The following is a 57671-nucleotide window of genomic DNA, read 5'->3' on the forward strand; positions in this document are numbered from 1 at the left end:
AAACATTTCCTGAAAGGTTGTAGTGCAACTTTCCAATACTATTCTGATGCCCCAACAACAGCTCCATCCCTTTTGCTGCTACCGCTCCGGAGTTTTCAATGGTTTGGAAATTATTTGCAATTGATGGCGGATAAAGTCCTCCGACTTCCTGAAGAATGTCGTGGGTGTATTTATAGAAAGCATCAAATTCGAAAGAGAGCAGTCCCTTCCAGGCAACAAAATCGACACCACCGTTTACGGTACGTGTTTTTTCCCAGGTTAAATTGTAACTGGGAACCGAGTTTGTTGAGTACAAAACGTACTGCGGACTAACTGTTTCGCCAAATGCGTATGCCGGTGTATCTGTTAAATTAAAAAACCTTTTATACAGGAAAGCGTCGATATTGTCGCGCCCCAGTTCTCCGGCAGATGCCCTGATTTTTAACCGGTCTACGTTAGGAAATGCGTCTTTAAAAAAGTTTTCTTCTGAAAGAACCCATCCCAAAGAAACAGACGGGAAAAATCCCCAACGATAGTCTTCATGAAATTTGTATGAACCATCGTACCTGCCGGCAAATTCAAAAAGGTATTTATCGGCAAAACCATAATTCAAACGGGTTACATACCCTGCAACCTGGGTTTCGGAGCTTTCTCCCCGAATTGAGTTAGGAACATCTTCCTGCGCAAACGAAAGTTCAGGAATAGCATTCAGTAAAAACCTCCTGCGTTGCGCCTGAAAACTTGAGCCGTTGCCTTCGTTGTATTCATACAAAAACAGAGCGCCAAAATTATGGTTGCCAAACTTTTTGTTGTACTCAACTGACGGACGGGTTAAAAGCCTGCTTCCGTTTGATGCCGACTGGAACAGCGATGAATATTCAGATGTTCCGTAGGCGCGGCTTACTACATATTTACCGGTTGCCGGTGTGTATTTTGCAACATTATAAGTGTCAAGAAAATTGCGTTGTTCATGAAAATCCTGGTCGTAGGCAAAAAAGAATTTAACGTTTAACCCTTCTACAAACGGAACAGAATACTGAATTGATGCAGAACTTTCAAAAATGTACCGGTCAATTTTATTGAACCCGCTTTGGGTAGCTGCGGCAACAGCATTAAAAGTAGCGGCTCCGTCGCCGGTGGCAGTAGGCAGCCCGTTGTATTCGCGGGGAATAACCGGCAACGCACGGATAGCCTGGGTAATCGGGCTGAATTCGTTATTTGGCGCAATGGAAAATCCCGGGTTAATTGTATTCTCCTTTCTTCCGGAAACATTCAATGCAAGTTTAATATCTTTGGTAATATCCATATCGATATTAGACCGCAGGTTGTATCGTTTGTATTCAGTGTTGGGAATAATACCCGACTGATCCCACACACCGCCGGCAACATAGTATTGTACTTTTTCATTTCCTCCGGTAGCAGAAATATTGTGTCTCCAGGTTCCGCCGTAGTCTTTAAACAAAGAACCAAGCCAGTCTGTGTTTCCCAGAACGCCGTCGGGGTCGCCGTTGGCTATTTTTTCAATATCCGATTCATCAAAATATCCGGTTTCCCCATCCAGTTCCCTGGCTTTATTGTGCCAATAAGCATAATCAACACCATTTAAAAACTTAGGAAAACGGGTGTTGGTCGAAAAAGAAAATGATCCGTCGTACGAGATGGTTGCCTTTTTGTTGGCAGATCCTCTTTTTGTAGTAATCAAAACAACACCATGCGCAGCACGCACTCCATAAACAGCAGCAGCGGCAGCATCTTTTAGTATTGAAACACTTTTAATGTCATTTGGGTCGATGGTATTAAAGTTCCTTTCCACGCCATCCACCAGAATCAGCGGAGAAGAATCGTTGAAAGTTCCGAAACCACGAATAATAATGGTAGACTGGTCGCTGCCCGGCTGCCCCGAAGTTTGCCTTGAAATTAACCCCGGAAGTTTTCCGGTTAACATGCTACTTACATTTGCTTTAGGCGCTTTCATCAGTTCTTCTGACGAAATCTGAGCCACAGAACCTGTAACATGCGCTTTTTTCTGAATGCCGTATCCTACCACAACAACTTCGTCTACACCAATGGATTCTTCTTCCATTACAACGTTGATATTGGTTTTTCCATCAACAGTAATTTCCTGCGTTTTCATTCCCACAAACGAAAACACCAAAGTTGTTTGAGAAGGAATGTTAACGAGTGAATAATCTCCTTCTGCATTGGTGACAGTTCCGTGGGTTGTGCCTTTAATGGCTACGGTAACGCCCGGGAGCGGCTGGCCAGAGGCATCAGTAATTTTCCCTGTTATCGTGTTTTGCTGAACGCCGGATTCGGAACTGCTGCCGGTACTTTCCTGCGGATTATTGTTGCGGGTAAGTACAATCAACGACTGGTTTGCAAAATCATAACTTACAGGCTGCCCTCTGAAAATCTCTTTCAGAATTTGCTCAACGGTAGCTTCGCGGGCAGTAACAGTAACTTTGCGTTCTACATCAACCTGTTCGCGCAGAAAAAAGAAACGGAAATCGCTTTGTTCTTCAATTTGCCGCAATACTTCCACAACCTGTTTGTTTTCCGCTTTAAACGAAAACCTGGTGGACTGCGAGTAAACACTGGCTGACACCTGCATTAGAGAAAGGAACAGAATAAAGACTGTCAATTTCATGGTTAAAACTATTTTTTTTGCTTTTCCGCAACGCGAAAAAGGCGTAACACAGAATTTTTTCATACTTTTAATTGTTTTGATTAATAGCTTGCTGGTGGCTTGCCCACCATTTTCTTCGAAACAATCCGGGCCGCTCGGTGTTACAGCACCTTTCGGCCTGCTTTTTTAGGTGATTTATTAGCTGGATCAGACTAAATTTCACCGGTTCATCATTTCATTTTCCCTCTTTTTTTGAAGTTTCACTCGTTGTTATTTCAATGGTCTGTCCAACTACTTTATAGTCAATGGCAATCATCTTTTTCAGAATATCCATCAACTCAATAAGGCTTTCGCCCTGAAACGCAGCATCGCAATGGTAATTCAGAACGCTGTCGTCCTTAATCACGAATTCAACGCCATATTTTCGTTCCAGCAACACAATCAGCTCTTTTAGCGGCATGTTTACCAAAATCAGCTTATTGTCTTTCCAGGCAGTAAACCATTTCGGATTTACCTGCTGTATTTCGGGCTTGCCTGAACCGCCCGACAAGGCCAGTTGCTGACCGGGATTCAGAACAAAATCGCGGTTAATCTGACTGTTTTTATCTGAGGAGATAACCACTTCTCCTTCTTCAAGAGTTGTGGTAACCCTGTTCTCGCTTTTATAGGCTTTCACGTTAAATTTCGTTCCGGTAACCTGCACATTGTACAGGGGAGTGTGTACCACAAAAGGCCGTTTTTTATCCCGCTCCACCTGAAACCAGGCCTCGCCGTCAAGAAAAACTTCGCGTGGATTTCTTTTGCTGTTTACACTGTATTTTATGTCGGAGCCCGAATTCAGAAAAATAGTGGTGCCATCGGGCAGTTCCAATTCAGAAACCGATCCCAGGGGAGAATGTGCCGTGTAAAAAACCGGCGCTTCTCTGGTAACGCGGGAAGTAACAAAAACGCCCAGCAATAACCCGATAACAAGTGCAGCAGCAATACGCATTCCCATATTCAGATAGCGAATTTTCGCTTTTTTCTGTCGTTCCTGTTTTTTTATAGTAGTCCAGATATTGGCAAATATTTTTTTCAGGTTTGGCGAAGATGCCTCTGAAGCGTTCCATCCTTCCAGCTCTTTTACCAGTTCATCTTTCAGCGCATACTCTATCTCCGGCTGGTGAAAAAGCGACAACATCTCCTGCCTGCTTTCTATTCCGGCATTTTCGGTGTTCCCTCTTTTCAGAATATTTTTAATCTGATTCTCCATTTTCTTTTTTGGTTGTTAGTAATACGAATAGGTTATCGGATATACTCACCCGATTTTTCATTTTGATAGTTATCGGTCGTAAATATTATTGGCATTCTCCTCTTTTAACCTCAAAAAGGCTCTAGCACAAAGCGGAAACAATACATTCTGGTCATCCGGAATAAGCTCATTCAGATGAGCGAAAAAACTTCATTTTCCCGCTAAACAAGTTGTCAAAAAGTTGTTCTATGGTTTAAGATGATTCCGACCGGACCGGCCATTTATTACAACGCCAAACATCATCCGCACCAGAGGTACAGAAAAAGCATTGCAAATAAAGAATCGGCTTTAAAATGTTTTTTAAGAAAAGTGGTTGCCCGGTACAATTGGTTCTCCGCAGTTCGTTTAGAAATATTTAGTTTCGAAGCAATTTCTTCATTGGACAGCCCTTCCTCCCTACTCAGCCTGAAAACCCGTTGTCGCTCCGGAGGCATTTGTTTAATCAGCGTTTCAAGATTATCAGACATCTCGTCGAAAATAACCTGATGCCAGGTATTATCGGATTGTTTTTCAAAATTTGCCCGGGAAAAATCCCTGAATGCATTCTCAACATTTTTACGCCGGATAAAATCATAAATGGAATTTACCGCAACTTTAAAAATGAACGCTTTAATGTTCTTTGATTTATCCAGCGACTCACGCTTTTCCCAAATCTTCAGAAAAACATCCTGCACCAGTTCTTCTGCATCCTGTTCGTTTTTTAAGTACGAAAGCGAAAACTGGTAAATGCGACCGGCATACCTTTCAAATATTTCCTGAAATGCCTCTTTTACGCCTGCGTTAATCAGGTATGTCAATTCAGTATCCGATGTATTTTTTAGGTTGGCCAATGAAGTTTATTTTTCTTTTTGAAGCACAAAACTAATCGATTTTTGACGGATTTTCAAAAGTAGAATGTTTTTGATAAATTAGCAGAATCTATTCAATATTTTATTCGATACCAAATTGTAACGTGTTATTATTATGAAAAGTAAGCCTGGAATTGATCGCAGGGGATTCATCACAAAAACAGCGCTTGGAACCATTGGCGCAGCCGGATTTTTAACCTCTTGTTCCGGCACAGGTTCAAAAAAAGCAGAAGTTCAGCTTCCGAAGTTATTAAATCAGGCGCCCGACGGCAAAGTCATAAAAGCAGGGCTGATTGGCTGCGGAGGACGCGGAACAGGCGCGGCAATTAATTTTCTGGATGCCGGCCCAAATTTGCAAATTGTGGCTTTGGGCGACGTTTTTCAGGATAAAATAGACAACTGCAGAGCAAAGCTGAAAGAAGAAAGAAACGTTGAAATTGCAGACGAAAAATGTTTTATCGGGTTCGACGCTTACGAAAAAGTAATCGATTCGGGTGTAGACATGGTACTGCTTTGTACGCCGCCCCATTTTCGCCCGGCACACGTTGAGGCCGCAGTAAATGCGCGGAAACACATTTTTATGGAAAAACCAATTGCCGTTGACCCGGTTGGTGCAAGGTCGGTTCTGGCTTCAGCAAAAAAAGCAGAAGCTGCCGGGCTGAGCATGGTCAGCGGTACAATTCGCCGTGTTCAGAAAGATTATATGGAAACGCAACGAAGAGTGGTCAACGGGCAAATCGGGGAAATTACAGGCGCCAGTATTATCAGAAATGGCGGCGCGCTGTGGTATCGCTCCCGCCAACCCCAATGGACCGACATGGAATACATGCTGCGTAACTGGGTAAATTTCTGCTGGCTTTCAGGCGATCATATCACAGAACAATTTATTCACGAAATTGACGTAATGAACTGGCACGTTGATAAAATTCCGGTTCGCGCAGTAGGCTGGGGCGGACGCCAACGCAGGGTTACCGGCGACCAGTACGACTTTTTCAGTATTGAATATGAATACGACAACGGAATGCGGACTCACTGTGCTGCCCGCCAGATAAACGGGTGCACCAATAAAAAAGTTGAGCAAATAAACGGAACAAAAGGGTATGCCGATGCTGCCGGAAAATTGTACGATTTGCAAGGCAATGTTATTTGGGAATATCCCTATCCGGAAGAAGGTGACACCGCTTCGGAATGGAATGTAACCAATCCGTTCGTGCAGGAACACATTAACCTGGTCACTTCTATCCGCACCGGAAAACCATTCAGCGATGCGATTGCTCAGGTAAATTCCACATTAATTACCATTATGGGGCGAATTTCAGCCTACACAGGAAAAGATGTTACCTGGGAAGAACTGATGAATTCTGATTTGTACCTCGGCCCAAAAACCTATGCATTTGGACCGGTTCCGGGCATTCCCGAGGAATTTCCTTTGGCAGGTGTTCCCAATACGGCAAGCTGATTTTTTTAACTAAAAACCTTATCCCATGCGAAAACCAATTGTTCTTTTATGCCTGCTTGTTGCAGCATTTAGTTTTAATATTTCTGCACAGAAACTTGTAGCAAAATTTGGCAAAGAAGTGCCTTGGCAAAATGTACTCGATAACTCAGATGTGGCCGGCAATACAGTAAGCTGGATGCAGGTAAATACCGAACCGGAAACCTGGAAAGTTGATGGTGAAGTTTTAATTTGCTCCGGGTTGCCAATCGGGGTCATCCGCAGCGAAAAAGAGTACGAAAACTTTATTATGCACATCGAGTGGCGGCATATGGAAGCAGGAGGAAATTCGGGCACATTTGTATGGAGCAAAGCCATTCCCGGCGATAACCGTTTGCCCGATGGCGTGGAAGTGCAGATGCTGGAGCTCGATTGGGTAAACCAGAATATGCGCAATGGAGAAAAACCGCCAATAGCTTATGTACATGGCGAATTGTTTGGTGTTGGAGGCGTTGAAATAGTGCCCGACAATCCTCGCGGAAAACGAAGTAAATCAATAGAAAACCGATGCAAAGGCAAAGGGGAATGGAACACGTATGATGTGGTTTGTGTTGACGGCACCGTAAAACTCTCGGTAAACGGGAAGTTTGTAAACGGAATCAGCCAATCTTCCCAGAAAAAAGGCTTTATCTGCCTGGAAGCTGAAGGAGCAGAAATTCAATTCAGAAATATAAAGATTGTTAAATTGCCGTAAATACCGCTTTGCAACGCAAAAAAAGGAGAGGCTGCCTCGTGAATAAGTTCAGAGACAGCCTTTCCTCTTATTAAATCAACTCCATAAACCACAACGCTTTCTCCGGACTACCCATATATGAGCAGATTTTGTTAATTTTGTCACCGCAAAACCGGATTAATTAAATGGTTACTGAATCGAGATACAACGCAAGAGGAGTTTCGGCATCGAAAGAGGATGTACACGAAGCGATAAAGAATGTGGACAAAGGGCTTTTTCCAAAAGCTTTTTGCAAAATTGTGCCAGATATTCTTGGGAATGACCCCGACTGGTGTAATATTATGCACGCCGACGGAGCCGGTACCAAATCGGCGCTGGCCTACCTGTACTGGAAAGAAACCGGCGACCTTTCTGTCTGGAAAGGTATTGCACAAGACGCCCTGATAATGAATCTGGATGATCTGCTTTGTGTTGGGGCTACCGACAATATCCTGGTCTCATCCACCATCGGGCGGAACAAAAACAACATTCCCGGCGAAGTAATTGCCGCCATTATTAACGGCACCGAAGAGTTACTTGCTTCGCTTCGCGAAATGGGCATCAGCATTTACTCCACCGGTGGCGAAACTGCCGATGTTGGAGATCTGGTGCGGACAATCATTGTTGATTCTACCGTAACCTGCCGGATGAAACGGACAGATGTAATTTCTGCCGATAAAATTTCTGCCGGCGATGTTATTGTCGGGCTATCATCGTCTGGCCAGGCAACATACGAACAAGCCTACAACGGAGGCATGGGAAGTAACGGGCTGACCTCGGCACGGCATGATGTTTTTGCTAAATACCTTGCTGAAAAATATCCTGAAAGCTTCGACCCCGAAGTTCCGTCAGATTTGGTTTATTCGGGCAAATGCCGCTTAACCGACAAAATTAACGGCCTCGGCATCGACGCCGGGAAATTGGTTTTGTCGCCCACACGCACTTACGCGCCGGTTATAAAAAAAGTACTGGACAAATTCAGAAATCAGATTTCGGGAATGATTCACTGCTCCGGAGGTGCGCAAACCAAAGTGCTGCATTTTGTAGACAATGTTCATGTAATAAAAAATAACATGTTTCCGGTGCCTCCGCTGTTTCAGCTTATTCAGGAACAATCGGGAACCGGATGGAAAGAGATGTACAAGGTTTTCAACATGGGACACCGGTTCGAAATTTATACAAAAAAAGAAATTGCGGAAGAGATTATTTCCATCTCAAAATCGTTTAATATCGATGCTCAAATTATTGGGCAGGTAGAGCCCCACAAAGGCAAAAAGCTCACCATTGAGTCCGACAAAGGGACATACTTTTATTAGCTCCTTCAAAATAAATTCCCCAACACAACACATAGAAATTCAAAAACATATCGCAATTGCGAAAAGAAAAAGGAGAAATAAAAAATGGCAGAATATACATTACTCGAAAAATACGAATCAGTTAAACACCGGTTTGAAGAAGTTCAGCAGCAAATTACCGATCCGGAAGTAATTTCGGATATGAAACGTTACGTAAAACTTAACCAGGAATACAAAAGCCTGGAGAAACTGGTGGCTATTTTCAAAGACTATAAAAATCTGGTTGACAATATTGAGTCGGGAAAAGAGATACTGGACGAAGAATCTGATCCGGAATTGCGCGAAATGGCCCGCGAAGAGATGGAAATGGCCGAAGAACTGATTCCTCAAAAAGAAAAAGAAATTAAATTTTTGTTGGTTCCTGCCGATCCGGAAGACGGCAAAAATGCTATTCTGGAAATCCGTGCCGGAACAGGTGGTGACGAAGCCAGTATTTTTGCAGGAGACCTGTTTCGTATGTATTCAAAATTTTGTGAAAAAAAGGGATGGCGGCTTGAAGTAACTCACCTCAACGAAGGAACGGCCGGCGGATACAAAGAGATTGTGGCAAAAGTTTCGGGTGAAGGTGTTTACGGAATTTTGAAATACGAATCGGGAGTACACCGCGTGCAACGGGTGCCACAAACCGAAACCCAGGGCCGCGTGCACACTTCGGCAGCAACAGTGGCTGTTTTGCCCGAAGCAGAGGAATTTGACGTGGAACTGAAAGAATCTGATATACGAAAAGATACTTACTGCTCATCGGGTCCGGGTGGACAATCGGTAAACACCACCTACTCGGCCATCCGGCTGACGCATATTCCTACCGGAATTGTGGTAACCTGCCAGGATGAGAAATCGCAGCTGAAAAACCTGGCCAAGGCCATGTCTGAGCTTCGAACCAGAATTTACAACATGGAGTACCAAAAGTACATCGACGAAATTTCGTCGAAACGTAAAACCATGGTTTCCACAGGCGACCGCTCGGCAAAAATCCGTACTTACAACTGGCCGCAAGGAAGGGTTACTGACCACCGGATAAACCTGACACTTTACAACCTGCAGGCAATCATCAATGGCGAAATAGACGAAATTATTGAAAAGCTGATGATTGAAGAAAACGCAGAAAAAATGAAAGAAGCCGAAATTTAAATCAGTGAAACACGCATTCCGCAATTTTTCCTTTCACTATAAATAAAGAACATGAACCGTCAACAACTTTTTGAACAGATACAGAAAAAACGCAGTTTTCTATGCGTAGGATTAGATACCGATGTGCTGAAAATCCCAAAACATTTAACGGGAGAGGAAGACCCGGTGTTTTCTTTTAACAAAGAGATTGTTGACGCCACTGCTGCTTTTTCGGTAGCATACAAACCCAACCTTGCTTTTTACGAGAGTTTAGGCTGGCAGGGCTGGCAAAGCCTCGAAAAAACAGTGAAGTACATACGGGAAAAATACCCTGAAATATTTTTGATTGCCGATGCCAAACGCGGAGATATTGGCAACACATCCAGCCTGTATGCCCGGGCTTTTTTCGAAAAACTGGACTTTGACGCAGTAACAGTTGCTCCATACATGGGAGAAGACTCTGTAAAACCATTTATGAATTACGCCAACAAATGGGTGATTTTGCTTGCGCTTACGTCCAACAAAGGCGCCTTCGATTTTCAGTTTATTCGGGATGACAAAACCGGAAACCCGCTTTTTGAAACGGTTTTAACAACTTCGCAGAACTGGGGAACCGCAGAAAACCTGATGTACGTGGTTGGCGCCACCAAAGCCGAAAAGCTGAAAGAAATAAGGGAAATAACACCTGACCATTTTCTGCTTGTACCCGGGGTGGGCGCACAGGGCGGCAGTTTGCAGGAAGTGGCAAAAAATGGGATGAACAGCCAATGCGGATTACTGGTTAATTCTTCGCGCGGAATTATTTACGCTTCTGCAAATGAAGATTTTGCCGAAAGAGCCGGCGAAGCAGCCCGCACCATTCAGCAGGAAATGGACATGCTACTCAAAGAAAAAGGCCTGTAAAAACAGACCTCAATCTCCATATTTCTTCTACTATTTAAGTGTTAAAGGGGGATTTATGTTTGTATTTACATCAGCCCTTTTAACATGCCGTGGTAATACATGGGTTTTAACCCGTGAACCTTAAGCATCCACCACATTCCGCGCTCAATCCCGGGATCGATAAATGGAATTGTTGGCATCAACTCTTTACCGTAACCAAATTCGCACATCAACACTTTCCCATATTCGGTAACAATGGGGCATGCAGAATAGCCGTTATATTTTTCTACAGGTTCTTTACCTTCCATTATCGAAACCAGGTTTGCTGCTGCAACCGGCGCCTGCATACGAATTGCCGCACCTGTTTTACTGGTACCCAGTCCGGCTACATCTCCAAGCACAATTATGTTTTTGTATTTGGTCTGAATTAATGTTTCGTTATCCACATCTACCCAGCCGTTGTGCCTCAATTCGCCTTCAGTAATAACCAACGACGAATTTCGAACAAACCCGGGAGTTCTCATGGGCGGAGTAAAATGCAGAAAATCGTAATCAACAGTTACCAATTTTGAATTTTCATCAATCGGAAGACGTGCGCGTGTTGGTTCTTCAACCTGCTGAAATACGGCTTTCCTGGCCGATGTATCAACCGATACGAGCCGGTGTTTATAATGAGTTTTCACACCTCGCTCGTCATAAATTTCCTGCAGCCGATCGCCAAAAACTTTCGGAGTCATTAAATTGGTAGAGTTACAGAAATAATCCATCTGAAAGCCTTCCCGCATGTCATGGCGTTGCAGATAATCTTCAGTAATAAGGCAAATTTTCTTGGGTGCCCCGCCACATTTCAGCTTGGTGTAAGTATCAGTAAAAACCAACTTTCCCTCTTTGGTCTCCGGCAGCTTAACCAATGCGTCGTGGCATTTTATGGCGCCTTCGTAATCGTAGATACAATGCACGCCGTTTTGTCCCAGCATCCCTCTCGAAATACCTTCAATCTGGTTAAAATCCATTTCACACCCGGGGACCAATACCAGAAAGTCGTAATTAACTTTTCCGTTTTCTCCGGTAATCACATAATTGTTGTCTGGATTTAGTTCCAGCACCCTGTCTTTCATCCATTTTACGTTTTTGGGGATGAGGCTTTTGGTGGGTTTCTGTATCTCTTCGGGGGTAAAATTCCCCGATGCGATCAATGTATATCCGGGCTGGTAATGGTGAATTTCGTTGGGCTCGATGATGGTGATATCATCGTATCTCAGTTTGTCCGACAGATACGCGGCCATGGTAATACCGGCAGCGCCTCCCCCAACAATTACGATTTTTCCTTTTACCTTGCTCTCCGACAAAAAGTCGTATGCCCTTTCGGCCACTATTAAGCCACCCAGGCCTAAAGCACCGGACACAATAAATTTTCTCCTATTAATTGTCATCTTTTTTTGATTTATTAATTGGGTTGATATAGGTTTTAAAATGCGGCAGCAAGGTTAGTGCTTTTTTAAGCAAAAAAAAAATTAAAACTCGACAGAAATGAAAAAAAATTCACACAAACTTAAAGCACTAAAAAAGCGCCAGCACCATTGAATTCTGTAACGAATACAACAGTGCTGTGCATTACTCTAATACGTTAAGAAAAAAGATATTTCTTTTCTCCGCTTCTTTTGCTCAGAGGACTTCTGAACTGGATGGATTTTTTTGTTTTGGGTAATTTTGAAGTAGAACAGCCACATCGCTCTTCCGGTAACTGCCTGCAACCGAAGGCCAACTTCTGTATTCAAAAGTCTCCTTGATGGAAGCTGCAAAAAACGCCTCATTTTGAAGCTTCTGTTCAGGTAATCTGAACCCGACATTCAGCATTTTTGTCCTCAGCTTTCAGTTGTATAAATTGCTCATCTGCCGTTATATATTCATTACTTTGTAATGTAAGAAATACAAAAAAAAGTTCATAAAAATATTAAAATACGATGTGGAAGTTTTCTTCAAAGAAACTCTTCCATTACAAACCCAAAGAGAGAGAGTAGAGAGAGAACAGGAGATAGAAATTCGATGCTTAAAAACTGCTGCAACATTTTGCAGTAGTTTTTTTTGTTTATACATACCACTTAATATTCTTTATGAACGTTCAAATCTGCCTGTATAAATCACTCATGAAATTTCTGGAAATACGCTGTCGGGGTCATTTTGGCCAGCCGCTTAAAAGTGCGGTTAAAATTCGACAAATTATTAAATCCACACTCGAAGCAAACCTGCGAAACCGAAAGTTTGCCTTCAATCAGCAGTTTACACGCATAACTTATGCGCAAATCAGTTATATATGCGGTGAGCGATTTCCCGGTTTTCTCTTTAAAAAAACGACAAAATGCCGATGGATGCAAATGTGCAATTTCAGCAACTTGTTCAAGCTCAACTTTCTGCTGGTACCTGGTGGTTAAAAAATGCAACACCCTGGTCAGGCGGTCATCCGTAAAATCATGCCTCTGCAAATTGTACAACTCTCCCGCCAGCAACCTGTAATCCTGCGCTTTGGCCAATTCCTGCAAAAATTGCAACAGCAAAATCACCTGTTCAAATCCTGAACTTTGTGCAATGTTTACGATCTGTGCGGCCACTTTTTCAGAAAAAAGAGAAGAAAAACGAATCCCGCGTGACGACCGGTCAAGCAACTCCTTTATTGCTCTAAACTCGGGGTATTCAAACAGCGACTCACGAAACAAATCGTCGGGAAACTGAATTACAATGTAATTTATTTTTTCTTCGCTGTTTGGTGAATGATACTTTTCGTCGCTTCTCCAAAAGTGAGGCAGGTTGCTACCCAGCATGGCAAGGTCGCCCGCATTAAACTGCTCAATGTTGTCAGCTACAAAGCTGGTTCCCGAACCTTCTATAATGTACAAAATCTCATATTCGCTATGAAAGTGCCACGGATACGTAAAATGAGGCATTTTCCGCCATTTCACTTTCATGGCCGCACGCAACGGAAAATCAATATACTCCTGCATCACTTTCATAGGTTTCAATATTAGCAAAAATGCTAATTCAGTACAAATCCTTGTTAAAAAAATACTGTCAAATAATTTATGTAAATCCTAATTTTGGAAACAGGAATCAATCAAAAACTATGACAAATCAACAATGGCAACTATTGCTGGAAACTGTGCGGGGGAAAACACCTGAAAAACCCGTAACAGGATTTATAATCGACAGTCCCTGGATTCCGGGATGGGCCGGAGTAAAAATCCTCCAGTTCTATTCTTCGGAAGAAGTTTGGTTTCAGGCCAACAAAAAAGTTATCGAAACATTTCCCGACATTATTTTCCTCCCTGGCTTTTGGTCTGAATTTGGAATGTGCACAGAGCCTTCAGCTTTTGGAGCCAAAATGATTTGGGACGAATACAATTTACCACACGCCGGAAAAATTTTTAATGATATCTCTGAAGCCGTCACACTAAAAGCTCCCAACCCAAAAACTGACGGACTGTTGCCATTTGTTATTCAACGCCTGCAGAACTACCAGAAACCTATGATGGAGATGGGACACGAAGTGAAATTTGCTGTTGCTCGCGGCCCGCTGAACATTGCATCTTTTTTAATGGGAACCACCGAACTTATGATGAGTTTTATGATGAATCCGAAAGAAAGCCATCAACTGCTGGAGACTATCACTCAATTCATCATTAACTGGTTGCTGCATCAAAAAGAAACCTTCCCGACTATAGAAGGAATTTTCGTGCTCGACGACATTGTTGGCTTTGTTGGCGACGACGAGTGCAGGGAATTTGCAATACCTTATTTTAAACGAATTTTCAACGCATTCGATTCCAACCTAAACTTTTTCCACAACGACGCCCACGGATTAGTTTCGGCTCCCCACCTGAAAGAAATGGGTGTACACTTGTTTAACTTCAGTTTTGAACATAGCCTGAAAGAGATTCGGGAACTGGCCGGTGCCGATATAGCGCTAATCGGGAACCTGCCGCCCCGCGACGTTCTTGCCACGGAAACACCGGAACAAGTTCAGGTCGAAACCCGTAAAATGGTACAAAGTTTTGGCGATAAAAACCGGATTATCTGGTCATGCGGCGGCGGAATGCCACCAAATGTTTCCACCGAAAATATCAGGGCTTTTAAAAATACGATTAATGAAGTAGTTCCAACACTATAAATTTTTCACAACATGAAACTAAAACTGCTTACCCTAATGATTTTGGCTTCTTCTCATCTCGTTTCCCAGGAGTTGGCCAAGTTTACCGTTCAGGTTGAAAAGGAGCTGATTGATGCTCCGGTTTCGCTTGTTCTCGACGGGCTAAACTACAATACAGATAGCGGAGATTTGTTGCTTTTTGAAGTTGATGAAAACGGCGAAACACCTATCCCCTCACAGCTGGAAACAGGCCACTCGGCAAAGCTCTGGTTTATTATGAAAGGAGTTTCTGCAAAGAACTCAAAACGCAATTTCATTTTAAAAACAGAAAAAAACACAGATTTCCAACAGCCTGGAGTCAGGATACAAAAAAAACACAAAGACCTCAGCTTGCTTTTTAATGAAAAACCGGTTTTAAGTTACCGTTTTGAGACCACGTTCCCGCCCGAAGGAGTTAATCCGTTATACAAACGCTCCGGGTTCATTCACCCGTTGTGGTCACCGAAAGGCGAAGTTTTGTCTCGCATTCAGGCGCCCGATCACTATCATCATTACGGCATTTGGGGCCCGTGGACACTAACACACATTGACGACCGCGAAGTGGATTTCTGGAACCTTGCCAAAGGACAAGGAACGGTAAAGTTCAAATCATTTTTAGCCGAAGTTGAAGGAGAAATTTTCAGTGGTTTTAAGGCTCTTCAGCAGCACATCGATTTTGGCGGGCAGGGAGAAGACCAGGTTGCCATGAACGAAATTCTGGATGTGAGGGCCTGGAACATCTCAGAAAAAGTCTGGGTTATTGATTATACTACCTCGCTAAACAGCCCTCTCCCCAATGGAATTATGCTTAACGCCTACCGATATGGCGGAGGAATCGGCTTCCGCGCTACAGAAAAATGGCACAAAAACAACTGCTCGGTACTTACTTCCGAAGGAAAAAGCCGCGCCGATGCCGACGGTTCGTTAGCCCGCTGGTGCATTGTTGAAGGCGAATCAGACACCGACGAAGGCCGTTCCGGAATACTTTTTTTAAGTCACCCGTCAAACCGGATGCACCCCGAGCCGATGCGGGTTTGGCCACTGAATGCCAACGAGGACAGGGGCGACATGTATTTTGAGTTTGTTCCTATACGATACGAAGACTGGAAACTGGAGCCACTACACAGCTATACATTGAAATACAGAATGATTGTTTTCGACGGAGAAATGAATGCCGAAACCGCTGAAAAGTACTGGAACAGTTTTTCATCAATGCCAAAAATAGAAATTAAAAAATAGCAAAATGATGCTACATGAAGTGAGCATGTTATTCAACCTCATGCAAATTCCATGTGGTAAAAAAGAATAAAAATTCAAACAAATGAGAAGGTTACAACTAATTATTATTGTGTGCATTGCTTTTATTGGAACGTCCGCAGCACAACCAAAAGTCACGGCAGAAAAAGTCGGCGACAAAATCGAATTCAGGGTTGACGGAAATTTATTTACCAGCTACATCCTTTCTGAATTTGAGAAATACCCGTTCTTTTTTCCGGTAAACGGCCCGTCAAAAGCATCGGTCACTTCCATGCGAAATGCCAATTACCCGCACCACAGTTCGCTATTTTTCGGATGCGACCGTGTGAACGGCGGCAACTGGTGGCAGGAAGGATTGGAGCGCGGACAAATTATTTCACTGCGGGCTGATATTCTTGAAACAGGAGCAGCAAAAGCCGTAGTTGAAAATGAATGCATCTGGCGCCGCCCGGGAGCTGATGCACCCATTAAAGACAAACGAAAAATTACCGTTTCGGCTCCCTCCGCCGACAAGTTCCAAATTGATTTTGACATCGTTATGGAGATGCTGGAAGATGTGACCATTGAAAAAACAAACCATTCGCTTTTTAGCGGCCGGGTTGACCCCGATTTGGCTGTGGTTAACGGAGGAACCATGATAAATGCAGAAGGAGATTCCGGCGAAAAAGGCACATTCGGAAAACGTTCAGCCTGGATGGACTATTCAGGGAAACGAATGGGAAAAACCGAAGGAATAGCTATTTTGCAACATCCTTCAAACGAATGGTTTCCGGCCCCCTGGTTCACCCGCGACTACGGATTTTTCTCGCCTACACCAATGTATTGGCCTGAAAATGGTGAAAAAACCCAACTAAAAAAAGGAGAGCAAATAAAACTGAGGTACCGGGTAATTGTGCATAGCGGAGATTACAGTGAGGCCAATATTTCCGGGGAATTCGAAAAATATAAAGAAGAATAAAAAGGCCGATTCTTAATGACGCAATTTTGTTTTCATTTCGAAAAACTAATACGAAACAATCAATAAAATTATAACAATGAAACGCAGAACATTTCTTAAAAACACCGCTGCGGCATCAGCCGGAACCTTGATAATACCGACAATAGTTCCTTCGTCGGTTTTTGGCAAAAATGCACCCAGCAACAAAATACACATTGGACAAATTGGCTGCGGGCGCATTGCACGCGTTCACGACATGCACGAAACGCTAAAGTACGATGTAGCACGCATGGTAGCAGTTTCGGATGTTGACAGCAACCGAATGGCCGACGGGAAAAAGCTGGTTGAAGATTTCTACAAAGGGAAAACCGGCAGTTCCAACCCCATAGATGTAAAAATGTATGCCGACTACAAAGACATGCTGGCCGACAAGAATATCGATGCGGTAATAATAAGTACCCCCGACCACTGGCACTCGCAGCCTGCAATTGAGGCCGCGCTGGCCGGAAAAGATATTTACCTGCAAAAACCTACGTCGCTAACCGTTGAAGAAGGGCGCCTGCTCAGCGACATTGTGCACCGGCAAGGCGTTATTCTGCAGGTAGGCACACAGCAACGGTCATCTCCACAGTTTAGGAGGGCTGCCGAACTTGTGCGCAACGGCCGGATTGGAAAAGTACACACCGTAAAAATAGGATTACCCGGCGACCCTTCCGGACCGGTTTTCGAAGCAGGGCCAATTCCCAAAAACCTGAATTTTGACATGTGGCTCGGTTCTACCCCGGAAATTGAATATAAAGAAGACCTGGTTCATCCGCAAAACGATTACAGTCGCCCGGGATGGCTTCGCCATGAAAACTACGGTGCCGGCATGATTACCGGATGGGGGCAGCACCATTACGACTCGGCAGCGTGGGGAATGGATACCGAATTTACAGGACCAATCTCGGTTGAGGCTGTTGCTCAATTCCCCAAGTCGGGCGACTGGAATGTGCATGGCGATTTTATGGTAAAACATGAATACGAAAACGGGATGACTGTTTACACAAGCGGCGGTTTTCCCAACGGAATCCGTTACGAAGGTACCGACGGGTGGATTTTCGTAACTCGTGGTGCATACCGTGCCACAGAAAGCGATCCGATTCCGGAAGGCTCAACAAAAGCGCTGGATGCCAGTAGTGAGGAAATTCTTAAATCGAAAATCGGCAAAAATGAAACGCACCTATATGTCAGCAACGAGCAACACGGAAACTGGCTCGACTGTGTCCAGTCACGCAAGCAGCCTATTTCGCCTGTTGAAATCGGGCACCGTGCGTGTACTGTTTGTCTCATCAGCCACATTGCAATGAAAATACCGGGTATTCTGCAGTGGGATCCGAAAGCCGAAAAGTTTGCAAATAACGATCTGGCCAATTCCATGTTAAGCCGGCCGCAACGATATCCTTACGGAACAAACTATGTAAAACTTTAAGAGGCTGACCGCCAAAAATCCGGCATTTTGTTCGGGATAAAAAGAGGAAAGGCAGGGGTGGCAAACAAACGTTCCTGTTTTTCCTCTCTTTTTTTAAGGAAACATTGTGTTCAAAAAGCTAAAGAAGACTACTACCACTCAATAGGCTCGGGATGAACCGTAGTATAAAACCCAAATTTCTGCATGATGGTTCTTTCCACCTTGGTACATATTTCATGTGCTTCTTCGAGGGTCATGTCGGGCGGAAGTTTTATGTGGCAACTCAGTTCGGTATGCCTTCCGTAATTATGTAAATGAATATGATGCAGGTGAAGCGGCTCATCAAAATCTTCCTGAATAGCCTTTCGAATGGAAAGCACAAGGTCGTCTGACGGGCTTTCGCCCAGCAGCGCTTTAATTTCCGTGGCAAGAATCTGATAACTTGCCCAGCCAATCATCAATGCAACAATAAAACTTAAAACAGCATCGGTCCACCAGAATGTGTTCCCCAGGGCAATACCCACCAAAATAACAACCGACGAGAGTGCATCGGTGCGATGGTGCCAGCCGTCGGCTTTCAATATGGAAGAGTCGGCTTTTTTTGCTGCCCAAAAAGCATACTGCGCCATTCCTTCTTTTACCAAAATAGAAACAATGGTGGCAACCCATGCAATAGTTCCAAAAACGGTCTGTTCCTGTGCACTAAATTTTCTAACGGCATTTATTACAAAATCGAACGCTATTAATGCAAGCAATACGCCGATAATTACAGATGCAATGTGCTCTGCTCTCCCATGTCCGAACGGATGTTCATCATCGGCAGGCTTACGCGAAATTTTACCGCCAATTAATACAATTATCGAAGATACCGAGTCGGACAGCGTGTGCCAGGCATCGGCAATCAGGGCCAGCGACCCGGTAACAACTCCCGCCCAGTATTTCAAGCCAAAAAGAACGATGTTTCCCAAAATGGAAAGCCATCCCTCGCGGTTTATGTATTTTTTACTCTCTGACATTGTATCATTTATAAACGGCAAAGGTAGTAATTCTAAGACTTGTTGCTTCCGATAAGCTTTAATAATTCCGCTTTGTAACTTCTTCCTACGGGGAGTTTTTTCTTATTTATTTCCACAAACCCGGGTCCCACCGATTCAATTTTCGGAATGGAAACAACAAAGCTCCGGTGAATTTTCAGGAAACAGCTTGCAGGCAGTATTTCAGCCAGATAGCTGAGCCTCTCTTTTGTTACTATTTTTTTGTCTTTTGTGAAGGCCATCACGTAATCGCCCAAACTTTCGAAATAAAGTATTTCGTCGAGATTTACTTTGTAGTGTTTTTTATCGGCCTTCAAAAAAATAAAGCTGGGAACCAATGGCGAACTGTCCGCCGTGATTTCAGCATTTTCAGCTTTTAAAGCCTGCAACTCCAGAAACTTACCAATGGATTTCGTGAATCGTTCGAACGAAACGGGTTTAAGCAGATAATCCACAACATTCAGTTCAAAAGCTTCGATGGCATACTCGCGGTACGCCGTGGTAAGAATTACCTGTGGAGGATGGGCAAGCGAACGGATGAAATCAACACCGGTAATTTGGGGCATCTGAATGTCACAAAACATCAAATCGATTTTTTCTGAAGACAGAACCGGCATGGCATCGAGCGCATTGTGGCATTCGGCAACAACATGAAAGCCGGCAAATGCCGCCAGGTGTTTTTTAATCACCCGAATGGCAATCGGTTCGTCATCTATAATCAGGCAGTTGTACATATTACGATTGTAGTTTCACGGTTAAAATTACAGAAAAAGCATCCTCCGCTTCGTCTATTTTTAGATTATATGTGCCGGGATAAATAAGCTCGAGACGTTTTCGAACGTTACTCAATCCAACGCCGTTGCTGCTTCCCAACCTCTTTTTCATTGCCGGATTTTTAGAATTTTCAACACGAAAAAACAACGTTCCGTTTTCTGTTTTTATATCGATATTAATAAATGCCATTCCGGGAAAATGGCTCACCCCGTGCTTAAAAGCATTTTCGATAAACGGCAGCAGAATGAGCGGAGCGATTTTCAGATCGCCCGGCGATTCCGGAAAAACGCAAGACAGCTTCAGTTTTTCGGGATACCTGATTTTTTCTATTTCAATGTAATTTTTCAGATTGGTGAGCTCTTCGGCCAATGCCACTTCCTTTTCTTCGCAACGGTATAAAATATAGTCCAAAATTTCGGAAAGCCGCAAAACCAGCTTGGGGGCCTCGTCCGATTTTTCCAACGTTAATCCGTACAAATTATTAAGCGTATTAAAAAGAAAGTGAGGATGAACCTGGGCTTTCAGCAACTTCAGCTCGGCTTCTTTTAGTTTTAGCTCCATTTTTAAACGCCGGTTGTTGAGATCGGTATTTTTCTTTTGAATCTGAAATGAGCGGCGCACCATTTTTATGGCAACCGCAATAAGAATTGTAAAATAAAGGCCAACCATTAACAGCAACCCGTCAAACGACGACGGATTCATTTTATCCGACTGGTAATTGGTAATTAAAATGAAAACACCCAGCGAAATAAGCAGTTCAATCCACATGGACACAACCAACGTGTAAAACACGAACAGCGCAAATTTGCCGTACTTTTTGGTGAACAGAAACCGGGGGATGAGAAAATAATTCAGAAAATAGGTGGTCGCTATTGACAGCGGCAGCAGCATTGAAACGAAAATAATGGTCACCGAATAATCGCGGCTGGAGCGTCCGTAGAAAACTATAAAAAAAAGATACGCCGCCAACCAGAATAGAAGGTGCATAAAAAAACGCCGGTATTTAAACTGTAGCCGCTTTATCATTACTGCAATTTACACATTCAGCAAAAATGATATCCTTTTTTGCAAAAACATTTTTTTATCGACGAACATCCACGGGGCGAGGCAGAACGACAAAAATTCTGTTCTAAAAAGCAAAGTCATTAATTTCGTGCGGCCCAAACACGATTTGATGTTGTTGGTCGACAAAATTTCCGACTCATGATTCAACCCCGTAAACTTGTTCCAATAAATAACACTAATTTTGAAATCATGAGTATACTTGCATCTCTCGTTGAAACTTACCGAACAGGAGGACCGTTGTTTATGACCATTGTAACGGCAACCGGCCTTTCAATGGTATTCTTTGCTTCAAAGTCATGTATCGCAATTTTCGCAAAAAAGAATTATTCAGGCAGGGGAATCAATTACATTCTTATGTTCGGAAGCCTCTCTTTTATACTGGGGCTTTTAGGGCAGGCCGTCGGGATGGTTGAAGCATTTGCTGCAATACAGAGGGCCGGCGACATTTCTCCGGCTCTGGTTGCAGGCGGATTGCGCGTAAGTATGATTGCGCCGTTGTACGGAATGTTTTACTTCATTATCTCCATTCCAATTTGGATGGTGCTTCGGGAAATCGTAAAACATAAAAGTTAAACGACTAATCAGTCCGTGAAAAAGGTCGGTGTTCTTTTGGCACTGACCTATTTCAGTTTGTCTGCAATCTTTCCAATCACCTTATTAAAAAAAGGAATTTTTTCAAGCTTCGAAAAAAGGCTGCCATATCCGAAGTGCAGTAAAATATTACGGATGTATATAAAAAGGCCAAGACTGTGTGCCGCAAACAAAACCGGATCGAGGCGATAAATTGCGTAGGTAAAAATCATAAGCGACCCCACGGTACTAATAATCCAAAACCCCAGAGGCAAAAAAGAGTCTTTCCTTTTTTCAGAATAAATCCACTGGTAAATAAACCTGAACGTAAAAATAATTTGCCCGGCTGTTCCCCAAATCATTAACAAAACCGAAACTTCTTCGTTTTTCAGAATAGAGCTAAAGTTATAGGACTCGCCCCAGAACAGCCAGCCCAGGTACGCTAACGGGACAGCAACAGCCAAAATACGTGATACAATATGCATCCGGCGCCAGGCTTTTTTCAACTGTAAGTTTCGGATGTAAATGAGGTACACAATAAACTGCCCGAGGACAATGGCAAAATCGTTACGCAAAATACCGTAGGTAAGCATCAGAATGGAAGCTGCCAGGCTGATTTGCCAGTAAACTACCGGAGAAATTACTTCCCCCTCCTTTTCAGACAAAAACCACTGGGCAATATTCCGGGCAAAGAATAGCACCTGCGATAAAAAACCTAATGTGTAAATAAAAATGTCGCTCATCTGTTATTTTCGGGGGCAAATATAGCAATTATGAATTCCAAAGCAGAGCATGTACAATTTCTAATTCTGAAGCTTTTTAATTGTATCCTGCGCTGCGTTTTGCTGTGCTTCTTTCTTCGAAGTCCCGGTCCCGGTTCCCAGCTTTTTGTCTTCTACAATTACTTTTGCAACAAACCGGGGTTGTTTCGATTTGTCAGAAGCCGGTTCTTCGGTTGTCTCAAATTTAATGTCCTTCTTATTTTTCTGGCTCCACTCAATTAGCTGACTTTTAAAGTTGGTATCGTTTTGTTCAACTTCATTCAGATTAACAAATTGAGAAAGAATTCTTTTGGTTACGAAATATTTCGTTTTCCGGTAGCCGGCATCCAAATATATTGCTCCGATTAGGGCTTCAAGCGCATCTCCGTAAATGTGACTTTTATCGATATTTTTTGTTGTGTTGGAATCGATAAAAACGTTGAGCCCCATATCGAAGGTCAGATGTGTTAAAAAGGCACGATTAACCAGTTTCGACCGGTTTTTAGTAAGGAAACCTTCGTCTTGTTGCGGAAAGCGGTTATAGAGAAAATCGGCAATAATTGCCCCCAGAATGGCATCTCCCAAAAACTCTAGCCGCTCGTTATTTACCAGGTTCCCTTGCGAATCGTGAACCGAAGCCGATTTGTGCACAAAAGCCAAATCGTACAATTTCAGATTTGAAGGGTAAAACCCAAGTAAATCTTTTAAAAACAAATAAAACTCTTTTCTAGGAGAAGAAAAGAGCTTTATTCGTTGTGTTATTTTTCTAACCACAGAATGTCAAAATTTTTTAAAAACGAGAGTTGCATTATGTCCACCAAAACCAAATGTGTTACTAACAGCAATGTTAACCGGTCTCTCTTTTGCAACGTTAAATGTAAAATCGAGCCTGTTATCGATTTCCGGATCGTCAGTAAAGTGGTTAATGGTAGGAGGAATAATCCCCTCCCTCATTGCCTGAATGCAGGCAAGTCCTTCCACTGCACCGGCGGCACCCAGCAGGTGTCCGGTCATAGATTTTGTGGAACTAATACTTATTTTTAATGCATGTTCACCAAAAGCCTTCTGAATAGCTTTTGACTCGGCTATATCTCCTAACGGAGTAGAAGTTCCGTGAACATTAATATAATCAACATTTTCCGGTAATATTCCGGCGTCTTCCAGAGCCCATTTCATCACAAGCTGTGCGCCATGTCCTTCAGGATCGGGTGCCGTCATGTGATAAGCATCTGCAGACATACCTCCGCCAATCATTTCAGCATAAATTTTGGCGCCTCGTTTTTTGGCACTCTCGTATTCTTCGAATATGAAAGCACCTGAACCTTCGCCAATTACAAAACCATCGCGGTCTTTATCAAACGGCCTGGACGCCGTTTTGGGGTCATCGTTCCGTGTTGAAATGGCGCGCATAGAGTTAAATCCAGCAACACCCGCCTGATTTACTGCAGCTTCCGAGCCTCCGGTAATCATTATTTTTGCTTTCCCGAGGCGAATCATGTTGAAAGCTTCAATCATGGCATGCGATGCTGATGCGCATGCGGTAACTGTTGTAAAATTAGGACCCCTGAAATGGTATTTGATAGAAATTAACCCCCCGGCAATATTGGCAATCATTTTAGGGATAAAGAAAGGCGAAAACCGGGGATTTTCTTCACGGTAGTTTTTTGTTTCTTCGTAAAAGGTTTGAAGGCCTCCAATTCCTGCACCCCAAATAACACCTGCCCTATCGTGGTCAATTTCGTCCAGATTAAGTCCTGAATCGTCCATTGCCTGTGTAGCAGCAGCCATTGCATATTGCGTGTAAAGGTCATATTTTCGTGCTTCTTTACGTTCTACGTATTCTTCCACATCGAAATTTTTGACCTCACAGGCGAACTGGGTTCTATGCTTTGAGGCATCGAACCTTGTAATGGGTGCGGCACCGCTAACCCCGTTTTTTAGGTTTTCCCAAAAATCGTTAACCGTGTTTCCCAAAGGATTAACGGTGCCCACTCCGGTAATAACTACCCGTTTAAATTCCATGAAATTAATCTTCTGGATTACTTAGTTGCTTGTTCTATATGAGCAATAGCTTCACCTACAGTCGAAATTTTTTCGGCCTGATCGTCCGGAATAGCCAAATCAAATTCTTTTTCAAACTCCATAATGAGTTCTACTGTATCAAGTGAATCGGCTCCAAGGTCGTTGGTGAATGATGCTTCGTTGGTTACTTCACTTTCGTCAACTCCCAATTTATCAACAATAATTGCTTTTACTTTTGCTGCAACGTCAGACATAATTCTAAAATTTTAGTTAATACTAATTTGTGTTTTTAAATAATTCGCTGCAAAGTAATACATTTACAGTTTATATTTCAAAGAAAAAATATAAAAAAGATGATTCAAGGCCCGTATATTAAAAATGTAATATTCTAAATTTGAACCAATTATTCAAATGTTCCAATGTATTAATACAATTTAAAATGAATGTTAAGAGAATAGCCATTTTTGCCTCAGGTTCAGGCACAAATGCTCAAAATATCATCCACTATTTTTCAGATAATGAAGCCATTGAGGTAGATTCTTTATGGAGTAATAAACCAAAAGCATATGCACTTTCGAGGGCAGAAGCCAATGGAGTAAAAACCTTTGTTTTTAACCGGGAACAGTTTTACGAAACCGAACAAATTGCACAAAAGCTCAAGGAACGAGACATCGATTTGGTTGTTCTTGCCGGTTTTTTGTGGCTTGTTCCAGACAATTTGGTGGAAAATTTTAGAATCATAAACATTCATCCGGCGCTTCTTCCCAAATACGGAGGAAAAGGCATGTACGGAATGAAAGTACACCAGTCGGTGGTTGACAACAAGGAAAGCGAAACCGGAATTTCAATCCACTTTGTAAATAAGAAATATGATGAAGGGGAGCTGATTTTTCAGGCGAAATGCCCGGTTTTGCAAACCGATTCGCCCGAAGAAGTAGCCACAAAAGTACATGAACTGGAATACAAGCATTTTCCGGTAGTAATTGAGCAAATATTGTTACCGGAAGGGAAATAAGTTTTTAGATTTAAAGAGATTGAACCTCCCTGAGGTTAATAATAATTACATTGAAGGCTGTCCTGTTAAATAATGTTAAGAGGAATTTTGCCGATTTTTCATTAAAATTATCTTTGCTGCATGAGCAGGAAAATGTTATTGACATTAATCGTTTTAATGGCATTGGTGCTTTCAGGGTTAATCCTGATTCAGACCAACCTCATCAAAACTGCATCTGACATTCGGGAGGAGCAATTCAACCAAATGGTAAAAGGTGCGTTAAAAAGGGTGGTCGATCAGATGGAACTGCACGAACAGCGTGTTGCCCGGGAAAGCGCACGGTTAGGCCGTTTGCCGGGAACAAATAACCCTCAGCGAAACCTGAGTGTTTTTCCGCGGCAAAGGGCAAGTCAGTTGTCGGGCAGTTTTCAGTTCCGCTACTCCGATGGAAACTTTTTCGGTAATTTTCAGGAAGAATTTCAGGTTATCATAACTGACTCGATTAGTGCTCAGCAGCCAGATCATTTATTAAAGCCGCCAAACGACGCTTCTTCATTTGATCAGTTACACGAGTTCAACATGGATTTGGAGCGAAGAAGAGAACAATGGCTAAAAGATACGCACTGGCTCAACTACAAAATTCTGCTGGAAGGAAGACCGCTGGAAGAACGAATTGACTCGGCTTACCTTGCCGAATCTATTCGCACTGTATTTCAGGAATCGGGCATCGAACCGGAATACCGCTATGCTGTTCGGAGTTCAAACCAGGGCACAGACAAATTTATTACCGGAAGCCAGGGGTACAACCCCTCAAAAACCAAAGAGTATTACAGTCTGCTTTTTCCATACGATTTTGACGGGCAGCAGCCCAACTATCTGTATGTTTATTTTCCGAAACGCTCAGGGTATATTTTACGGGCAACCGGTTTTACCATTATCCCCACCGTTATTTTAACGGGGTTGCTAATTGCCATCTTTGCTTATACCATCATGGTTATTTTCAGGCAAAAGAAATTATCCATGATCAAGAACGACTTCATTAATAATATGACGCATGAGTTGAAAACGCCAATCTCTACTATTTCGCTGGCGAGCCAGATGCTTGAAGACGGAAGCATTACAAACACTCCGAAAACCATCGAGCACATTTCGAGAGTTATCAATCAGGAAAGCAAACGGCTCAGTTTTCAGGTAGAAAAAGTGCTTCAGATGGCAGTATTTAATGAAGGCCGGTTAAAACTGAAATTCAAAGAGTTTGATGTAAACAACACGCTTCAAAATGTATTAAATAATTTTGAACTGAGGGTAAAAAGCAAAAACGGCGTACTTCATTCTGATCTGAAAGCAGAAGATACTATTATAAAAGGTGACGAAATACACATCACCAACGTTATTTTTAATCTGCTCGACAATGCGATGAAATACAGCAACGGAGAGCCTGAAATTACCGTGGGAACCGAAAACAAGAACGACAATATTATTATTTCAGTTAAAGACAACGGGATTGGTATTTCAAAAGAACACCAGGCACAAATTTTCGACCGCTTTTACCGGGTACCTACCGGCAATGTACATAATGTTAAAGGATTTGGGCTTGGACTTAGTTACGTGAAGAAAATTGTGGATTTGCACAATGGGAAGATTAAAGTAGATAGTGCTGTAAACAAAGGCACAAAGTTTAGTATATTGTTACCAAAATTAAAAAAATAAGCATGGAACAGAAAACAAAATTACTTTTGGCTGAAGACGATGAAAACCTGGGTGTGCTTTTAAAAGAGTACCTGGTTGCCAAAGGATTCGGCGCGGACCTTTATCCGGACGGCGAAATAGCCTATAAAGGTTTTATGAAAGAGCATTACGATATCTGTATCCTGGATATTATGATGCCCAAAAAGGATGGTTTTTCTCTTGCTAAAGATATCAGGGTTGTAAATCCTGACATCCCCATTATTTTTCTGACTGCAAAAAATCTGAAAGACGACGTAATTGAAGGATTTAAACTGGGTGCCGATGATTACATCACCAAGCCTTTCAGCATGGAAGAGCTCATATTCAGAATTGAAGCCATTTTACGCAGAACATCGGCAGAATCGCAGGTTGCAAACGAGCCTGTTTTTACGCTGGGCAAATATACTTTCGATACAAGAAAACAAACATTGGCAGATGCTGAAGAGACGGTAAAACTGACAACCAAAGAATCTGACCTGCTTAAATTATTGTGTCAGAATGCCAACAAAGTTCTGGAACGAAATTATGCTTTAAAATCGATTTGGATTGACGACAACTATTTCAATGCCAGAAGCATGGATGTTTACATTACCAAACTGAGGAAGCACTTAAAAGACGAGCCCTCTGTGGAAATTATCAATGTTCACGGGAAAGGATATAAATTAATAGTATAACATTACGTTAATTCAGATCTGAAGAGAACTCCTTTTCGCGCAAAAATCCCCGTCTTCGGAATTCACGGAAATAATAGAACAGCCAAACAATATAAAAAGCAGGCACTGAAATTTCAAAAAAAACTCAGTGCCTGCTTTTTTATGTGTCACCTGAAAAGATTCACTGCTTCTTCGGGAAACACCGCTTATCCACAAAAATCGCAAAACGCTCGGTTCTGTTAAAAAACAAACCGGTCGACCTTTTCCTCCAGCATTGGGTTTCCGTAGGTAATATTTTGCCCTCTCTCAAAATCAAACAAAGTCAGCATTCTTAACCGGTAAAAAGCAACCCAGTAACTTCGCACCGAACGTATGTAATCGCGTTTTGCCTGCTCCCGCTCCTGTAACGCAATATTTAAATCGGTAATGCTAAGCTCGCCATTCTGAAATTTGCGAAGTGCAATTTGGTAACCGTTTTCAGCAACCTTGTCCGCTTCATCCGCAGTTTTCAACTGATCTTTCATAAGACTGAACTGTTCGACCTGAACAACAACTTCCCGGTCAAACTCTTCCATATCCTTATTAACGTTGTAAATAGTAAGTTCCCTTTCAGATTCTGCCAGCTTTACCGTTGACGCAGATTTTCCCCAGTCGAGAATAGGAATACGCAAAGAAACCCGCAACATTTTATCTTTTTCGGCCTGCTCGTAAATTCCAAGAATCTCATCTGCACTATTAGACAGCCCAAAACTCCCTGAGAGGGTGGCTCTTAAACCAGTGCTGTTTTTTGCTTCTGCCAAATCACGATCGGCATTAATAAGCCTTCGCTGATAAAGGGAAGTTTCTCTACGGTTTTCTTTGGCCTTTTCCAAAGCAAGCCCCGGGTCAATTTCGAAAAGAGTGAAACCCAGCGGAATTATCAGATCAATGTCCATTCCCTGTTCGATACCGACATATCTTTTTAGCTCAAAATCAGCATTCTTCAATTCAATATTCGATTGATTAAGGGCTTTTTGTGCATTTAATACCGAAAGCTCAATGCGCGAAAAATCATTATCAGAAATTTGACCAAGCTGCTTTTTTGTTTGCGAGATTTTCAAATTGTCCAGGCTGTTTTTCAAATTGCTTTCAGCAAGTTTAAAATTGGTTTGCACGGTGAGGTAGTTAAAAAACCTGCTGGTTGTGTTTAAAGCAATCTGCTCAATTTGCGCCACAAACAGCTTTTGCGCCTCGTCGTAAACCATAGGTTCCGTTTTACGGTACCACTTCATCCAGTTGTAGGCAAAAAGCGGCTGGCTAAAACCAATTACAAACGGGCTTCCTGAATAACCTATTTCGTTTTTATTTAAGTTTTTTATACCATGAGCCGAAGTGCTTGCCCACACAGATGTTCCCAATTGAGGAATCGACTGGCTTAACGAAAGGTTGGCTGATGCCGCCAGATTGGAAACCTGTTTAAATTCGATGCTCCCGTCGGGCTGGGTAATTGGCTGGGTAGAATGAGTGTAGTTGGGCAAATCGCCGGAAAGCGTCAACTGCGGCCTGAATCGGGTCTTAAAATTTCGATACCGCCAGTAATAATTCACATTTTGGTTCTGAATGTATTTTGCGGTGGGTGAATGTAAAAGTGCCATCTCAATTACCTCGTCAAGCGTGAGGCTGTAGCCGATAGAATCGGTTTGCCCCGACAGCGGATTCGCCGCCAACAAAAAAACCGTCAGAATTAACAACAACAATCGCTTCATTTCCCCGGGTTTATTTTTCAATTTCAATTTCATCAAATTGCCTGTATGCTCCGAGGCCGTCGGTAATAACAACATCGCCTTCTTCCAGTCCCGAAAGAATCTCGCAGTAATCGTTCCCGATAATTCCCAACGTAAAATCCTTTTTAACTGCCTTATCTCCTTTCACCACAAACATTTTGTGTTTCTGCCCGTTCTCAATTTCCGGTATTCTTTTTATACGCAGGGCATCTGCTTTTGAATTTACAATAATCTGAATTTCAATCTGTTGATTTGCAATCAGCTTCGGATGACTGCTTTCCTGAAGATGCACGTTAAACTGAACTTTGTTGTTTTCTACCATTGGAGTGATATTTCCAACCGTACCTTCCAATTGTTCTTCGCCCAAATTCACAAACACTTTGTCGCCGGTTTTAAGCTGAACCGCATGTTGCTCTTCAACCGAGCCAATTATTTTAAACGATGTAAGATCAGACATGCGCACCAGCAGGTCATCGGTTTTAACTTTCTCACCTGCCCTGCCCGAGATGGACAAAATTATTCCGGAAGAGGGTGCCCGGATACTCATTTTCTGGATAAGCTCCTGCTTTTCTTCCAGCTCCTTTTGTTGCATTCTTATTTGCAACAGAATCCCGGCTTCTTCTGTTTTGAGCTGCTTCAATCTGATTGAATTTTTTTCAACTAAAGTCTGGAGGTCTTTCTCTGCCAGCGTGATTTCCTGCTTGGTTTGCGCAATTCGTGCCGGAGATATTCCGCCTACTTCCAGCAACTGCTCCTGATCGGCCAACTGCGATTTTAGCGAGGTAATTTTCAGCTTTTTCACTTCTTCGTTATAATCCAGGTCGAGGCGTGTGCTTTGTGCATTCAGCCGGGTGCGCTCCAAATTATTCTGCCTTACTTCGAGTTGGTCTTTTATGCTTTCAATGGCATCAGTAACCCCGTCGGTATTCAGTTGCAAAATAACATCTCCTTTTTTTACTTTGCTCCCCGGCTCGGCAACAACGCTTTTAATTATCCCCGCAGCAGGGCTCAAAATAAGTACTTCGCTCTCTGAATCAACAACTCCGGTGGCATGCAGCGAAAGTATCACCGGGCCTCTGTCTACAACCTCAGAGACTAAATTGTTTTTTTTGATGGCAGAAGGTAAAAAAAGGCGGTAAAAATAAGCTGCTCCGGCTATTACGGCAATCGCCAAAACAGAAATAACTGCAATTCGAAATTTACTGTTTTTTCCCATAGTTCTTTTTCGTTGGTTAAGGCAAAAAATAATAACAGAACCCATCCGCTCGCAAATGGGTTCTGTTAACCAGAGGCTAAATTAAAAAAATCGTCGAATTTTTCGGGAAGGGTTACCGTATTTTTTCAAGAAACAGCTTTCTCAGCTTAACCAAATATTCAGCATTTATTTTATTCGAAAGTATCCTCACAAACTCAACCAGGGTTCCGTCTTTGTAAAACGATCCGGATGCAGCGTCAAATTCATGCCCCATCCAGTTGTATTTTACGTCCATGGTAACTTTCACAAAAGTATCGTACTTCAGGTATTTCGGAATTTCGATGTAGCCGAAATTATCGTCTTGCAATTCCTGATACACACCGTCTGCAAGCTGTTCCAGCGACAAGAACTTAACAATTTTCACTTCTGCTTCCAGTTTTCCTTTCAGCTTTTTGTTCATCAAAAACTGAATGCCCTGTTTTTGATAGGCTTCCTGAATTTTTTCCACCAAATCTATTTCAGAAAGATGCCTTAACCGAATGACATTCAGCAGTTGCGTGCCAATTAGCATGTAACCTTTACCCGAATCGAATTTCCAATCGTATTCTTTCTCAATATTTTGCGTTGCCCGCAACACTTCCTCCAGCGGATATTGTTTGTCGAGCACAAGGTAAATGTAAATAGGCTTCGGTTTGGTGGGCGTTTCGTGATAATACCCGGGGAACTGATTCTGTGCTTCAAATACCAGACTGCCCTGCAGCACCTTCTCTTCTACCGAAACAATAGTAACTTGTTTTGTGAGGTTGGAGAATACTTCCATTTTTTTGTTCTGTTCCATAATGTGGTATATTTGGTTTTATTTTTATAAAACGAATGCCAAACAAAGTAGTTCATTTTAAAAGCATAGGACCGGTTACTTTTTTTCGCAACCGGCGTTCGAAAAACATGAAGATTAGTGTAAAACCGGACAAATCAGTACTCATTTCTTTTCCCTATTTTATTTCTGAAAAAGAGGCACTTTCCTTTCTTTCAAAAAACGAAACGTGGATAAAAACGCAACAGGAACGAGTTTCCGAGCGCAGAAAAAAATACGAGTCGGGCGAGGTGTTCAGCACCAAACTTCACACCGTTCAATTACTGTCAGGAAGTGAAAATGATGTAGAAACTGCCGGCAACGTGGTAAAAATATATTCAGATAACTTTGAATCAGAAAAAGGCAGAGTCTTTTTGGATAATATTCTCACCCAGGTTTTCCGCTACGAAGCACGTACTTTGCTGCCTCCCCGCATAAAAACACTGGCCCTGGCCCACAATTTCAGCTTCAATAAAATTACCATCAGGAACAACAAACGCAACTGGGGAAGCTGTTCTTCTCAGAACAACATCAGCCTCAACCTGCAAATGATGAAACTGCCCGACCACCTTATCGACTACATTTTGCTGCACGAACTGGTGCACACCGAAATAAAAAACCACAGCGAAAAATTCTGGAAAAAACTCGACCAGGTGAGCAACGGGAAAGCCCGCGAGCTGGCCGGAGAAGTAAAAAAATATTCAACTTACACAATATAAAAATGGATTGGAACAAATTACTTTCAACCAAACGTTTGGGTATGGAAGAATGGAAAACCCCGGCAAGACCGGAAGACCGTACCCAGTTTCAGCGCGATTACGACCGCATTATTTTCTCGTCGCCGTTCCGAAGGATGCAAAATAAGACCCAGGTTTTTCCTTTGCCTGAGCATATTTTCGTGCACAACCGACTTACCCACAGCCTCGAAGTAGCCAGTGTTGGACGTTCGCTGGGCAATCTGGCCGTAGAAAAAACAGTTGCCGAAAATCCGGACAACCCGTTGATCCCGGAAATCGGAACCATTGTTTCCACGGCATGCCTCGCTCACGATCTGGGAAATCCTCCTTTCGGCCATTCAGGCGAATCGGCCATTTCCAACTTCTTTAAAAACGGAGCCGGCAAAGAATTCAAAGAAAAACTCACTCCAAGCGAATGGAACGACTTTACGCAATTCGACGGAAATGCCAACGCTCTCCGCATTCTTTCCCACCAGTTTAGCGGAAAACGTCCGGGCGGTTTTGCCCTCACTTATCCCACGCTGGCCAGCATTGTAAAATATCCGTTTGAATCGCCACTCGCCACCAAACAAAAATTCGGATTTTTCCAATCAGAAAAAGAAGCTTACACAAAAATAGCAGAGGAGCTGCAAATCCTCCGGGCCGAAAATGAACATCTTTCTTTCAGACGCTATCCATTGGTTTACCTGGTAGAAGCGGCTGATGATATTTGTTACCAGATAATGGATTTGGAAGATGCCTGCAAGCTGGGCATACTCAGCTACGACAAGGTAAAAGAACTGTTTCTTAATTTTTATGATCCGACAGAAGACAGCAGGGCGCTAAAAAGTATTGAAGAAACACTGCGGCGGGTCTCCGATAAAAACGAACAAATTAGTTACATGCGTGCCGGAGTTATCGGCAAACTCATTCGGGAAAGCATCCGAATTTTCAAAGAAAACTACGATGCTATTTTGTCCGGAAATTTCGATGGCACGCTTATCGGCTCACTGCAAAACCCGCAGGCAACTGCCATGAAACAGGTAAAGGAAATTTCGTTTAAAGAAGTGTATGCCCATCGAACAGTGGTAGAAATTGAAATAGCCGGTTTTAAAATTATCGGCACCCTGCTGGAAGAATTTGTAGGGGCTTTTGTGGAGCCAGACAACAAATACAACAAAAAAATAATGTCGTTACTTCCGGAGCAGTACCATCCGCAAAGCGAAAGTTTATACCACAAAATTCAGTCGGCAGTGGACTTTATTTCGGGAATGACTGATGTTTTTGCCCTCGATTTGTATCGAAAAATAAAAGGTATCAGTTTGCCGGGAGTCGTATAAAACAGCAACAAATAGCAATTTCAGCCTGCAGCTTTAATTTGAATCTGCAAGCTGAAATTATTATTCGAAGTTTAACTTTCCAATAAACTATCCAGCAGCCCCGGCCGCCCTTCTTTCCGGGTGTTTCCGCCAACAGGAGAAAGCTCCCGAATCAACTTCCGGATGGGCATGCTTTGCAACCACACTTTTCCGGTTCCACGCAGCGTAGCCAGAAAAATGCCTTCGCCGCCAAACACCATAGAACGCAATCCACCGGCCTGTTCAATGGAGTATTCAATTGACGGCTCAAAACCAACAATACACCCGGTGTCAACCCGCAGCGTTTCGTTATTCAACTGCCGTTCAATTACGGTTCCGCCGGCATGTACAAAAGCATTGCCATCGCCCTGCAGTTTCTGCAAAATAAATCCTTCACCGCCAAAAAATCCGGCGCCCAGTTTTTTACTGAACGTAATAGAAATTTTTGTTCCCATGGCTGCGCACAAAAAGGCATCGCGCTGCACAATAATTTGTCCACCCAATGCGGCCAGATTCATTGGAATAATGGTGCCCGGGTAAGGCGCTGCAAAAGCCACATGCTTTTTTCCCCACCCCTGATTGGTAAAATGAGTTAAAAACAACGACTCACCTGTTATCAGCCTCGAACCCGCAGACAGCAGCTTGTCAAAAAAACCGGCGTTTGGATTAGAACCATCGCCCATTCGCGCAGTAAATTCTATCCCGTCTTCCATATACAGCATGGCGCCGGCCTCTGCAATTACGGTTTCTCCCGGGTCGAGCTCAACTTCCACCAATTGAACATCATGCCCTAAAATCTTATAGTCAATTTCGTGCGACTGCATAAATGTATTTTTTAGATTTTATTTTATGCTAAGGTAAATAAATTTGAAATGAATGGAAACACCGTTTTAATCGGTATTTTTTTCCGACCTTTGCAAAAAAAAGGGGACAATTATGAACAGAAATTCGAACAGGGGCCGCACCGGCAATTCGGGCGCAAAATACAAGGGAAGACAGGAACGTGCTCAATCTGGAGGACGCAAACCAGCAGGAGGAAGAAAAATAATTCGGTTAAAGAAAAGAACTGAATTGCCGTACCAACAAGAAGCTCCCGTTACTCGCAGAACCCCTCGAAAATCAGCTGCGCCAACCGAAATGCGGCTGAACAGGTTTATTGCAAATGCAGGTGTTTGCTCGCGACGTGAAGCCGACAAATATATTTTGGCCGGACTGGTTACCGTAAACGGAAATATTGTTACCGAGCTGGGCACAAAAGTAAAAACATATGACGATATACGTTTTGACGGGAGGAAACTGAATGCCGAAAAAAAAGTGTACCTGCTTCTTAACAAGCCCAAAGATTTTGTAACTACTACTGACGACCCGCATGCAGAGCGAACTGTAATGGATTTGTTAAGAGAAGCCTGCCCCGAACGAATTTATCCTGTTGGGCGCCTCGACAAATCGACCACTGGCGTTTTGCTGTTTACCAACGATGGAGAACTCTCTGACCGTTTAACACACCCCAGCCACAACATCAAAAAAATATACCAGGTTTCGCTGGATAAACCGCTCACGAAACACGACATGCTCCAGATTGCCGAAGGCATCGAACTGGAAGACGGCGCTATTGCCGCCGATGCAGTCAGCTACATTGACGGAGACAACAAAACAGAAATCGGCATTGAAATACACTCCGGCCGAAACCGCATTGTTCGCCGTATTTTTGAGCATCTCGGATACAAGGTAAAAAAGCTTGACCGTGTTTTCTTTGCCGGGTTGACCAAAAAGAATATTTCCCGCGGCAAATGGCGCTTCCTTTCACAAAAAGAAGTGCAATTCTTAAAAATGAAATAGTCAGAGTTTAAAGAAACGCTCCAGTTTTTGATCAAACTCGGAGGGAGGCGCAGCAAAAAACTGCTTTAACCGCAATTGAAGTTTCTGCTGGTTTAACTGACGAAGGTGTTCCACCTGATTTGTAAGAATCAGCATCTCTTCATCGTTAAAGTCGCGACGTTCGGCAACTGCATCCTCAATAAAAACATGTAAATCATGATCGTCGCCCAGCTGATCGGTAATTTTGTTCAGCTGGTCGGTTTTCATTTTGAAGTACCGCGGATGGAGAAACCGTATAAAATCGAATTGATACCAAAGTCTTTTTAGCTTTTTACGCAGCTCGTGCAACTCTTCGGGATGAGGGCTGGCCGGCAATTGATGATAAACAGAGTTGCTTTTCAGATACGATTTGCTTACCTCGCGAAACAGCTGGACACGTGACGGAAATTCACTTCCTTTTTTAGTAAGGATTGATTCAAATCCATCAAAGAATGTGCGAATAGTGTTGTTGAGGTTATTTTCCAAAAATCCTCGTTCCACCAACAATTTATTCTGCTGAACCAGCAACTCCCGGGCGTTTCGGATTTTTCTCTCGGGCAGCAGTTTATTCAACGAAATTTCTTTTTCAAAAAGCTCTACATTTACTGCCGATTCACGCAAAGGAGCCAGCAGCTTTCCAAAATTACGAATGTCCTCATTCAACTGAATAGCAGGGCTGTCGGGTATCTCCTTAAAAAAACGAAGCAACGCACGCAACCGCTTAAAACCGCGGCGCAATTCGTGCACCTTCTGGTTTGAAGAAATATTTTCAGCGATACAAAAATAACCGGCCTTTTCAGCCTGATGTGAAATTGTTTGAATCAGTCTGTTCCCAATGTTCTGAACCATAATTAAAAACAACGGTTTGAACAAAAATAGAGATTATTCCGGGAAATACGAAAAACCTACAAATTACCACGGCAGACTTCGCTAATCAACAGTTCCAACCTAATTTTAAAAATCAACAAGAACCTTCGACGAATTAAAATACTCTGAAATTCAAAAAGTAAAGTCGGTTCTAAAAGAGACTTACATCGACTAGAAAAATCTGGAAATCACTCCTTCCCGCTGATTACTATTTTTCGTCATTCAGCATGAATTGCGAGTTGTGTTCCGGCAGCAAATGATTTGCCGTTTCGGGATTCCGCAAAACTATATTTATCCTACCGGACAAATTTCTCCCGGAAACCCGAAGCGACAAAAGTCAATTTTTTGATAAAAACTCCGTTAAATTTTTTCGAACCCGGTATACGGAACCAGCGCTTTTGGAATTCTTATTCCATCGGATGTCTGATTATTTTCCAACAGAGCAGCCACAATACGAGGCAGAGCCAAAGCACTTCCATTCAGGGTGTGTGCAATTTGCGGTTTCTTTGAGTTTTCGTCGCGAAAACGAAGCTTCAACCGATTAGCCTGGAATGATTCGAAATTGGAAACAGAGCTAACTTCCAGCCATTTTTGCTGTGCTGCCGACCAAACTTCAAAATCGTAGGTCAAAGCAGAGGTGAAACTTAAATCGCCACCACACAACCGTACAATACGATAAGGCAGTTCCAGCTTTTCGACCAATCCGGCAACATGCTGCACCATTTCGTCCAAAATACCGTAAGATTTATCGGGATGAGCGATTTGTACAATTTCCACTTTATCGAACTGGTGCAGGCGGTTTAAGCCACGTACATCTTTCCCGTACGAACCGGCTTCGCGACGGAAACAGGCACTGTACGCAGTATTTTTTAAAGGGAGGTCTTTTGCATCGAGAATTACATTGCGGTAAATATTTGTTACCGGAACTTCGGCGGTGGGAATCAGATACAGGTTATCCAAATTAACGTGGTACATCTGACCTTCTTTATCGGGTAACTGACCTGTACCAAAACCAGAATCTTCGTTTACCACCAGCGGCGGCTGAATCTCTTCGTACCCGGCATTCCGGTTTTCATCCAGGAAAAAATTAATCAGAGCCCGCTGCAGCCGGCAGCCTTTTCCACGATAAACCGGGAAACCGGCACCGGTAATTTTTACACCCAGTTCAAAATCTATTAAATTGTATTTCTGCGCCAATTCCCAGTGAGGCATTGCCCCATCAGGCAGTTGTGGCATTTCGCCAACTGTTTTTACAATTTCGTTGTCTTCTTCGCCTTTACCAAACGGCACTGATTCGTGCGGAAGATTGGGCAACAAGACCTGCAGTTCGGCCACTTTGTTTTCAATGTCGGAGAACTGACTATCCAATTGTTTGATCGTATCTTTTAGTTCCGAAGTACGTGCTTTTGCTGCATCGGCTTCATCTTTTTTTCCTTCGCGAAACAAAACTCCAATCTCTTTCGAAATTTTATTCATTTCGGATTTTGCCTGTTCTGCCTTTTGCTGTGCATCGTTTTTCTGACGGTACAAGTCAACAATTTTGTCGACGATTTCCCGGGCATCAAAATTTTTCTTTTTCAATTTTTCGATGACCAACTCGGGAGAATCCTGTATAAATTTCAAATTGAGCATATCAACATACTTTTTGAGATTGCAAAGCTAACACAAAAAAAAATCTCCTGCCTTTGCCGACAGGAGATTTTCCGTAATATTTTTGCAGGCTTAACCTGAGTCAACTATTTACCTGCCAATTCTTTTGCCTGTTCAATCCAGGGAGCAGGATCTTTAGATGCGTAGCGGCTTCCGGCTTCTGCCAAAACTTCATGCAATTTTTCAACTGACGAAGCAGCCATTTCTGCATAAGTACCAATACCTGCGGCATTTAATACTTCTTCCAGTTTCGGACCAATACCTTCAATTTTTTTCAGGTCGTCAGTTCCGGCAACTGCTGCTTTTTTTTCTGCAGCCGGTGCTTCAGCAACTGCTACATCTGCGTCAACAATAGGTTCAACCGATACATACGAGCGGTTTTTCCTTTTTTTCTGAAACATAACTGTTCCTTCGATAAGAGCGAAGAGAGTATGGTCTTTTCCCATTCCCACATTTTCGCCCGGATAATGTTGTGTTCCACGCTGGCGAACTAAAATATTACCAGCTTTTGCATACTGACCTCCGTAAATTTTTACTCCCAGTCGTTTGCTTTCCGATTCGCGTCCGTTCTTCGAACTACCTACACCTTTCTTATGAGCCATGGTAATCTATTTTTTTAGTTATCCAACAATGTTTTCAATTTGAATTTGCGTAAACTGCTGACGGTGGCCGTTCAGTTTCCTGTAGCCTTTTCTCCGTTTCTTTTTAAATACCAGCACTTTATCGCCTTTCAGATGTCCCAGCACTTTGGCTGTTACTTTCGCACCTTTTACAGTGGGAGTTCCTATGGCTACATTACCATCGTTATCAACAAGTAAAACCTTGTCGAAATCAACCGAGTCGCCTTCGTTGGCTTCCAGCTGATGAACAAACAGTTTTTTCTCTTTTTCAACTCTAAACTGTTGCCCTGCAATCTCTACAATCGCGTACATAATTTCAACTTTTAATGTTACACCGGCAGGCGGGATTCCCGTTGGATTCCTCTTTTTAAGCCTGAGCGGTTCAAAATTTCGGACTGCAAAAGTAGTTATTTTTAGCACATTGGCAAGAGTTGCCTTAATATTTTCCTCAAAAAAACCAAAAATATAGCCGGGGTTTACAAAAACAAAACAAATTAACATTTCAGAGCTAATCCCAAAATGATTGTTATATTTGTTTTCACAATAAAAACCAGATTTTTGGTGGGATGCAAAAAATACGATTGAATATTCTGGGACTATCGGTAAGCCAAACACAATCAGGTGCTTACGCGCTGGTTCTATCAGAAGAAAGCGGAGAAAGAAGAATTCCAATTATAATTGGACCGGTTGAAGCACAAGCCATTGCAATCCAGCTGGAAGGATTAAAACCTCCGCGCCCTTTAACTCACGATTTAATTAAAAATATCGCCCTTGCTTTTAACATTGTTTTACTCGAAGTAGTAATATATAAACTGGAGGAAGGGATTTTCTATTCGGAACTCCTTTGCGAAATGGATGGCCGGGAAGTAAAAATTGATTCGAGAACGTCTGACGCAGTAGCGTTGGCGTTGCGGTTCAAATGCCCGATATACACCACCGAAGAGATATTAAACAAAGCAGGAATTGTATTGGAAGGAGAGGAAGGCAAACAGGAATCAACCACAACTTCTGAAGAAGAAACAGGAGGTTCAGTTACTTCGCCTTTTGCCAGATACACACTGCAGGAGCTGGAAGAAATTCTTAACGAAGCAGTACAAAATGAGGACTATGAAAAAGCCTCGACACTGCGCGATGAAATTAATAACCGAAAAAAGAATTAAACCAAAGAGATGAATAAAATCCTCGCCCTGCTGGTCGTTTGTACCGGCATTTTCTTTTTCACTCCGGCGTTTGCCCAGGAAACCGAAAACATCATCTCAGACGACAGACCCGAGCTGGTTGAAACTACCAGCCCCGAAACATCTGCCATTCTGCTCGATAAAGAAAGGGAAGGCAATTTTTCACTGGCCACACTTCTTCGGGGAATGCTGGGGATGACAGTGCTGCTGCTAATTGGGTTTGTTTTTAGCACCAATCGCAAAAACATTCCGTGGAAGACCGTTGCAACAGGGCTTTTCATTCAGGTGATACTGGCAATAGGGGTGCTTTACGTACCATTTATCAGGCATGGGTTTGAATTCTTTGGGCAGATTTTCGTAAAAATACTCGACTTCACAAAAGCCGGTAGTGAATTTTTGCTGGGAGATTTAATGAATTCCAGCACCTACGGATTCATCTTTCTATTTCAGGTGCTGCCTACCATTATTTTCTTTTCGGCCTTAACCAGCCTGCTGTTTTACTGGGGAATCATTCAGAAAGTAGTTTGGGCACTGGCATGGGTGTTTACCAAAGCACTAAAAATATCCGGAGCAGAAGCTCTGTCGGTTGCAGGCAATATTTTTCTTGGGCAGACAGAATCGCCATTGATGATTAAAGCTTACCTGGAGAAGATGAGCAAATCAGAAATTCTGTTGGTTATGTCAGGAGGAATGGCCACCATGGCCGGCGGTGTTTTAGCGGCCTACATTGCAATGCTTGGCGGAGACGATCCGCAGATGCGGCTCGAGTTTGCCAAACACCTTTTGGCGGCATCGGTTATGGCCGCACCAGCAGCCATCGTTTTTTCCAAAATGCTGGTTCCGCCTACCGAAGCCATCAACAAACAAATAGAAGTTAGCAAAGATAAAATTGGCAGTAACGTGCTCGACGCCATTACCAACGGAACCAGCGAGGGGGTGAAGCTGGCCGTAAATGTTGCTGCCATGCTACTCACATTCATCGCGTTTATTGCCATGTTCAATTTTATAGTAGGAAAAGTCGGAGAATGGACGTCGCTAAACGATTTAATAGTTGAAGGCACTAACGGCAAATACGACGGACTTTCGTTGCAGTTTATTCTGGGATACACTTTTGCCCCGCTAATGTGGTTAATTGGGGTAAGCCCCGAAGACATTATTGTTGTTGGACGACTGCTGGGCGAAAAACTAATTCTTACTGAGTTTATCGGTTACATCAGTCTGGCAGAATTAAAAACCGCAGGAATTCTCTCCAACCCGAAATCGGTAATAATGGCCACTTACATTCTGTGTGGTTTTGCCAACTTTTCTTCCATTGGAATACAAATTGGCGGAATTGGCGCCCTGGCTCCGGGAAGACGGGTTTTGCTGTCGAAATACGGAATGCCGGCCCTGCTGGCCGGAACACTGGCTTCGCTAATGAGCGCCACAATCATTGGTATGATAATGGGCTGACTCCCAGAAATGTATAAGACTTCAATGTATACAGCCTCGCCACAAACACATTAATTTACTGCTCCCTGCGCAGTAACGTCAATGGCAAAAGAAGAGGTTCTGGCATCATTCGATTCCAGATAAATTGTTGCAGTGTTTACTCCAGGGTTCAGCTTACTACGGTCGCAGGTAAATACAACTCCTCCCTGGTAATTATTGCTTTCATAAATGCCGCTTTGCTGCGAAACGGAAAGCCAGTCCGGAAGATTTTCAAAATGCCAAACGAGTAAACCGCTTCCCCCATTAGTAAAGTTGAAGTAGTAGGATGTACCACTCCGGCCAAAATTAACAGATGAATCATAGGCTCCAACAGATAAACGTGGAGACCCCAAACTCACAGAAACAGGCACCTGTATCATTAGATTATTTCTATCATTTGTCTGCAATACGATTGTTCCGCTCAGACCACTATTTATTGCCTTTTCCACATTAACAGTAAAAGGCACATAAGCATCGGCATCCCTGCCCAAAAATACCGACATAGGAACAAACCCATCCAAATTCACCTCAAGCCATTCGGGCATGTCAACAATATCCCAAACCAATATGCCATCGCCTTTGTTAGAAATCTTCAGTTTGGTTTCTCCACTATAATTCACCTCAAGCGTTTTGATCACCTCAACAGACGGATCTCCTTCAGTAATATAATAGAGGGGCACTGCATATTTTTTATCGTTTACAGAAACAAGCATCTGGTCAGCATAAATGCCTAATTCCGAAAAACGTGGCTCTACATCTGCTTCACAATGTATTATTGCCATTCCGTTGATAAACGTTCCGGTGTTACTGTCAACTTTCAGCCAATGCGGCTTGCTCACAATTTCAAAATCGGCACTCCCTGCTCCGTTTATTGAAAACATATAATCACCAGCCGTCCATGTTGGTGAAATAATAATCATTGATGCCCCCACATCTGAAACATCAAGGCTTTCATTTAAAAATTCATCGTTGCATGCAAAAAGTAAAAGCACTGCAAAAAAGAGTATAATATTTTGACAAGTTTTTTTCATCGGAATACTTTTTTTCGATTAAAACAACAGTTGTTTAAAATTGATAACGCACCGTAAAACCATAATCAAGGTGAGAAACCACTATAGCGTCTGCAAGCTTCTGCTCTGTATGGCCATAGCTACTATCATAACCTATTTTATTAAGCTCTGCCCAAGTATAATTCACTGCAACACCTGCCGATAATATTGACGAGAAGCAATATTCAAGTGACAAACCGCCCTTTACCCCAAATGTAGTGCCCTTAACCAGGCCGTTCGAATTATCGTAATAATTTACCAGCTCATATTCTCCTTCGTAGCCTTCAAATGAGATTGTTTGAAGTTCAAAAGCTCTGATTTCATTTCTCAACCAGACAATGCCCGGTGACACTGTTCCCCAAAATTTAATGTTCTTCTCCTCCCCCAAAAAATGCTGAGACAACACAGAAACTCCAGTAAAATGGGTACTAAACTCTTCTTCTTGATTCAGTTTGGCAAAATACGGAACATTAAGTCCATCTCCACTATCCCCGCCAACCAAAAAACTGCCCTCTGAATCAGCAAAATACATAGAATACTCGGCACCAACACCAATATATGAGTTCAGCAGGTAGTGTCCTCCTACGTTTACATAAAACCCGTTCTTAAGGCTTCTTGTGTAATCGCGGGCATCCCGCTTAGGAATACCGGCCCCTTCCAATGTAGACTGCATTCCGGTTAAATCGATAAACGAATGCGCAAATCCTTCCTGCAAAGTAATCATAAATCTGTACTCGCGTTTCTGAAGGATAGCTTTCTGCTGCCGAATCCCAGAATTATCACCGCCCGGGTTGGTTCTCAAATAACGCAACACTTCCGAAATTGCAATTGATTTTCCTTCGACGTAATTTTCGGAAGTATTTTGCTCGTAGGTTATTCGTTCCTCGCCTACAGATAAAATTCTGCATTCGATGGTGTCCTGCCGAATGGTAATAATTCGATCCTGCGCCTTTGTTGCACCCCAGAGCACGGTGCACAACAAAATCAAAAGTGTCGTTTTCATCGGGAAAGTGTTGTTGTGGTTTTTATAAAATAGCGCATTAAACTAACATATTATTCCCCTCTTTTCCAAAGCTTTTATCAAAATTTTTCACACGTTTTTACAATACAAAAACACTTGCCATTTCAGCAACTGACGGTACTTCCCATATTTAAAGCCGACGAAAAAAAACACCGGACGAAACATGTTGTTTCAGTTCATTTGAAGAAATTCATCAAAAAAAAGAAAAAATATTTTCATTTTCACTACCCTTTCTAAGTCCTAATCTTCAACACCATATCAACAAAACCCTTATCAACAGGGCAAAAAACAAAAAAAATATTTGCACCGGCACGCAACCATAAAGAATATCACGCATCATAAAATAAATTCTAATTCTATTAGTTAGAATTCTTACCATAATCTTTAAAATTAAAAATGAAAAAAGACATGAAGACGAAGAGAGTTATTTGGAGAAGTATTGGCGCGTTAATGATGGGTTCATTAGTATTAACCTCTTGTGTTGACGATCCCGAACCGATTGCATTAAATGCTGCAACCGATGTTTTTGTTCAAAAAATTGTACAAAATGATGTAGAAAAGTATAGCGTTGCGTTTTGGGTATATGGCAACAAAGACCTCGATTCAGTTAAAGTAGAAGGCCCCAACGATGAAAGCTGGAAACTTGAAAAAACACCTTCTAACAGCCAGTTATTCAGCCTTTATCCTGAAGACGAAGACTACACAGAAACAATGCCGGCAGAAGGAGAATACGTTTTCACAGTAAAAAGTACACAGGCCGACGAAGCTGCCATAACTTTTAAAGACAAACTGGGAGCCGACGAGCTGCCTGCCGTTACTATTGAAACATCCGTGTTTAAAGACTCGAAACAAAAAACAACCTGGCTGGAAGCAGAAGATGCAGACGCTTATTATGTAAGGCTTTATGACAGTTCAGACAAACTCGTTTTTACGAGTTCAATACTAAGCAAAGTAACCGAATATGCATTTGGGTTGGCCGACAACGGCTGGGCTGACAATAACAAAAAAGCAGAAGCAGGAGAAACTTACCGAATCGAAGTTTTGGCAATTCTGTACGAAGACGGTGCTACCGATTCTAACCGTGGCTACAACGTTCAGTTCATATCTATCGGCTCCGATGAAATCGTTTGGGGCGAAGGCGAATAAAAATTTTTAATCAATTCTTTCTTAAGGGTGTCTCTATACAGAGGCACCCTTTTTCTTTTAAAGTTTTCCTTGTACATTTGCACCTCAATTTTTATAGAATTCTGAAATAAAAAAACATGGAAATTCCGAGCAAATATACCCCTGCAGAAATAGAAGAAAAATGGTACAAATACTGGACAGAACGGAGATTCTTTCATTCAGTGCCTGATGACCGGGAACCGTACACGATTGTAATTCCCCCACCAAATGTTACCGGTGTTTTGCACATGGGGCACATGCTCAACAATACCATTCAGGATATTCTGGTGCGGCGTGCGCGAATGACCGGGAAAAACGCCTGCTGGGTGCCGGGAACCGACCATGCATCGATTGCCACCGAAGCCAAAGTGGTAAACAAATTAAAAGAAGAAGGCATTGACAAATACGACCTCACGCGCCAAGAATTTCTGGAACACGCCTGGAACTGGACCCACAAACACGGGGGAATAATTCTGGAACAATTGAAAAAGCTGGGAGCGTCGTGCGACTGGGACCGTACTGCATTTACAATGGACGAAGCCCGCAGCGAATCGGTTATTAAAGTTTTTGTGGATTTATACAACAAAGGACTTATTTACCGTGGAGTGAGGATGGTTCACTGGGATCCGGCTGCAAAAACAGCGCTCTCAGATGAAGAAGTCATCTATAAAGAACTTAAGTCGAAATTATATTACCTGAAATATAAAATTGATGGCGAAGACGGGTTTGTAACCATCGCCACTACCCGCCCCGAAACAATTCTGGGAGATACCGCAGTATGTGTAAATCCTGCAGACGAAAGATTTGCCCACCTCAAAGGAAAACGGGTACTGGTGCCGCTGGTTAACCGTTCCATCCCGATTATTGAAGACGACTATGTTGATATGGAATTTGGTACCGGATGCCTGAAAATTACGCCGGCGCACGACATCAACGACTACGAAATAGGAATGCGCCACAACCTGCCTTCCATCGATATTTTTAACGATGACGGAACGCTGAGCAAAGACGCAGAATTATTTGTTGGTGAAGACCGTTTCGATGTTCGCGATAAAATTATTCCCGAACTGGAAAAGGCCGGGAATATGGCAAAAATAGAAGACTACACAAATAAGGTAGGATTCTCTGAGAGGACAGACGCCATTATTGAGCCGAAACTTTCGGCACAGTGGTTCCTGAAAATGGAAGAGCTGGTAAAACCGGCTCTCGAAAATGTGATGAACGACACAATCAGTTTCCATCCGCCGAAATTCAAAAATACTTACCGCCACTGGATGAACAACATCAAGGATTGGTGCATTAGCCGGCAATTGTGGTGGGGACATCAGATACCTGTTTACTATTTACCGCAAGGCGATTTTGTTTGTGCTGAAACAGCAGAAAAAGCGCTGGAATTGGCCAAAGAAAAAACAGGAAATACCAATTTAACAATCGCCGATTTACGGCAAGATGAAGATGCACTCGACACCTGGTTTTCCAGCTGGTTGTGGCCAATCTCGGTGTTCGACGGAATTCGCTTCCCCGAAAACGAAGAGATAAAATATTACTACCCGACTTCTGATTTGGTAACTGCGCCCGACATCATCTTTTTCTGGGTAGCACGCATGATTATTGCAGGCTACGAATACCGCGACGAGCTTCCTTTCAAAAATGTATATTTTACAGGAATGGTTCGTGACACCCAGCGCCGTAAAATGTCGAAATCGTTGGGGAATTCTCCCGACCCGCTCGACCTGATTGCAAAATATGGTGCCGACGGAGTTCGCGTGGGAATGCTGCTCTGCTCGCCTGCCGGAGGAGATCTTCTTTTCGATGAAAATCTGCCCCAACAGGGCGCCGGCTTTGTTACAAAAATATGGAACGCATTCAGGTTGGTAAAAAACTGGGAGGTTGCTGAAAACATTGAACAACCAGAGCATTCTAAACTGGCCATCGAATGGTTCCGGAATAAATTGCACCAGGTTGTGGAAACGCTCGACGAGCAGTTCAACCAGTTCCGCATTTCGGAAGCGCTGATGACCATATACACTACAGTTCGCGATGAATTTTCGGGCTGGCTGCTGGAAGTTGTTAAACCGCCCTACCAGCAACCCATCGATGCAAAAACATACAACGAAACGGTTGATTTGTTTGACCAGTTGCTTCGGTTAATGCATCCGTTTATGCCATTTGTTACCGAAGAAATTTGGCAGTTGCTGAAAAACCGGGAAGATGGCGAAAGCATTATGATGTGCCAGTTGCCTCCGGTGGAAAGTTACAACAGCGAAATGCTTGCCGCATTTGAAAATGTAAAAGAAGCCATCTCAGGAATTCGTAATATCCGCAAAGACAAAAACATCCCGAATAAAGATACGCTGGAATTATGCATTCAGCAGGGCGACAAAGGTTTTGAACCGCAATTCAACAGCGTAATCATAAAAATGGCTCACCTCTCGTCGTTGGAAATGGTTACCGACGAAGTTCAGGGTGCTGCATCTTTCAGGGTAAAATCTACCAACTTTTATGTTCCGCTGGAAGGTTTTATTGACGTGGAAGAAGAGTTGAAAAAACTGGAGGAAGAACTGAAATACACAAAAGGATTCCTCAACTCGGTAATGAAAAAACTGAGCAACGAACGCTTTGTAAATAATGCGCCCGAAGCTGTTGTTGCCAAAGAAAAAGCAAAACAATCCGACGCTGAAGCCAAAATTAAGGTTTTGGAAGAACGAATTGCCGGATTAAAATAACTCCAAAATAAATTCGAAGGATGGTCTCCGGATCGTCCTTTGAATTATTTTCTCTTTCGTTATTCTCATTGGGGAAAAACATTCTCTCCCTCTCGGGCAAATAAACTTGCAGTAAAAGTCTGCCCGGAAATTGTACCCTTTAAATGATGTTAAAAGCGCTGTTAAAATAAATTAACAAGGCTTCCTGTGTTATTAATTCCCCCTAAATTTGAATACCATTTCAAATGGATCAGTATTTGAGCGTTACAACCGAATTGAAATTGAAACACAAAAAATAACATCACAACAAACCATGCCACAGAAAGTAGCCACTGCTTTTATTTTCCTGTTGTTTTACCAGTTTGCGTACTCACAGGCTGAGCTCCGGCCGGTGATGCCCGAACCGGATTCGGTTCAGACAACCAGATACAACCTGCTTGATAATTTATCAGGAAGTCAGCTTTGGGTTCCGGGGCAATCTTTCATTTCGTCGCCTCCTTTTCCGGTGTTTAGTAATTTGCAGAATCGTTTCAGTTTTCAGAATGAACCTGCATTCAAAACACTTACGTTTACACCAAATAAAATTGAATGGGAAATGCCCGGGCTAGGGTCAGTTAACCATTTTTCCAATCAGCTCCGCTGGAATGCCGGCAACAATTTTTCAGTTGACTTTGCTGCCGGACTGGCCATTCAAAATACAATATCGAATCTGTACGCTCCCAACTACCAGCTCATTTCACAGGCGCAAATCGAATACTCTTTTAACGATAAAACGAGTACCTACCTGCGCGGGCAGTACCTTACAAAACCACTCAATAAACCGAGTACGTTTTTCGACCCGTTCATGTATAACAATCCTCTCTTTTTGCAAAACGAAATTGGGGCAGGATTCAAAACAAAATACAAAAACACCACCATCGATTTTCAGGTTATTTCAATTTACGGCCCCGAATCGGTGATAAGTAACCCGGGGCATTCGAAAATACGCATTGGCTTTTAAACAATTGCGCAATGCAAAACAACCAGAACCGGCATAAAACATGTTAAAATACCAGTTAAAAACTGTTATGTTTCTTATGAGAAAAATCTTTTACATATTTTTGAATCTTATTTTAAAAGCATGAGAAGTTCAATTTTCATCGGCTTAATATTGTTGCTTTTCTCCGGGCTGCAAAGCCGGGCACAAACCGACTTGTCCCTTGTGGATCCAATTCTGGTTCGGTTAAAAGGCAGAATTGTGAGCGCTGCCGACAGCTCGGGTATTCCTTACGTTAATATTGTAAACAACCGGTATCGCGGGGGCACCATCACCAACAACGACGGGTACTTTTCGCTCGACGCGCTAAATATCGACAGCCTTATTGCAACCTCTGTGGGCTACGAGAAAAAGGTGATTTATATTCCGCACAGCTACATGGGACAGGAAGTTCTAACATTTGTTATGAATCCAGTTAACTATGCAGTAGGAGAGGTAGAAGTGAAAGGAGAAAGCCCAAGTCTGGATTTGGGAGTCAGCACCGGAAAACCGGTAGATATTGCGCCCGAATTGCGCGGGAATGCATTCAATGAAAAACCGCCTGTTCTTGCGGCATTATTCAACCCGGTTTCTTTTTTACAGTATTACCTGAGCGACAACGAACGCCGCAAGCGCGAAGTGCGACAAGCTATGGCCATACAGAAAAACTGGGAAATGCACTCGAAAAACTACAACAAGGAAATGGTGATGAAGCTGACCGGATTAAACGAAGCTGAAGCCGATACATTTATGCTTTGGTTCAATGCAAAAAATGTACTTCCATACACATCAAGCGAATACGAAGTGAGGGCTTCAATTGTTTACTACTACCAAATGTTCAAACAGGATAAAAATAAGTAAGGGAAGAAACGTAATTGAAATTATCGCTCCTTCCCTTTCCGAAATATTTTTTGAGTTGATGCAGATTCTCGCTGCAAAGAAAATAAAACAGGTTATTTTATTTCCCTGATTTTCATATTTCTGAACATGGTTAATCCGCCATGATCCTGCAACCCGATATGCCCGGATTTAGACATGCCGTAGTATGGTTTGTCGCGCCACTTGCTTTCTTCTTTTCTTGCTTTCCAGTCGTCGCTCCAAAGTTCGTATTCTACTACTTTTTTGCCGTTCAGCCAGTGCTCTACATGCGGGCCATCAACAAGTATACGTGTTTTGTTCCATTCGTCAATCGGAACAACTTCTGCGTTTACAGGAGCATTCATGTCGTAATTAGAGCCCGAATACTGACTGTCTTTCAGCTTGGTTGGCCAGCCTTTGTCGTCAATAAGCTGGTATTCCGGAGCTGATTCGTAAATGGCATTTACAACGCCTTCCTGGCAATGGTAAAAAATACCGGAATTACTTTCAGCAGCAATTTTCCATTCTACGTACAATTCAAAATTCTGGAACTCTTTTTTTGTGATGATGTCGCCACCATGGTCGGCTCCAACGCCGGAATTATGCAAAATACCGTCAACAATTTTCCATCCGGTTACTTCTCCGCCATTAAAAGTTTTCCAGTTGCTCAACGATTTTCCATCAAACAACAACTCCCATCCCTCTGCAATTTCTTTTTTGGTTAAGGTGTTAATTTCGGGTTCTTTCGGTGTACAGCCTGCTACAGTCAACAGAAGAGCAGACATAACAAAATAAATCAGGTGTTTCATTTCGATTTTTGTTTTTGAGTTTTAAAACAGTACAAAATTAAAGATTTGCCAGCACATCCAGAAACAATAGGATTGCAAAATTTTACGATTATTCCGTACAAAAGCAACCAAAAGAGAATTCCCGACACACGAAAGCCATTCGCCCGATTTTCAACATTTTGTAAGTTCGTCTAAAACCAAACATACGAAATACGGCAAATATCGTTTTTAATGAAAATACTTGCTATTCAATCCAAAAAAATTGAAAGGCCATTTTTGTGAGCCCGAAATGAAAACGCTTTTTAATGCGCTGAACGGCCTGACACCGCTTAGCGCATTAAAAACGAGTTGCCTCTTACTTGTAATTCAGATTAAACGAAAGGAATTTTTCCAGGTACTCCTCCGGTTTTCCTTTTCGGCGTGCATAATCTGCCACCTGATCGCGCCCCACTTTTTCGAGACTGAAATAGCGCGACTCCGGATGAACAAAATACTGGCCCGACACAGAAGCGTTGGGATACATCGCAAAATGCTCGGTTAATTTGATGCCAATTTCATCTGCTTTTAAAAACTCAAAAAGGCTTTCCTTTTCCGAGTGCTCAGGACAGGCAGGGTAACCAAGCGCCGGCCTTATTCCCTGGTATTTTGCTTTCAGCAAATCATCATGCGAAAGATGTTCGTCGGGTGAGTAGCCCCAGTATTCTTTTCTGATTTTCAGGTGCAGCACCTCGGCAAAAGCTTCACTCAACCGGTCAGCCAGGGCTTCCAACATAATGGCTTTGTAGTCGTTATGGTCTTTGCGGAATTTTTCTTTCCACGGTTCAATTCCAATGCCGGCGGTAGTTGCAAATCCGCCCACATAATCACGCTTTCCGGAATTTACAGGCGCCACAAAATCAGAAAGGCAAAGATTTGGCGCTCCACCTTTCTTTTTCTCCTGCTGCCGGAGGTGGAAAAAACGCCCGATTTCTTTTTTACGCGATTCATCCTCAAAAAGGATAATATCGTCGCCATCGGCATTGGCGGGCCAGATTCCAAATGCGGCATTGGCCCGAAGCATTTTTTTCTCGATAATTTCATCGAGCAGTTCGTTGGCCTCTTCATAAAGTTTTTTGGCCGCTTCGCCCTGCTTTTCATCCTGAAGTATTTGCGGATAATGTCCTCGCATTCCCCAGGTAAGAAAAAAGAAAGTCCAGTCGATGCTTTTCCGCAGCTCTTCCAACGGATAGTCCAGTAAATGTTTTACCCCGATAAAATTGGGCGTGTAAAGCGGAGCATTATCCCAGTCTAGTTGCAGCTTATTGGCTCGTGCTTCTTCCAGCCTCAAATACTCTTTGGGTTTTCGCTGCCCCTGAAATTGCCTGATTTGCTCGTAGTCGTCTTTTACAGACTGAATATATTTTTCGTTTTTTGCAATGAGGTTTGCAACAACATTTACGGCCAGCGATGCGTCTTTCACGTGCACAACCGGATGCGAATATTCCGGCTCAATTTTTACGGCAGTATGGATTTTTGAAGTGGTGGCGCCACCAATCATCAGCGGAATATTCATTTTTCGCCGTTCCATTTCCCGGGCAATATCTACCATAATTTCCAGAGAAGGAGTGATTAACCCGCTCAGCCCGATAACATCAACATTTTCCTGCAGTGCAGTGTCCAGAATTTTTTCGGTTGGCACCATTACGCCAAGGTCAATAATTTCGTAGTTATTGCAGCCCAGCACCACTCCAACAATGTTTTTGCCGATGTCGTGCACATCGCCTTTTACTGTGGCCATCAACACTTTTTTCTGGCGGCTTACTCCTTTCATTTGAGCCTTTTCGGCCTCGATAAACGGCAAAAGATAAGCGACTGCCTTTTTCATTACGCGGGCAGATTTAATAACCTGCGGCAGAAACATTTTCCCGGAGCCAAACAAATCACCTACCACGTTCATGCCGTCCATCAGCGGCCCTTCAATAATACTCAGCGCCGGCTGGTATTTTTTCAACGCCTCTTCCATATCTTCGTTTGCAAAATCGGGAATACCCTTTACCAAAGCGTATTCCAGCCGTTTTTCCAATGGCTGATCCCGCCAAACGTCTTTTCTGGTTTCCTTTTTATCTTCCTGAATTACCTGCTCTGCAAACTCCAGCAACCGCTCGGTAGCATCGGGTCTCCGGTTCAAAATAAGATCTTCGGTTTTCTCCAGCAGGTCTTTCGGAATTTCATCGTAAATCTGCAACATCCCGGGATTTACAATTCCCATATCGAGGCCGGCCCGGATGGCATAAAAAAGAAAAACCGAGTGCATGGCTTCACGCACCAAATTGTTGCCGCGGAATGAGAAAGAGACGTTGCTGATTCCCCCGCTGGTTTTGGCATGAGGCAGATTTTCCTTGATCCATTTCACTGTTTCAATAAAGTCAACCGCATAATTATTATGCTCTTCCATTCCTGTTCCAATGGTCAGCACATTAGGATCGAAAATGATGTCCTGAGGTGGAATCTCTACTTCTTCGGTAAGAATTTTATAAGCCCTTTTGCAAATTTCTATGCGCCGCTCGTAAGAATCGGCCTGCCCTTTTTCGTCGAACGCCATAACAACCACCGCTGCCCCAAAACGTTTAATGGTTTCAGCTTCAGCTATAAATTTTTCTTCGCCTTCTTTTAAACTGATTGAATTTACGATGGCTTTTCCCTGCAAACATTTTAAGCCTGCCTTAATTACATTCCATTTCGATGAATCAATCATCACCGGGAGTTTGGCAATATCGGGTTCTGCCATCATCAGATTCAGAAATGTTACCATTTCCGTTTCGGCATCAAGCATGGCATCGTCCAGGTTGACATCGATAACCTGCGCTCCGTCTTCTACCTGTTTACGGGCAACGGAAAGCGCTTCCTCGTACTTTTTTTCGCGAATTAGGCGTGCAAACTTTCGCGATCCGGAAACATTACACCGTTCGCCAATATTTACAAAGTTCGTTTCAGCAGTAAGCGTTACCGGCTCGAGCCCGCTCAGGTGCGTATTTTCATCTCTGGGGTTTGTTTTATGCGGCCGGGCATGTTCTGCCAGTTTTGCAAACTCCCTGATATGAGCAGGCGTGGTTCCGCAACATCCGCCAATAATATTTACAAAGCTGTTATCCAGGTAATCTTTTATGTGTCCGGACATGATTTCCGGTGTTTCGTCGTAACCGCCAAATTGATTGGGCAACCCGGCATTGGGATGAGCGCTGATGTTGAACGGCGCTTTTTGCGAAAGCTCTTTCACGTAGGGCCGCAAATCGGTAGCTCCCAGCGAGCAGTTCAGCCCGATACTCAGCAAATCGATATGAGATACCGAATTCAGGAAAGCTTCCAGCGTTTGCCCGGAAAGCGTTCGTCCGCTGGCGTCGGTAATGGTTCCGGAAATCATCAGCGGCAACCGCAGTTTCTTTTCGTCCAGAGCCTCTTCAATGGCAAAAATAGCCGCCTTGGCGTTTAGCGTATCAAAAATGGTTTCAATAAGAAGCAAATCTACACCGCCATCAATCAGCGCCTCTGCCTGTTCGCGGTATGCAGTTCGTATTTCGTCAAACGAAACCGCCCGGTAACCAGGGTCATTTACATCTGGCGAAAGCGATAATGTTTTGTTAGTTGGCCCAAGTGTTCCAGCCACATACCTTGGTTTTTTCGGGTTTATTTCAGTAAATCGGTCGGCCGCCGCCCGTGCAATTTCTGCCGAGGCTCTGTTCATTTTATACACCAGCTCCTGAGCATTGTAATCGGCCTGGGAAATACGGTTAGCATTGAACGTGTTGGTGAGTATTATGTCAGCACCGGCCTCCAGATATTCATTATGAATTTTGGAAATAATCTCAGGATAAGTAAGCGAAAGAATATCGTTGTTTCCTTTTTGGTCGTATGTTGAATCTTTCAGGAGGCTACCCCGGTAATCTTCTTCCGTAAGTTTGTACTCCTGAATCAGGGACCCCATTGCCCCGTCGAGCACCAGCACGCGGGATTTCAGTTCAGTCCGAATGTCTTTTTTATTATGCATATTTTCTTCTTAACCCGCACAAATCAGGTGCTGAAATTTTATTTTTCTTCGCACCTCTGCGGCAAACTACTTTAACAATTTAATTTCAAACCCGCCCGTTATACCGACTTTGTCTTTACAAATAATCAGCAACGACAGGATTTCGGGAAACTCTTCTGCCCGCCCGATTACCTTTTCCACATCTTCCGGCGACTTTACTTCGTTACCCAGCGCTGTTGCCAGCGCATCTGCCAGCAACACATCGCGGCAAATTACCGCAACGGCATCGGCTTTTCCAAAGCTAAAGGAAGGGCCGACTGTTCCTGCCGAAGTGCAGATTCCGACCTCTCCTATCCCGGCAGGAATTACAATCCCGATTTTCTCGGAAAGCGGCGAACTGCCAGCAAACACAGAAAGAACGAGTTCTTTTTTCAACAGGGCAAAAATATCGCCACCGTTCTCTATAACCAATTCTTTTACCGAAAAGTTTTCGAGTATTGCCCGGCCTGCTTCGCGCGAAAACAACCCGGCCACCGATCCCATTGGCCCGATACCGGCTCTGGCAGCTGCCTGCGCCATCTCTTTTGCCTCGGCTGGCGCAGCATTTACCGAATTATAAGGAATCAGGCTTTTTGCAAATTGCGGTTCCGATTCAATATAAACATCCAGTTTTTGCCTTAACTCAACTATCTTCCGACGAACCACTTCTTCCATTTCGTTTTCGAAAGAATCCGGGTCGACGCCAATCCAAAGATCCGTTTCCCGATGACTCACCTGAAATCCCCTGAAACGCTGAGAATTAAATTTATTCCGATAAAAACGTTGTTCGTATTTCAAATTACGTTCGTGTTTTTTAAAATGATGTCAGTGTTATTGAATTGCAAAATTACCAGTCCGAAACGAATTACGAAAAAGCGATTTGCCAGTTACTAACAACAGCTTTTCGCAATTAGCAATCTGCTTGTTTTCAACAAAAAAACGGTTTCGAGGCCGACAATCTTAATTTTTCTACCTGAAATCAATCTCGAACAGGTGCAACGGACAGGCGGGGATGCAAAGCTCGCAAACCACGCACTTGTCTTTATCAAATTGCAGTTTCCATGTTTCTCTGTTCATGGTAAGAGCGCCGGCAAAACAAACTGCAGTGCAATTGCCGCAGTCAATGCATTTTTCGTGTTGAAAATGAATCCGCTTATCCAGAGGCTCGCAAATTACCTGGTGGGTAGTAAGATAATCTACGCCCTTTTCTATGTTCTCTTTTTTCCCTTGCAGTTCCAGCAGCAGGCTTCCTCTTTTTCCCGGATAAACTTCTGCTTTCAAAATATTTATGCGCAAATCATAATCCCTGACCAGATGGTAACTCAGCGCTTTGTCTCCGCTGTCGGGCGGAAAATTCAGCACGTATCTTTTTTTAATCATTGTCTGCCTCCGTTTCTTTTAAGCTGTTCAACGATGTATTTTTCGGAAACATTTGTACAGGTTGTGTTATTTCAAATTTCCCGTTTTGCAACCAGGCTTTCAATTCATCTGCTATTTTTCGGGCTTTTGCGAGGCTCGAAACCGGCGCTGTCCTGATTTTCTTTCCCTTCACTTTAATAGATCCCGATTGCAGTTGTTCGTACGTAACCTGTCCGAGTTTGGGTTGCCCAACGGTTCCGTAATCAAGTACCGAGGTTTCAATCTGGCTGTTTGCGATGGAAACCCGGCGGGCCATATCCTCATCGAGAATGGGAACAGGAATACCAATTCCGATAAACATGCTCACTCCGTATTTGTCGTAATAAACGCCCTGCAAATACTCCGGCGACATCTCTTTCAGATTGCCGATAACCGCAATGGTGGCCGCGTTGGTAACCGGAACTCCATATTCATTTTTTGGTTTGGTGGTATGAAACTGAGTCCCGTTCCAAATCACAAACCCCTGTGCTCCGCCAAGAAAAATGCGGGTACCAATTCCGATGGTTCGCAAGTCGGGGTCATTCAGCAACGGGCTGAGTTCTCCTGATGTGGAATAGGTGGCATTCCGCATATTCGGAAGCAACGTCCCCATGTAGGTGTGAATCATCTTTTTAGTGGTGTTCACCGCCACGTTGTAATTCTGGTACGCGTTTCTCGGATTGAAAAGAGTAAACTCGTTGATGGTTTTAATATTGATTTTCGTCCGGATATATTTTCGCGGATAGCAGTCGGTTCCTTTTCCCCAGGCTTCCAGCAGCACATCTTTCCCTTCCAGCAAATCCTGAATAACATGCGCCCCTCCGTACGATGGGTTTTCGGGATCGCAGGCAGTAGCGCCAATATAACTGTCAACGGCAGCAAGCCCCTCGTAGCAGGGCACTCCGTTGAGCCTGATTTTTTCCATTCGGATGGGCGGGTTGGTATGGCCAAAATTTATTATTGCCCCGGAAGAGCACATCGCTCCAAAAGTAGCGGTGGTTACTACATCAACTTTTTCGACAATTTCGGCCGGACTGGCGTGTTGAGCCATTTGGGTTACCTCTTCAGCAGTAAGCACAACAGCTTTCCCCTGCCGGAGTTTCTGGTTAATTTCCTCGTAAGTTTTTGTTTTTGGCATGCGGTAAAGTGCAAAGAAAATTTGACATCCTGCAAATTTAGCTCAAAATCCCTCATTTTTTTAACCATTCTGCTAATTTTACGTGCTAAACTCAGAATCAATAAAAATGCTACAAATCGACTTTCAGCTTTGCCCGGAAGATTTGCAAAAAAAACTGGAACTGTTCTGGGAGCTTTCGGCAGAAAAAATCAAACGTATCGACAGAAACTATGATGCATCAAACGGTTCTCCCGTTTTTACTGTTGAAGGAAAATACGCAACGCGCGGGTGGACTGAATGGACTCAGGGATTTCAGTTTGGCTCTTCTATTTTACAGTTTGATGCCACCGGAGATCAATATTTTTTAGAGTCGGGGAAAAAAGCCACTCTCGAAAAAATGGCTCCGCACTTATCCCACACCGGCGTTCACGACCACGGGTTCAATAACCTGAGCACTTACGGAAATTTGCTGAGACTGATGAACGAAGGCAAAATCCCGTTCAACGAGTGGGAAAAGAATTTTTATGAACTGGCGTTGAAAATTTCGGGTGCGGTGCAGGCAGGCCGCTGGACAAAGACAACTGATGGCGGTTTTATTTACTCTTTTAACGGACCACACTCGCTGTTTGTGGACACGCTCCGGTCGTGCCGGATTCTGATTGCATCGCATCGTCTGGGTCACGTTTTGCAGGGCGAAAACGACAAAAAAATTTCACTTTTGGAGCGGGCAATCCAACACATTTCTGCCACAGCCAAATATTCTGTTTTTTATGGCGAAGGAAGGGACCAATACGATGTTTGGGGAAGAACAGCCCACGAAAGCATTTTCAATGTAAACGACGGGAACTTCAGGTGTCCCAATTCACAACAGGGATACTCCGGTTTTTCTACCTGGACTCGCGGCCTGGCTTGGGCAATGCTCGGTTTTGCAGAAGAGCTGGAAGCCTTTCAACAGTTCACGGCAGAGGAGCTGAAACCTTTCGGAGGGGAACAACCGTTAACCGAAATGATGCTGAGAGCAGCAAGGGCAACCTGCGATTTTTATATAGAAAATACTCCTACAGACGGAATTCCCTATTGGGATACCGGAGCACCCAACCTACACCGGCTGGGCGATTATCTGCAAAAGCCGGCAGATCCATACAACGATTGGGAACCGATTGACAGTTCTGCGGCAGCAATTGGCGCACAGGGATTGCTCCGACTGGGAAAATTTCTAAAAGAAAAAGAAGAACAGGAATCCGGCTCAAAATACTGGCAGGCC

At 43.2% G+C, this 57671-nt stretch carries 50 protein-coding genes (2 of these 50 cut by a window edge); 23 read left to right on the forward strand and 27 right to left on the reverse strand.

The genetic code is table 11. The features are described from left to right. From BUB08_RS11235 to BUB08_RS11245, 3 genes are all read right to left on the reverse strand, one after another. A protein-coding gene (locus BUB08_RS11235; protein WP_139249682.1) for a TonB-dependent receptor crosses the window boundary here: on the reverse strand, positions 1-2689 show its 5' portion. It extends 758 nt beyond the left edge of the window; only the first 2689 of its 3447 coding nucleotides appear in the window; it begins with the start codon at positions 2687-2689; the stop codon falls past the left edge of the window. A gap of 151 nt (positions 2690-2840) precedes the next feature. Beyond that, a complete protein-coding gene (locus tag BUB08_RS11240) occupies positions 2841-3857 on the reverse strand; it encodes a FecR family protein (protein WP_073001826.1) in 1017 nt (338 codons plus the stop codon). Positions 3858-4135: 278 nt separating this feature from the next. Continuing rightward, positions 4136-4726: an RNA polymerase sigma factor gene (locus BUB08_RS11245; RefSeq protein ID WP_083570723.1), complete on the reverse strand. Its 591-nt coding sequence runs from the start codon at positions 4724-4726 to the stop codon at positions 4136-4138. Positions 4727-4859: 133 nt separating this feature from the next. On the opposite strand from BUB08_RS11245, the gene BUB08_RS11250 reads away from it, so the two are divergent. From BUB08_RS11250 to pyrF, 5 genes are all read left to right on the forward strand, one after another. Further along, positions 4860-6203 (forward strand): Gfo/Idh/MocA family protein, encoded by a 1344-nt coding sequence (locus BUB08_RS11250; RefSeq protein WP_073001828.1) that lies wholly within the window; start codon positions 4860-4862, stop codon positions 6201-6203. A gap of 25 nt (positions 6204-6228) precedes the next feature. Beyond that, on the forward strand, positions 6229-6933 hold the full coding sequence (locus BUB08_RS11255; protein WP_073001830.1) for a 3-keto-disaccharide hydrolase: 705 nt from the start codon (positions 6229-6231) through the stop codon (positions 6931-6933). A 164-nt stretch (positions 6934-7097) separates the two neighbouring features. Then, positions 7098-8267 carry an AIR synthase related protein gene (locus BUB08_RS11260; RefSeq protein ID WP_073001832.1) on the forward strand — a complete coding sequence of 390 codons (1170 nt, stop codon included), beginning with the start codon at positions 7098-7100 and terminating at the stop codon, positions 8265-8267. Between the two features lie 84 nt (positions 8268-8351). Next, positions 8352-9437 carry a peptide chain release factor 1 gene (prfA, locus tag BUB08_RS11265; RefSeq protein WP_073001834.1) on the forward strand — a complete coding sequence of 362 codons (1086 nt, stop codon included), beginning with the start codon at positions 8352-8354 and terminating at the stop codon, positions 9435-9437. A gap of 51 nt (positions 9438-9488) precedes the next feature. Further along, positions 9489-10319 carry an orotidine-5'-phosphate decarboxylase gene (gene pyrF / locus BUB08_RS11270; protein ID WP_073001836.1) on the forward strand — a complete coding sequence of 277 codons (831 nt, stop codon included), beginning with the start codon at positions 9489-9491 and terminating at the stop codon, positions 10317-10319. A 65-nt stretch (positions 10320-10384) separates the two neighbouring features. Here pyrF and BUB08_RS11275 read toward each other — a convergent pair whose 3' ends face one another. Next, the gene (locus BUB08_RS11275) at positions 10385-11731 is read right to left on the reverse strand and encodes an NAD(P)/FAD-dependent oxidoreductase (protein WP_073001838.1); all 1347 of its coding nucleotides are present in this window, start codon (positions 11729-11731) and stop codon (positions 10385-10387) included. 708 nt (positions 11732-12439) lie between these two features. Beyond that, positions 12440-13306: an AraC family transcriptional regulator gene (locus BUB08_RS11285; protein ID WP_073001842.1), complete on the reverse strand. Its 867-nt coding sequence runs from the start codon at positions 13304-13306 to the stop codon at positions 12440-12442. A gap of 110 nt (positions 13307-13416) precedes the next feature. Between BUB08_RS11285 and BUB08_RS11290 the strand changes: the two genes are divergently transcribed. The 4 genes from BUB08_RS11290 (at position 13417) to BUB08_RS11305 (ending at position 18143) form a co-directional block, all read left to right on the forward strand. Next, positions 13417-14460, forward strand: coding sequence for a uroporphyrinogen decarboxylase family protein (locus BUB08_RS11290; RefSeq protein ID WP_073001844.1), 1044 nt, complete (start codon positions 13417-13419; stop codon positions 14458-14460). 12 nt (positions 14461-14472) lie between these two features. Further along, positions 14473-15717, forward strand: coding sequence for a DUF6807 domain-containing protein (locus BUB08_RS11295; RefSeq protein WP_217651606.1), 1245 nt, complete (start codon positions 14473-14475; stop codon positions 15715-15717). 82 nt (positions 15718-15799) lie between these two features. Beyond that, on the forward strand, positions 15800-16693 hold the full coding sequence (locus tag BUB08_RS11300; RefSeq protein WP_073001846.1) for a DUF6807 domain-containing protein: 894 nt from the start codon (positions 15800-15802) through the stop codon (positions 16691-16693). 76 nt (positions 16694-16769) lie between these two features. Next, positions 16770-18143: a Gfo/Idh/MocA family protein gene (locus BUB08_RS11305; RefSeq protein WP_073001848.1), complete on the forward strand. Its 1374-nt coding sequence runs from the start codon at positions 16770-16772 to the stop codon at positions 18141-18143. Between the two features lie 131 nt (positions 18144-18274). On the opposite strand, the gene BUB08_RS11310 is transcribed toward BUB08_RS11305, so the two are convergent. The 3 genes from BUB08_RS11310 to BUB08_RS11320 are packed head-to-tail and all read right to left on the reverse strand — an operon-like array spanning position 18275 to position 20956. Next, the gene (locus BUB08_RS11310; protein ID WP_083570724.1) at positions 18275-19138 is read right to left on the reverse strand and encodes a cation diffusion facilitator family transporter; all 864 of its coding nucleotides are present in this window, start codon (positions 19136-19138) and stop codon (positions 18275-18277) included. 32 nt (positions 19139-19170) lie between these two features. Beyond that, a complete protein-coding gene (locus BUB08_RS11315; protein WP_073001850.1) occupies positions 19171-19890 on the reverse strand; it encodes a LytR/AlgR family response regulator transcription factor in 720 nt (239 codons plus the stop codon). A 1-nt stretch (position 19891) separates the two neighbouring features. Continuing rightward, entirely contained in the window at positions 19892-20956 is a 1065-nt protein-coding gene (locus tag BUB08_RS11320; RefSeq protein ID WP_083570725.1) for a sensor histidine kinase, read from the reverse strand. A 228-nt stretch (positions 20957-21184) separates the two neighbouring features. Between BUB08_RS11320 and BUB08_RS11325 the strand changes: the two genes are divergently transcribed. Continuing rightward, on the forward strand, positions 21185-21568 hold the full coding sequence (locus BUB08_RS11325) for a MotA/TolQ/ExbB proton channel family protein (protein ID WP_175549995.1): 384 nt from the start codon (positions 21185-21187) through the stop codon (positions 21566-21568). Positions 21569-21615: 47 nt separating this feature from the next. Here BUB08_RS11325 and BUB08_RS11330 read toward each other — a convergent pair whose 3' ends face one another. The 4 genes from BUB08_RS11330 to BUB08_RS11345 are packed head-to-tail and all read right to left on the reverse strand — an operon-like array spanning position 21616 to position 24602. Continuing rightward, positions 21616-22308 carry a lipid-A-disaccharide synthase N-terminal domain-containing protein gene (locus BUB08_RS11330; protein ID WP_073001854.1) on the reverse strand — a complete coding sequence of 231 codons (693 nt, stop codon included), beginning with the start codon at positions 22306-22308 and terminating at the stop codon, positions 21616-21618. A 60-nt stretch (positions 22309-22368) separates the two neighbouring features. Further along, a complete protein-coding gene (gene rnc, locus BUB08_RS11335; protein WP_073001856.1) occupies positions 22369-23100 on the reverse strand; it encodes a ribonuclease III in 732 nt (243 codons plus the stop codon). 6 nt (positions 23101-23106) lie between these two features. Next, positions 23107-24348 (reverse strand): beta-ketoacyl-ACP synthase II, encoded by a 1242-nt coding sequence (fabF, locus tag BUB08_RS11340; protein ID WP_073001858.1) that lies wholly within the window; start codon positions 24346-24348, stop codon positions 23107-23109. Positions 24349-24365: 17 nt separating this feature from the next. Next, a complete protein-coding gene (locus BUB08_RS11345; RefSeq protein ID WP_073001860.1) occupies positions 24366-24602 on the reverse strand; it encodes an acyl carrier protein in 237 nt (78 codons plus the stop codon). Between the two features lie 185 nt (positions 24603-24787). Between BUB08_RS11345 and purN the strand changes: the two genes are divergently transcribed. The 3 genes from purN (at position 24788) to rprY (ending at position 27744) form a co-directional block, all read left to right on the forward strand. Continuing rightward, the gene (gene purN / locus BUB08_RS11350; RefSeq protein WP_073001862.1) at positions 24788-25363 is read left to right on the forward strand and encodes a phosphoribosylglycinamide formyltransferase; all 576 of its coding nucleotides are present in this window, start codon (positions 24788-24790) and stop codon (positions 25361-25363) included. A 120-nt stretch (positions 25364-25483) separates the two neighbouring features. Continuing rightward, positions 25484-27052, forward strand: a complete 1569-nt coding sequence (locus BUB08_RS11355; RefSeq protein WP_073001863.1) for a sensor histidine kinase — start codon at positions 25484-25486, stop codon at positions 27050-27052. A gap of 2 nt (positions 27053-27054) precedes the next feature. After that, positions 27055-27744, forward strand: coding sequence for a response regulator transcription factor RprY (rprY, locus tag BUB08_RS11360; protein ID WP_073001865.1), 690 nt, complete (start codon positions 27055-27057; stop codon positions 27742-27744). Positions 27745-27962: 218 nt separating this feature from the next. Here the strand turns inward: rprY and BUB08_RS11370 are convergent, their stop codons facing one another. The 3 genes from BUB08_RS11370 to BUB08_RS11380 all read right to left on the reverse strand — a co-directional run bounded on the left by BUB08_RS11370 (position 27963) and on the right by BUB08_RS11380 (position 31519). After that, positions 27963-29468, reverse strand: a complete 1506-nt coding sequence (locus BUB08_RS11370; protein WP_175549996.1) for a TolC family protein — start codon at positions 29466-29468, stop codon at positions 27963-27965. A gap of 10 nt (positions 29469-29478) precedes the next feature. Further along, positions 29479-30702 carry an efflux RND transporter periplasmic adaptor subunit gene (locus BUB08_RS11375; protein WP_175549997.1) on the reverse strand — a complete coding sequence of 408 codons (1224 nt, stop codon included), beginning with the start codon at positions 30700-30702 and terminating at the stop codon, positions 29479-29481. Between the two features lie 112 nt (positions 30703-30814). Continuing rightward, positions 30815-31519: a hypothetical protein gene (locus tag BUB08_RS11380; RefSeq protein WP_073001873.1), complete on the reverse strand. Its 705-nt coding sequence runs from the start codon at positions 31517-31519 to the stop codon at positions 30815-30817. Positions 31520-31554: 35 nt separating this feature from the next. Between BUB08_RS11380 and BUB08_RS11385 the strand changes: the two genes are divergently transcribed. Both BUB08_RS11385 and BUB08_RS11390 read left to right on the forward strand, forming a co-directional pair. Continuing rightward, positions 31555-32253, forward strand: a complete 699-nt coding sequence (locus tag BUB08_RS11385; RefSeq protein ID WP_073001875.1) for a M48 family metallopeptidase — start codon at positions 31555-31557, stop codon at positions 32251-32253. Between the two features lie 2 nt (positions 32254-32255). Next, on the forward strand, positions 32256-33590 hold the full coding sequence (locus tag BUB08_RS11390) for a deoxyguanosinetriphosphate triphosphohydrolase (RefSeq protein WP_073001877.1): 1335 nt from the start codon (positions 32256-32258) through the stop codon (positions 33588-33590). 71 nt (positions 33591-33661) lie between these two features. Here BUB08_RS11390 and BUB08_RS11395 read toward each other — a convergent pair whose 3' ends face one another. Continuing rightward, complete coding sequence (locus BUB08_RS11395; RefSeq protein ID WP_073001879.1) at positions 33662-34432, reverse strand: TIGR00266 family protein; 771 nt, start codon at positions 34430-34432, stop codon at positions 33662-33664. A gap of 112 nt (positions 34433-34544) precedes the next feature. On the opposite strand from BUB08_RS11395, the gene BUB08_RS11400 reads away from it, so the two are divergent. Continuing rightward, positions 34545-35447 (forward strand): pseudouridine synthase, encoded by a 903-nt coding sequence (locus BUB08_RS11400; RefSeq protein WP_073001881.1) that lies wholly within the window; start codon positions 34545-34547, stop codon positions 35445-35447. On the opposite strand, the gene BUB08_RS11405 is transcribed toward BUB08_RS11400, so the two are convergent. The 4 genes from BUB08_RS11405 to rplU all read right to left on the reverse strand — a co-directional run bounded on the left by BUB08_RS11405 (position 35448) and on the right by rplU (position 38914). Continuing rightward, a complete protein-coding gene (locus BUB08_RS11405; protein ID WP_139249683.1) occupies positions 35448-36314 on the reverse strand; it encodes a CHAD domain-containing protein in 867 nt (288 codons plus the stop codon). A gap of 378 nt (positions 36315-36692) precedes the next feature. Next, the gene (gene serS, locus BUB08_RS11410) at positions 36693-37964 is read right to left on the reverse strand and encodes a serine--tRNA ligase (RefSeq protein WP_073001885.1); all 1272 of its coding nucleotides are present in this window, start codon (positions 37962-37964) and stop codon (positions 36693-36695) included. Between the two features lie 104 nt (positions 37965-38068). Further along, positions 38069-38584 carry a 50S ribosomal protein L27 gene (gene rpmA / locus BUB08_RS20805; protein WP_083570727.1) on the reverse strand — a complete coding sequence of 172 codons (516 nt, stop codon included), beginning with the start codon at positions 38582-38584 and terminating at the stop codon, positions 38069-38071. Positions 38585-38602: 18 nt separating this feature from the next. After that, positions 38603-38914, reverse strand: a complete 312-nt coding sequence (gene rplU / locus BUB08_RS11425; protein WP_073002261.1) for a 50S ribosomal protein L21 — start codon at positions 38912-38914, stop codon at positions 38603-38605. A gap of 254 nt (positions 38915-39168) precedes the next feature. Between rplU and BUB08_RS11430 the strand changes: the two genes are divergently transcribed. Both BUB08_RS11430 and BUB08_RS11435 read left to right on the forward strand, forming a co-directional pair. Next, a complete protein-coding gene (locus BUB08_RS11430) occupies positions 39169-39762 on the forward strand; it encodes a bifunctional nuclease family protein (protein ID WP_073001887.1) in 594 nt (197 codons plus the stop codon). Between the two features lie 9 nt (positions 39763-39771). Continuing rightward, positions 39772-41232 carry a NupC/NupG family nucleoside CNT transporter gene (locus BUB08_RS11435; RefSeq protein WP_073001889.1) on the forward strand — a complete coding sequence of 487 codons (1461 nt, stop codon included), beginning with the start codon at positions 39772-39774 and terminating at the stop codon, positions 41230-41232. A gap of 50 nt (positions 41233-41282) precedes the next feature. On the opposite strand, the gene BUB08_RS11440 is transcribed toward BUB08_RS11435, so the two are convergent. Together BUB08_RS11440 and BUB08_RS11445 are read right to left on the reverse strand one after the other, a co-directional pair. Next, positions 41283-42281, reverse strand: coding sequence for a BACON domain-containing protein (locus BUB08_RS11440; protein ID WP_073001891.1), 999 nt, complete (start codon positions 42279-42281; stop codon positions 41283-41285). 34 nt (positions 42282-42315) lie between these two features. Further along, complete coding sequence (locus tag BUB08_RS11445) at positions 42316-43302, reverse strand: hypothetical protein (protein WP_073001893.1); 987 nt, start codon at positions 43300-43302, stop codon at positions 42316-42318. A gap of 426 nt (positions 43303-43728) precedes the next feature. Between BUB08_RS11445 and BUB08_RS11450 the strand changes: the two genes are divergently transcribed. From BUB08_RS11450 to BUB08_RS11465, 4 genes are all read left to right on the forward strand, one after another. After that, positions 43729-44466 (forward strand): hypothetical protein, encoded by a 738-nt coding sequence (locus BUB08_RS11450; protein ID WP_139249684.1) that lies wholly within the window; start codon positions 43729-43731, stop codon positions 44464-44466. Positions 44467-44582: 116 nt separating this feature from the next. Continuing rightward, entirely contained in the window at positions 44583-47210 is a 2628-nt protein-coding gene (locus BUB08_RS11455) for a valine--tRNA ligase (RefSeq protein ID WP_073001897.1), read from the forward strand. A 208-nt stretch (positions 47211-47418) separates the two neighbouring features. Further along, positions 47419-48189, forward strand: coding sequence for a hypothetical protein (locus BUB08_RS20355; protein ID WP_073001899.1), 771 nt, complete (start codon positions 47419-47421; stop codon positions 48187-48189). A gap of 120 nt (positions 48190-48309) precedes the next feature. Next, a complete protein-coding gene (locus tag BUB08_RS11465) occupies positions 48310-49065 on the forward strand; it encodes a carboxypeptidase-like regulatory domain-containing protein (RefSeq protein ID WP_073001900.1) in 756 nt (251 codons plus the stop codon). Between the two features lie 92 nt (positions 49066-49157). Here the strand turns inward: BUB08_RS11465 and BUB08_RS11470 are convergent, their stop codons facing one another. The 5 genes from BUB08_RS11470 to BUB08_RS11490 form a co-directional block, all read right to left on the reverse strand. After that, complete coding sequence (locus BUB08_RS11470) at positions 49158-49871, reverse strand: 3-keto-disaccharide hydrolase (RefSeq protein ID WP_073001902.1); 714 nt, start codon at positions 49869-49871, stop codon at positions 49158-49160. 334 nt (positions 49872-50205) lie between these two features. Beyond that, positions 50206-53874: a methionine synthase gene (gene metH, locus BUB08_RS11475; RefSeq protein WP_073001904.1), complete on the reverse strand. Its 3669-nt coding sequence runs from the start codon at positions 53872-53874 to the stop codon at positions 50206-50208. Positions 53875-53940: 66 nt separating this feature from the next. Next, on the reverse strand, positions 53941-54690 hold the full coding sequence (locus BUB08_RS11480) for a UPF0280 family protein (protein WP_073001906.1): 750 nt from the start codon (positions 54688-54690) through the stop codon (positions 53941-53943). Positions 54691-54861: 171 nt separating this feature from the next. Continuing rightward, a complete protein-coding gene (locus tag BUB08_RS11485; protein WP_073001908.1) occupies positions 54862-55272 on the reverse strand; it encodes an NIL domain-containing protein in 411 nt (136 codons plus the stop codon). After that, positions 55265-56428, reverse strand: coding sequence for a homocysteine biosynthesis protein (locus BUB08_RS11490; protein WP_073001910.1), 1164 nt, complete (start codon positions 56426-56428; stop codon positions 55265-55267). The genes BUB08_RS11485 and BUB08_RS11490 overlap by 8 nt, the downstream gene beginning before the upstream one ends. 106 nt (positions 56429-56534) lie before the next feature. Here BUB08_RS11490 and BUB08_RS11495 point away from each other — a divergent pair, with 106 nt between their 5' ends. Continuing rightward, positions 56535-57671, forward strand: partial view of a glycoside hydrolase family 88 protein gene (locus BUB08_RS11495; protein WP_073001912.1) — the 5' portion only. It continues 237 nt past the right edge of the window; 1137 of the gene's 1374 nt are visible here — the first part of the coding sequence; its start codon is at positions 56535-56537; the stop codon falls past the right edge of the window.

The sequence above is a fragment of the Mariniphaga anaerophila genome (assembly GCF_900129025.1).
Lineage (GTDB): Bacteria > Bacteroidota > Bacteroidia > Bacteroidales > Prolixibacteraceae > Mariniphaga > Mariniphaga anaerophila.

What these genes read in the sequence shown, in the direction of transcription:
- BUB08_RS11240 (WP_073001826.1), bottom strand. Translation starts at nt 3,857, where the DNA reads ATGGAGAATCAGATTAAAAATATTCTGAAAAGAGGGAACACCGAAAAT.
- BUB08_RS11250 (WP_073001828.1), top strand. Translation starts at nt 4,860, where the DNA reads ATGAAAAGTAAGCCTGGAATTGATCGCAGGGGATTCATCACAAAAACA.
- BUB08_RS11255 (WP_073001830.1), top strand. Translation starts at nt 6,229, where the DNA reads ATGCGAAAACCAATTGTTCTTTTATGCCTGCTTGTTGCAGCATTTAGT.
- BUB08_RS11260 (WP_073001832.1), top strand. Translation starts at nt 7,098, where the DNA reads ATGGTTACTGAATCGAGATACAACGCAAGAGGAGTTTCGGCATCGAAA.
- prfA (WP_073001834.1), top strand. Translation starts at nt 8,352, where the DNA reads ATGGCAGAATATACATTACTCGAAAAATACGAATCAGTTAAACACCGG.
- pyrF (WP_073001836.1), top strand. Translation starts at nt 9,489, where the DNA reads ATGAACCGTCAACAACTTTTTGAACAGATACAGAAAAAACGCAGTTTT.
- BUB08_RS11275 (WP_073001838.1), bottom strand. Translation starts at nt 11,731, where the DNA reads ATGACAATTAATAGGAGAAAATTTATTGTGTCCGGTGCTTTAGGCCTG.
- BUB08_RS11285 (WP_073001842.1), bottom strand. Translation starts at nt 13,306, where the DNA reads ATGAAAGTGATGCAGGAGTATATTGATTTTCCGTTGCGTGCGGCCATG.
- BUB08_RS11290 (WP_073001844.1), top strand. Translation starts at nt 13,417, where the DNA reads ATGACAAATCAACAATGGCAACTATTGCTGGAAACTGTGCGGGGGAAA.
- BUB08_RS11295 (WP_217651606.1), top strand. Translation starts at nt 14,473, where the DNA reads ATGAAACTAAAACTGCTTACCCTAATGATTTTGGCTTCTTCTCATCTC.
- BUB08_RS11300 (WP_073001846.1), top strand. Translation starts at nt 15,800, where the DNA reads ATGAGAAGGTTACAACTAATTATTATTGTGTGCATTGCTTTTATTGGA.
- BUB08_RS11305 (WP_073001848.1), top strand. Translation starts at nt 16,770, where the DNA reads ATGAAACGCAGAACATTTCTTAAAAACACCGCTGCGGCATCAGCCGGA.
- BUB08_RS11310 (WP_083570724.1), bottom strand. Translation starts at nt 19,138, where the DNA reads ATGTCAGAGAGTAAAAAATACATAAACCGCGAGGGATGGCTTTCCATT.
- BUB08_RS11315 (WP_073001850.1), bottom strand. Translation starts at nt 19,890, where the DNA reads ATGTACAACTGCCTGATTATAGATGACGAACCGATTGCCATTCGGGTG.
- BUB08_RS11320 (WP_083570725.1), bottom strand. Translation starts at nt 20,956, where the DNA reads ATGATAAAGCGGCTACAGTTTAAATACCGGCGTTTTTTTATGCACCTT.
- BUB08_RS11325 (WP_175549995.1), top strand. Translation starts at nt 21,185, where the DNA reads ATGAGTATACTTGCATCTCTCGTTGAAACTTACCGAACAGGAGGACCG.
- BUB08_RS11330 (WP_073001854.1), bottom strand. Translation starts at nt 22,308, where the DNA reads ATGAGCGACATTTTTATTTACACATTAGGTTTTTTATCGCAGGTGCTA.
- fabF (WP_073001858.1), bottom strand. Translation starts at nt 24,348, where the DNA reads ATGGAATTTAAACGGGTAGTTATTACCGGAGTGGGCACCGTTAATCCT.
- BUB08_RS11345 (WP_073001860.1), bottom strand. Translation starts at nt 24,602, where the DNA reads ATGTCTGACGTTGCAGCAAAAGTAAAAGCAATTATTGTTGATAAATTG.
- purN (WP_073001862.1), top strand. Translation starts at nt 24,788, where the DNA reads ATGAATGTTAAGAGAATAGCCATTTTTGCCTCAGGTTCAGGCACAAAT.
- BUB08_RS11355 (WP_073001863.1), top strand. Translation starts at nt 25,484, where the DNA reads ATGAGCAGGAAAATGTTATTGACATTAATCGTTTTAATGGCATTGGTG.
- rprY (WP_073001865.1), top strand. Translation starts at nt 27,055, where the DNA reads ATGGAACAGAAAACAAAATTACTTTTGGCTGAAGACGATGAAAACCTG.
- BUB08_RS11370 (WP_175549996.1), bottom strand. Translation starts at nt 29,468, where the DNA reads ATGAAGCGATTGTTGTTGTTAATTCTGACGGTTTTTTTGTTGGCGGCG.
- BUB08_RS11375 (WP_175549997.1), bottom strand. Translation starts at nt 30,702, where the DNA reads ATGGGAAAAAACAGTAAATTTCGAATTGCAGTTATTTCTGTTTTGGCG.
- BUB08_RS11380 (WP_073001873.1), bottom strand. Translation starts at nt 31,519, where the DNA reads ATGGAACAGAACAAAAAAATGGAAGTATTCTCCAACCTCACAAAACAA.
- BUB08_RS11385 (WP_073001875.1), top strand. Translation starts at nt 31,555, where the DNA reads ATGCCAAACAAAGTAGTTCATTTTAAAAGCATAGGACCGGTTACTTTT.
- BUB08_RS11390 (WP_073001877.1), top strand. Translation starts at nt 32,256, where the DNA reads ATGGATTGGAACAAATTACTTTCAACCAAACGTTTGGGTATGGAAGAA.
- BUB08_RS11395 (WP_073001879.1), bottom strand. Translation starts at nt 34,432, where the DNA reads ATGCAGTCGCACGAAATTGACTATAAGATTTTAGGGCATGATGTTCAA.
- BUB08_RS11400 (WP_073001881.1), top strand. Translation starts at nt 34,545, where the DNA reads ATGAACAGAAATTCGAACAGGGGCCGCACCGGCAATTCGGGCGCAAAA.
- BUB08_RS11405 (WP_139249683.1), bottom strand. Translation starts at nt 36,314, where the DNA reads ATGGTTCAGAACATTGGGAACAGACTGATTCAAACAATTTCACATCAG.
- serS (WP_073001885.1), bottom strand. Translation starts at nt 37,964, where the DNA reads ATGCTCAATTTGAAATTTATACAGGATTCTCCCGAGTTGGTCATCGAA.
- rpmA (WP_083570727.1), bottom strand. Translation starts at nt 38,584, where the DNA reads ATGGCTCATAAGAAAGGTGTAGGTAGTTCGAAGAACGGACGCGAATCG.
- rplU (WP_073002261.1), bottom strand. Translation starts at nt 38,914, where the DNA reads ATGTACGCGATTGTAGAGATTGCAGGGCAACAGTTTAGAGTTGAAAAA.
- BUB08_RS11430 (WP_073001887.1), top strand. Translation starts at nt 39,169, where the DNA reads ATGCAAAAAATACGATTGAATATTCTGGGACTATCGGTAAGCCAAACA.
- BUB08_RS11435 (WP_073001889.1), top strand. Translation starts at nt 39,772, where the DNA reads ATGAATAAAATCCTCGCCCTGCTGGTCGTTTGTACCGGCATTTTCTTT.
- BUB08_RS11440 (WP_073001891.1), bottom strand. Translation starts at nt 42,281, where the DNA reads ATGAAAAAAACTTGTCAAAATATTATACTCTTTTTTGCAGTGCTTTTA.
- BUB08_RS11445 (WP_073001893.1), bottom strand. Translation starts at nt 43,302, where the DNA reads ATGAAAACGACACTTTTGATTTTGTTGTGCACCGTGCTCTGGGGTGCA.
- BUB08_RS11450 (WP_139249684.1), top strand. Translation starts at nt 43,729, where the DNA reads ATGAAGACGAAGAGAGTTATTTGGAGAAGTATTGGCGCGTTAATGATG.
- BUB08_RS11455 (WP_073001897.1), top strand. Translation starts at nt 44,583, where the DNA reads ATGGAAATTCCGAGCAAATATACCCCTGCAGAAATAGAAGAAAAATGG.
- BUB08_RS11465 (WP_073001900.1), top strand. Translation starts at nt 48,310, where the DNA reads ATGAGAAGTTCAATTTTCATCGGCTTAATATTGTTGCTTTTCTCCGGG.
- BUB08_RS11470 (WP_073001902.1), bottom strand. Translation starts at nt 49,871, where the DNA reads ATGAAACACCTGATTTATTTTGTTATGTCTGCTCTTCTGTTGACTGTA.
- metH (WP_073001904.1), bottom strand. Translation starts at nt 53,874, where the DNA reads ATGCATAATAAAAAAGACATTCGGACTGAACTGAAATCCCGCGTGCTG.
- BUB08_RS11485 (WP_073001908.1), bottom strand. Translation starts at nt 55,272, where the DNA reads ATGATTAAAAAAAGATACGTGCTGAATTTTCCGCCCGACAGCGGAGAC.
- BUB08_RS11490 (WP_073001910.1), bottom strand. Translation starts at nt 56,428, where the DNA reads ATGCCAAAAACAAAAACTTACGAGGAAATTAACCAGAAACTCCGGCAG.